This is a genomic window from Pseudomonas inefficax (assembly GCF_900277125.1).
GTDB classification, from domain to species: Bacteria; Pseudomonadota; Gammaproteobacteria; order Pseudomonadales; family Pseudomonadaceae; genus Aquipseudomonas; species Aquipseudomonas inefficax.
This window is the reverse complement of the sequence record NZ_OPYN01000164.1, coordinates 1-56,992: the sequence shown is the minus strand read 5'-3', so window position 1 is coordinate 56,992 and position 56,992 is coordinate 1. Positions and strand designations below refer to the sequence as shown.

Sequence of the window (56,992 nt, the reverse complement as noted above, 5' to 3'; positions counted from 1 at the left end):
CCCGGCGCTGCTGTTGTTCCTGGCCTTGCTGGTAGTGCCACTGGGGCTGACAGTGCTGCTGTCGTTCAACGCATTCGACTACAGCAGTGGTATCCAGGCCGGCCAGTACACCCTGGGCCATTACCTGAGCCTGGTGACCGACACCTACTACTACGAGATCTTTTTCCGCACCTTCTGGATCAGTGCCCTGGTCACCCTGCTGTGCGTGCTGATCGGCATTCCCGAGGCCTTGGTGCTCAGCCGCATGGGCGCGCCGTGGCGCTCGATCTTCCTGATTCTGGTGCTGACCCCATTGCTGATTTCGGTGGTGGTGCGAGCCTTCGGCTGGAGCCTGCTGCTGGGCGCCGACGGCCTGGTCAACCAGGGCATCACTGCCCTCGGCGGGCAGCCGGTGAAGCTGCTGTATACGCCCTTTGCAGTGATCATCGGCCTGGTCCACGTGATGCTGCCGTTCATGATCATCCCGGTGTGGACCTCGCTGCAGAAGCTCGACCCTGCCGCCGAGCAGGCTGCGCTATCGCTGGGCGCCAGCCAGTGGACGGTGTTCCGCCGCATCGTGCTGCCACAGATCATGCCCGGCGTACTGTCGGGCACGTTGATCGTCTTCGGCCTGGCCGCCAGCTCGTTCGCCATCCCCGGCCTGCTGGGCGGGCGCCGGCTGAAGATGGTCGCCACCATGATCTACGACCAGTACCTGGCCGAACTGAACTGGCCGATGGGCGCCACCATCGCCGTGGCCCTGCTGCTGATCAACCTGCTGGTGATGCTCAGCTGGAACCGGCTGGTCGAACGCCGCTACAAACGCGCACTTGGAGTCTGAACAGATGACCCGTAACGGCCCGCTGGCCCTGTCCTTTCACGCCCTGGTGATGCTGTTCATGCTCGCCCCGCTGGTGGTGGTGTGCCTGGTGGCATTCACCCCGGAAAACACCCTGAGCCTGCCCACCGCCGGCTTCTCGCTGCGCTGGTTCAGCGCTGTGTTCGAGCGTGCCGATTTCCTCGATGCGTTCTACAACAGCCTGAAACTCGCGGCCCTGGCTGCCTCGCTGGCCACCTTGATCGCCGTGCCGGCGGGCCTGGCGATCACCCGCTACAGCTTCCCCGGCCAAGGCTTCCTCAACGGCCTGCTGCTGTCACCGATCATCATCCCGCACCTGGTGCTGGGTGTGGCCTTGCTGCGGCTGTTCGCCCTGCTGGGGGTCAATGGCAGCTTCGCCTGGCTGGTGTTCGCCCATGTCGTGGTGATCACCCCCTATGTGCTGCGCCTGGTACTGGCCGCAGCCATCGGCATCGACCGCAGCGCCGAACAGGCCGCGCAAAGCCTGGGTGCTGGCCGGGTCACGCTGTTCTGCAAGGTCACCCTGCCGATGATCCTGCCCGGCGTGGCCGGCGGCTGGCTGCTGGCGTTCATCAACAGCTTCGATGAAGTGACCCTGTCGATCTTCGTCACCTCGCCTGCCACCCAGACCCTGCCAGTGCGCATGTACGTATACGCCACCGAGTCCATCGACCCGATGATGGCCGCCGTCTCGGCGCTGGTGATCGCCGTCACGGCCCTGACCATGGTCGCCCTGGACCGTGTGTATGGCCTGGACCGCGTGCTGGTGGGCAAGCAATGACAAGGAATGCCCCTATGCCCCTGTTCAAGCGCGTGGCCGAACACGACCGCGAGCCTGTGCCCTTCCTGCTCGACGGCCAACCGGCCAAAGGCATGAGCGGCGATACTTTGCTGACCGCGATCCTGACCAATGCCGGGCACCTGCGCGGTAGCGACTTCAGCGCCGAACCACGCGCCGGCTTTTGCCTGATGGGCGCCTGCCAGGACTGCTGGGTACGCCTGCAGGATGGCCGCCGGGTACGCGCCTGCTCGACCTTTCTGGAACCAGGCCATTGCGTGACCCGCGACCCGGGGCGCCAGCCATGAGTGCGATCGTGATCATCGGCGCCGGCCCGGCCGGCATCCGCGCCGCGCAAACCCTGGTCGCCCACGGCGTACGCCCGGTACTGCTGGACGAAGCCAGTCGCGGCGGCGGGCAGATCTACCGCCAGCAACCAACCAACTTTCGCCGCCAGGCCAAATCTCTGTATGGCTTCGAGGCCGGCAAGGCCCAGGCGCTGCACAGCACCCTTGAACAGTTGCGCGAGCAGATCGACTATCGCCCCGAAACCCTGGTGTGGAACGCCGAGGAGCAGGTGCTGGACACCCTGCACCAGGGTCGACTGGCCGACCGCCTGGCGTTCGACCGGGTGATCGTCGCCACCGGTGCCACCGACCGGGTATTGCCGATACCCGGCTGGACTCTGCCTGGGGTCTATACCCTGGGCGCTGCGCAAATAGCGCTGAAGTTCCAGGGCTGCGCGATCGGTGAACGGGTGGTGCTGGCCGGCAGCGGTCCGCTGCTGTACCTGGTGGCCTACCAGTACGCCAAGGCTGGTGCCACGGTCAGCGCGGTGCTCGACAGTTCACCCTTCAGCGCCCAGGTGCGTGCCCTGCCACGCCTGCTTCTGCAACCGGGCACCTTTGCCAAGGGCCTGTACTACCGCGCCTGGCTGGCCCGCAAGGGTGTGCCGGTGCACCAGGGCGTGACCCTGCTGGGTATCGACGGCGATCAACGCGCCAGCGGTGTGCGCTGGTCGCACGATGGCCAGCAACACGACCTGCCGTGCGACGCCGTGGCATTCGCCCACGCGCTGCGCAGTGAAACCCAACTGGCCGACCTGCTGGGTTGCCAGTTCGCCTGGAACGTGCTCAACCGCGCCTGGCTGCCAGTACGTGATGCCCAGGGCCGGGCCAGCAGCCCCGGCGTGTACCTGGCAGGCGACGGTGCTGGCATCCTCGGTGCCGACGGTGCCGAGATGAGCGGAGAACTGGCCGCCCTGACACTGCTGGCCGACCTCGGCAAGCCCGGCAACCCGCAGCGCCAGCAGCAACTGCAAAAGCGCCTGGCCACCCTGCTGCGCTTCCGCCAGGGGCTGGAGCAGGCCTTTCCTTTCCCCGAGCAGTGGGCCCGGCAGGCCCCGGACCAGCTCACCGTGTGCCGCTGCGAGCAGGTAAGCGCCGGGGAAATCCGCGCCACCGTGCGTGCCGGCCACTGGGAAATAAACCGGGTCAAGGCCATGTGCCGAGTCGGCATGGGCCGCTGCCAGGGCCGCGTGTGTGGTGCCGCTGCCGCCGAGTTGATCGCCTGCGAAAGCGGTCGGGCCATTGACCAGGTCGGGCGCCTGCGCGGCCAGGCACCGGTGAAGCCCCTGCCTTTCGGCCTGGAGATAAAACCATGAAGCTGATCGAAGTGGACGCCATCATCGTCGGCGGCGGCATCGTCGGCAGCAGCGCTGCCTTGGCCCTGGCCCGCGCTGGTCGGCAAGTGGCATTGCTGGAACGCGACTTCTGCGGTTCGCATTCCAGCGGGGTGAACTACGGCGGTGTGCGCCGCCAGGGCCGCTCGTTGGCCCAGTTGCCGCTGTCGATGCGCGCCCATGCCATCTGGGGCAATCTGCGCGAATGGATCGGCATCGATGGCGAATACGCCCGCAGCGGCCACCTGAAGCTGGCACGCAGCGAAACCGACTTCGATGCCTTGAAGGCCTATGCCCGGCGCACCCAGGCTTTTGACCTGCGCCTGCAATTGCTTGAACGACGCGAACTGCGCCAGCGCTTCCCCTGGGTGGGCGATATCGCCGTCGGCGCCTCGTACTGCCCCGAGGACGGCCATGCCAACCCACGGCTGGTGTCACCGGCCTTCGCCCAGGCGGCCAGGCGCAGCGGCGCCCAGGTGCATGAGCAGTGCAAGGTGCTGGAGGTGGGACACGACGGCCACCGCTTCAGCGTACACACCAGCAGCGGCCAAGGCTTCAAGGCGCCCTGGCTGTTGAATTGCGCCGGCGCCTGGTCGGCGCAACTGGCCGAGCGGTTCGGCGAGCCGGTGCCGCTGACCGCGGCCCACCCAGCCATGCTGGTCACCGAGCCGCTGCCGCTGTTCATGACCGCCAGTACCGGGGTCGAAGGCGGCGGCATCTATGCCCGCCAGGTGGCGCGTGGCAACTGCGTGCTGGGCGGCGGGCGCGGTTTTGCCCTGACCCCGACCACTGCACGCCCAGGCCAGGCCGCAGTACTCGACATCCTGCGCAACGCCACCGAACTGTACCCGGCACTGGCCGGCGCCCAGGCCATTCGTACCTGGAGCGGCACCGAGGGCTACCTGCCCGATGACGAACCGGTGCTCGGCCCCAGCCTGCACCAGCCTGGCCTGCTGCATGGCTTCGGCTTTGCCGGTGCCGGCTTCCAGATAGGCCCGGCTGCCGGTGAAGCATTGGCGCAATGCGTGGTGCACGGCGCACCGGCAATCAGCCTGGCGGCCTTTTCCATCAACCGTTTTCAGCCCAACCACCACAAGGAAAACCTGTCATGACGCACAAGCAACGTTTGCTCGCCCTGTTCTGCACCGTGCCCGGCCTGTTCGCCTGCCTGCCCGCCATGGCCCAACCCACGTTGTACCTGGGCATGAACGGCGGCACCATGGAGCGGTTGTTCAGCGACAACATCCTGCCCAGGTTCGAGCAGGCCAACGGGGTGAAGGTGGTGATCGTCCCCGGCACCTCGGCGGACATCCTGGCCAAGGTCCAGGCCACGCCGAACAAGCCGTCGATCCATGTGATGGTGCTGGATGACGGCATCATGTACCGCGCCATCGGCATGGGCCTGTGCAGCACGCTCAAGCCCAACCCGACCTTGGCCCAGTTGCCGGAAAAGGCCCTGATCAAGGACAAGGCCGCTGCAGTCAGCCTGGGCGTGACCGGGCTTGCCTACAACAGCCGCCTGTTCAAGGCCAACGGCTGGGCAGCGCCCACCTCGTGGAACGACCTGGCCGACCCGCGCTTCAAGGACAAGGTGGTGTTCCAGTCGATGGCATCGTCCACCTTCGGCCTGCATGGTTTCCTGATGTACAACCGCCTGCACGGCGGCAGCGATACCGACGTCAACCCGGGCTTCACGGCCTGGCAGAAGAACGTGGGCCCGAACGTGCTGGAGTACATTCCCAATTCGGCCAAGCTTTCGGAAATGGTGCAAACCGACGAAGCCGCGCTATTCCCGCTCACCCCCACCCAAGTGACGGCGCTGAAGCTCAAAGGCATCCCGGTGGAGTACGCTGCGCCCAAGGAAGGTGCCGTGGTGCTCAACCAGGCCGAATGCGTCACCGCCAACAACGACCAGCCGGAGCTTGCACAAAAGCTCGCCGAATTCCTGCTCAGCCCCGAGGCGCAGTCGCCGGCCCTGGAACTGGGTGACCAGATCCCGTCCAACCCCAACACGCCCACCAGCGACAAGACCCGCGGCCAGGTCGAAGCCATGCAGACCTACCTGCAGACTGCCGTGACCATCGACTGGGACCAGGTCAACACCCAGCGCCCCGAATGGAACGCGCGCTGGAATCGCCAGATCGAGAGATAAGCCAAGGGCCTGGTCGCTCCCACAGGTATCGGGACCAATACGTGATCCGTGCGCCCAGTCCTTTGGGCTGCGCGGTCACGCACAGAGCGGAGTACACAAGCGGTCCGCGTACCCTGTGGGAGCGGCTTTAGCCGCGAAGAATCCAGCGCGGTGCATGGCACCGGCTACGCCGGTGTTCGCGGCTGAAGCCGCTCCCACAGGGGCCCTGCTGATTCAATGAGTCAGGTGCAGTTCCATGAGAGCGGGTTTACCCGCGAACACGCCCCCAAACCCTGACGCCTCAATCCAGCACCGGCCGCAACAATGCCTGGGCTTCGTACAGGGTCGGCAAATACCGCAAGCGTATTTCATCCACACTCAACCGCGAAGCATGGGTGGTGATAGTCAATGTCGCTTTCAGCCTGCCAGCGCGGTCCAGCAGTGGCACACCCAACACGCGCATGCCGATTTCATACTCCTGGTCCACGATACAGAACCCCTGCGCCCTCACCCGTAGCAACTGCGCCTCCAGCTGCAACCGGTCCGTCAGCGTATAAGGCGTCAACCCCCGCAGCGGGTTACGCGCAAAGTACGCATCCCGTTCCCCCTCATCCAGCCAGGCCAACCAGATGCGCCCGCCGGCGGTGCAATACATCGGCACCCGCGAACCCGGCCGGATCGACAACGAGGCCACATGGCTGTAGCGGCTGCGTACCAGGTGAATGATCTCGTCACCATCACGGGTACCCACCGACACATGCTCCTGTGTCTGCCGCGCCACCTGCTCGACGATCGGCCGCAGCATGCGCGGCAGTTTTGCCGAGTCCACATATGCCTGGCCGAGGCGCAACGCCTTGGGCGTGAGCCAGTACTCACGGCTGTCGGTTTCGGCAAACCCTTCGTGCACCAAGGTCAACAGAAACCGCCGCGCGGCACTGGGGGTAAGGCCGGACAACCTGGCCGCCTGCGGCACGCTCAGGCGCGGCTGCTCGGCGCTGAACAGCTGCATCAGCGCCAGGCCCTTCTGCAAGCCGGCGATCAAATCACGGGGATGGATAGCGGGGGTGTTCATCTAGTCGACTCGCAAGCAGACAAAAACAGCCGATTACCGCGATAACCGGACCAAGGCTGCGATTATCGCATCAAACGCCCGATCAGCGCATTGTTGCCCACACCCCCTTGCCTCACCCTTGGCCTGCATAACAACGCCAATAAGGAGGTCAGCATGATTCGTGGTTCCACTGAACTGGTCGCCATCGTCGGTTCGCCCATTGCCCAGGTGAAGTCCCCCGAAAACTTCAACACCTGGTTCGCCAACAACAACTGCAACCTCGCCATGCTGCCCATCGACTTGCATGAGGCTGCACTGGATACCTTTGCCGGCACCCTGCGCGGCTGGCAGAACTTGCGCGGTTGCGTGGTCACCGTGCCATACAAGCAGGCCCTGGCCAGCCGCCTTGACGGCTTGAGCGAGCGTGCAGCCGCGCTGGGCTCGGTCAATGTGATTCGCCGTGAGCATGACGGGCGACTGCTGGGCGACAACGTGGACGGCGCCGGCTTCCTCGGTGCTGCGCGCAAACATGGCTTCGAGCCAGCAGGCAAGCGTGCGTTGGTGATCGGTTGTGGCGGGGTCGGCAGTGCCATCGCCTATGCACTGGGCGAAGCCGGCATCGCCAGCGTCACCCTCAGCGACCCCAGCACAGCGCGCATGGCCGCTGTGTGCGAGCTGCTCGGCAATGCCTTCCCCATGATCGAAATCGCTACCCGGGTCGACGAACTGGAGGGTTTCGATCTGCTGGTCAACGCCTCCCCTGTCGGCATGGGCGGCAGCGCGGAGCTGCCGCTGCCTGCCGCCCTGCTCGCCACCTTGCAAGCCGAAACCCTGGTCGCCGACGTGGTCACCTCGCCCGAGATCACCCCGCTGCTGAAGCGGGCACGCCAGGTCGGCTGCGCGGTCCAGACCGGCCCGGAAATGGCCTTCGCCCAACTCGGCCACCTGGGCGCCTTCATGGGCGTCACGCCGCTGGAGATCTGAAGCCATGCCGACGCATGAACATGCGCAACACAACTTTGACCTGGTCGTGCTGGGCAGCGGTGCCGGTGGCTTTACCGCTGCCGCCACGGCCGCACGCCATGGGCTGAAAGTGCTGGTGGTGGAAAAGGCCGAAAACTTTGGCGGCACCTCGGCGATTTCCGGCGGGGCGGTGTGGCTCTACGGTACCGATCAAGCCCGCGCCGCCGGTGCGGTGGACTCCCCCGAGGCCATCCGCACCTACCTCCGGCAGGTCATTGGCGACGGCTACGACGCCGCCTTGGTCGACACCTTCATCGAGCAAGGCCATCAGGCGCTGCGCTGGCTGGAGCAGAACACCGAACTGCGCTACGCCCTGCGCCCGCATTCGCCGGACTACTACCCGGACGCCCCGGGTGCCACCCAGTTTGGCCGGGCACTGGAGATGGTCGAGTACGACGGCAAGCAGCTCGGCCCGCACTTCAAGAACCTGCAGATGCCGCCGCCCGGCATGTTGCTGTTCGGCGGCATGATGGTCAACCGCGTGGATATCCAGCATTTTCTCAGTATTCGCCGCTCACCCCGGTCGCTGTGGCATTGCCTGAAGCTGATGGCACGTTACGCGCGGGACCGCCTGCGCCATCCGCGCGGCACGCGGCTTACCACCGGCAACGCCTTGATCGCCCGCCTGGCCAGCAGCGCCTTCGCCCATGGAACGCAGCTGTGGCTGCGCAGCGAAGCCCTGGAGCTGATCGTCGAACGCGGCGTGGTCACCGGCGTGGTGGTGCAACACGAAGGGCGCCGTGAACGAGTACTGGCCCGGGGCGGTGTGGTGTGCGCCATGGGCGGGTTCGCTGCCGGCGCGCTCGCCGACAGCTATCGGCCGGCCCGGCAAGCGCAGCACCTGACCATGTCACCGCCCACCAATGACGGCGCGGCCCTGCGCCTTGGCCAAGCCGTAGCCGCAGCCCAGGGCGAAGGCCTGGTGGCCAACTTCTTCTGGGCGCCTGTTTCCGAACTGCGCCATGCCAGTGGCGAGCATGAACGCTTTCCGCACCTGGTCACCGACCGCGCCAAACCGGGCGTGATCGCGGTAAGCCCGGACGGGCGACGTTTCGTCAACGAGTCCGATTCCTACCACCACTTCGTGCAGACCATGTTCGCCAAAGGCATTGCCAGTTGCTGGCTGGTCTGCGATGCCGAGGCGATGAACCGCTACGGCCTGGGCCTGGCAAGGCCAAAGCCGGTGGACAACCAGGCATTGATCGATGCCGGCTACCTGCACCGCGCCCCCACAGCGCAGGCCCTGGCCGAGGCCATTGGCGTCGACCCACAGGTGTTCATGCAGACCCTGGAGCAGTTCAACGCCGACGCCCGCAACGGCATCGACCGCGCGTTCGGCAAAGGCGGCAACAGCTACAACCGCTACATGGGCGACCCGCAACACACGCCCAACCCATGCCTGGCGCCGCTGGTCAGCGGCCCGTTCTACGCCATCCGCATCCACACCGGCGACCTCGGCTCGGCCCGCGGCCTGGTGACCAACGCCCAGGCCAACGTGCTGAACCGCGATGGCCAGCCGATTGCCGGGTTGTATGCAGTCGGCAACGACATGAACTCACTGATGAAAGGCACCTACCCCGGCCCCGGTATCACCCTGGGCCCCGCCCTTACCTTCGGCTGGCTCGCTGCCAACCACATCGTCGCGCGCCTGCAGGCGCCAACCACTCACATGGAGACTCAAGCATGTACTACGAACTGAGAACCTACACCCTCGATCCACTGAAAATGGCCGACTGGCTGAGCCTGTACCAAAGCCACGCGCTGGAGGTGCAAAGCGAGCATCTCGGTAACCTGGTCGGCTTTTTCACCAGCGAGTTCGGCGAGGTCAACCAGGTGGTGCATATCTGGGGTTATGCCAGTCTCGACGAGCGCATGGCACGCCGCGCAGCCATGGCAGCGGACCCGCGTTGGGCCGAGTTCTCACGGCGCAACCGCGAACTGGGCGCGGTGCTGCGCTTGCAGTCGCGAATGCTGCGGCCTACCGGCTTTTCGCCGCTGCAGTAAACACTCTTCCAAAGCCTGAGCGAAACCCACCATGCAATCCCTCGAATGTGACGTACTCGTCATCGGCTCCGGTGCCTCTGGCCTGGCTGCTGCCGTTACTGCCGCCCATCACGGCCTGCAGGTGATCGTCGCGGAAAAAGCCAGCCAACTGGGCGGCACCAGCGCCTGGTCGGGGGGCTGGTTATGGATACCGCGCAACCCGCTGGCCATTGCCGAAGGCATTGTCGAGACCGACGATGCCCCGGAGCGCTACTTGCGCGCGCAAACCCACGTCAACGAACTGGCCCCGCGCCAGCGCGCCTTCCTGCATCACGGCCCGGAAATGGTCGCGTTCTTCCAGCAACACACCGCCGTGCAGTTCCAGTGCGGCAGCCGCATGCCCGACATGCGCGATGGCGACGGCAGCACGCGCGGTGGCCGTTCGCTGTGCGCGCTGCCATACGACGGGCGCCTGCTCGGGCCCTGGCTGCGCAAGCTGCGCCCACCGCTGGACATCGTCAGCCTGGCCGGCATGGGCATTGCTGGCGGCGCCGACATGGCCGCTTTCTTCAACGCTACGCGCTCGCCCACGGCCGCGCTGCATGTGGGCAAGCGCCTGCTGCGCCATGGCCGCGATCTGCTGCTGCACCGGCGCGGCTTGCAACTGGTCAATGGCAACGCACTGGTGGCACGGCTGCTGCGCAGCGCCCTGGACCTTGGCGTGACGCTGCTGACCGACAAGCCGGCCAGCGGCCTGCTGGGCGAAGGCCGGGTCAGCGGCGCGCAGTTTGCCGACGGCCAACTGATTCACGCCCGCCGCGGTGTGGTTTTGGCCTGCGGTGGCTTTGCCCATGATCGCCAGCGCATCGCGCAACTGATGCCGCATGCACCGGATGGTGACCAGCACTACTCTGCCGCACCATGGGAAAACAGCGGTGACGGCCTGCGCCTGGGCGAACAGGCCGGTGGCCTGGTCCAGGCGACCCTGGCCCATGCGGGTGCCTGGGCACCTGTGTCGCGGGTACCGCGCAGCGATGGCAGTTTCGGCCATTTCCCGCACTTGATCGATCGTGCCAAGCCCGGTTTCATCGCCGTGCGCCGCGATGGCCGGCGCTTCGTCAACGAAGCCGATTGCTACCACGACTTCATGAACGCGCTGTTCGCCGCCACGCCGCAGGGTGAAGCGCCGCAAGCCTGGCTGATCTGCGACCATGCCGCGCAACGTCGCTATGGTATCGGCTGGGCCAAGCCCTTCCCTTTCCCCACCCGCCACTATCAACGCTGCGGTTATTTGCACAGCGGCCGCACGCTGGCGCAGTTGGCACAGCGCTGCGGGATCGATGCCGAGCAGTTGCAACGCACGGTCGACGGTTTCAACCGCCACGCGGCCAAAGGTGAAGATCCGCTTTTCCGGCGCGGTGTATCGGCCTACAACCGGGCGCAGGGCGAGCCGTTGCAAGCCCCCAATCCGTCGCTGCGGCCACTGCTGCACGGGCCGTTCCACGCTGTGAAACTGTTGCCGGGCAGCCTGGGCACCTTTGCCGGCCTGGGCACGGATGCCTCGGCCCGGGTACTGGACCGCGAGGAACGGCCGATCCCCGGGTTGTATGCGGTGGGCAACGACATGGACAGTGTGATGGGCGGGCATTACCCAAGTGGCGGTATTACCTTGGGGCCGGGGATGACATTCGGTTATCTGGCCGCAAGAGCGTTGAGTACCTTGACCGCCTGAGTCTGCCTTGCTTCGCCTGCAGGCCCAACGCAACCGTTCGGTAACCGAACATTAGCCCCTACCTTGAATTGACGCTGCCGCCTCCACTGCTCACCATGCACCGGCCTTGCGTGCCCCCTGCCTGGGGCTTGGTCACGTACCCGTAGCACCGCAGTCAATACAATTTCAAGAAATGAGCAGTTTATGAACCACTCCAGGATCACCCCCGCCGCCCCCCGGATGCCCCAGGGTTCGATCGGCGACAAGCTTCGCGGCGCCTTCGGCGTCGGCAAGACCCGTTGGGGCATGCTTGCCCTGGTGTTCTTCGCCACCACCCTGAACTACATCGACCGTGCCGCGCTGGGCATCATGCAGCCGGTCCTGGCCAAGGAAATGAGCTGGACGGCGATGGACTACGCCAACATCAACTTCTGGTTCCAGGTCGGCTATGCAGTCGGCTTCCTGCTGCAAGGCCGGCTGATCGACAAGGTAGGAGTAAAACGCGCGTTCTTCTTCGCCGTGCTGCTGTGGAGCCTGGCCACCGGCGCTCACGGCCTGGCCACCTCGGCCGCTGGCTTCATGGTCTGCCGCTTCATCCTCGGCCTGACCGAGGCCGCCAACTACCCGGCCTGCGTGAAGACCGTGCGCCTGTGGTTCCCGGCTGGCGAGCGGGCCATCGCCACCGGCCTGTTCAATGCTGGCACCAACGTCGGCGCCATGGTCACGCCGGCCCTGCTGCCGCTGATTCTGGCCGTGTGGGGCTGGCAGGCCGCGTTCATCGCCATGGGCAGCCTGGGCCTGGTGTGGGTGGTGCTGTGGGTGCTGAAGTACTACAACCCTGAAGATCACCCGCGCGTGCGCCAGAGCGAGGTGGAGTACATCCAGCAGGATGACGAGCCCGAGCCGACCCGCGTGCCGTTCAGCCGCATCTTGCGCCTGCGTGGCACCTGGGCCTTCGCGGTGGCCTACGCGATTACCGCACCGGTGTTCTGGTTCTACCTGTACTGGCTGCCACCGTTTCTCAATCAGCAATACAGCCTGGGTATCAACGTGACCCAGATGGGCATCCCGCTGATCATCATCTGGCTGACGGCAGACTTCGGCAGCATCGGCGGCGGCATCCTGTCTTCCTGGCTGATCGGCCGTGGCGTGCGCGCTACCACGGCGCGGCTGGTGTCTATGCTGATCTTCGCCTGCACCATGGTCAGCGTCATCTTTGCAGCCAACGCCAGTGGCTTGTGGGTCGCGGTGGCGGCCATTTCGTTGGCGGTGGGCGCGCACCAGGCATGGACGGCGAATATCTGGAGCCTGGTGATGGACTACACGCCCAAGCACCTGGTGAGCACAGTGTTCGGTTTCGGCAGCATGTGCGCTGCGATTGGCGGGATGTTCATGACGCAGATCGTCGGCAGCGTGCTGACCGCGACCAATAACAACTATGCGGTGTTGTTCACCATGATCCCGGCGATGTACTTCCTGGCGCTGGTGTGGATGTACTTCATGGCACCGCGCAAGGTCGAGAGCGCCTGAGCGCGCTGGTCACTTTCCTCTACGGGGCAGCGCCTGAGTCAAGACATACGCTGTACCTGTGGGAGCGGCTTCAGCCGCGAAGAATCCAACGCGGTGCCTGGCACCGGCTGCGCCGGTGTTCGCGGCTAAAGCCGCTCCCACAAGGGCTCCACAGGGCTCAAGACATGCGCTGTACCTGTGGGAGCAACTGTCTTGCTCAATTTCTAAAAGCTGGCGCGATCCCTGTGGGAGCGGGCGTGCCCGCGAACACGGGCGGTAGCCCGTGCCAAGCGCCGCGTTCTATCAATCAGACTCTGGCCAACACTGCCACCGCCTTCTCCAGCGCCATGCGCGCGCGCTGTTCGCCGCTCATGCCCTGTTCCAGCAACTGCCGTGTGGGGATCTCCAGGCTCAACGGCACACTTGGCGGCAAGCCGCGCAGCAAGCTGACCAGATCGGCATCGCCCTCGCCCGGGAAGCGCCGCTCGTTGCGTGCCTGGCGCAGGATCTCGTCCATGTCAGCCGGCACTGGGCCGGCAACGTCGCACAGCTGGGCATAGCGCATGCGCTGCGGCGCCAGTTGCGCCAGATCGTCCAGTGAAGAGCCAGAGCGGTTGAAGTGGAACGCATCCACCAGCACACAGCCATTGGCGCGGTCGGCGTTGGCCACCACCCGCATGGCCTGGCGCAGGTCACGCACATCCGTCCAGGGCATGAACTCCAGATGCGGATGAATGCCATACCCCGCCGCCAGGTCACACAACGCAGCAAAGCGCTCGGTCAGCCGCGCTTCATCAGGGTCGTTGCCTGCCACCAGCAACTCCGTGCCGCCCAGCTCGGCGCCCACCGCCAGGATCGGCTCGAAATCGGCTACGCAGGTTTCCGGCTTCAGCCTCAGGATCTCGAGATCCAGCACCTTGATACCTGTGTCGCGCAGGCGCGCCTGGGTCTGCCGGCGCAGGTCGGCGTCGGCCACCAGCGGAAAATGCTGCTCCTGCTCGGTGGCGGGCACCAGGCGCAGGCCTACATGGCTGTAACCGGCGCGGGCTGCTGCCTCGACCATGTCCGGCGGGGGCAGTTCGAGTACCGTCAGGGCCGCCAGGGAGAAAATTCGATCAGTCATTATCGTCACCAGACCAGTCAAGCAATGTGCTCGGGCGCACAGGCCCGGCCAGTTTCCGCTGCCAGGCGGATCGCCTCGATCAGCGCCAGGGTGCGACCACCGTCGGCGGCATCGATCAGCGGCGCCTGTTCACCCCGGGCAACCCGCACGAAGTGTTGCAGCTGCAAGGTCAATGCCTCGCCGGCGGGGATGCTTTCCTCGCTCTGCAACAGCGGCGTGTGCCAACCCGAGCCGACCTCGGCGTAGTGCCAGCGCTTGAGTTGCGGAATGCTCAGGGCCCCTTGGGTGCCAGCCAGCAGGTAGCACGGCTGGCCATCCTGGCGTGGGTAGACCGGGCTTTCGCCGGAATCCAGCTCCCAGCTCCACGGCGCGGCCACCGCGTCGGAGCCGGTCAGGCTGCCCAATGCGCCATTGGCGAACTGCAGTAGCACCGCGGCGCTGTCTTCGTTGGCAAAACCGCGCACATCGTTGCGGGTGAATGCCTGCACCTGCACCACTTCGCCGCACAGGTGGCGCAGCAGGTCGAGGTCATGGATCAGGTTGGTCAGCAAGAAGCCGGCGCCCGGCTCGCGGCGCCACGGGGTTTCGAAATAGCTGTCGGGCTTTTGCAACTGCCACAGTGCGGTGACGTTGATCAACCGGCCCAGCTTGCCGTCGGCAATCACCTGGTGAGCCTTGGCGATCAGCGGGTTATGCCGGCGGTGATGGCCGACCAGCACCGGTACATTGTGGCGGCGCGAGGCTTCCACCAGCGCGCGGACTTCATCCAGATGCACGCCCACCGGTTTTTCGACCAGCACCGGTACACCAGCTTCGACGCAATCCAGGGCGGTGGCGACATGCAGGTTGTTCGGGTTGGCGACGATCACTGCCTCAGGGCGTGCGTGCTCCAGCATCTGGCGATGATCGGCATAACAGGGCACGCCACATTCAGCGGCAAACGCCTCGGCCTGCTGGCCCGGGTCGGCCACAGCGCACAGTTGGGCCTGCGGCACATCGAGCAAATGCTGGTAATGCTGGCGACCCATGATGCCGGCGCCGATCAAGGCAATACGAAGGGGTGCGTTCAACAGCCTGTCCTCTTGTCATTGTTGTCATGAAGATTCCGGAACCGTATTCCACAATCCACATTGAACAATTTAGAACCAGGTTCAACTTTTCAGAAGAAGCCGTGGAATAGAGTGTGCGGTAATCGACCGGAAATGCACCTTCAGGCGAACAACTCACTGGCCCGGCTGGCCGCCGACAGTTCCTCCGCCGCCGCCAGCAACAGCGGCGCCAGTTCTGCCAGGCGGCTTTGCGCCAGGCGCGCACTGGGCCCGGCGATGCTCAGCACACCGATCACCTCGTCACCTTGCGGGCGGCGTACCACCGCAGCCAGGGCCGAGGTGCCGATGGCCGAGGTTTCCTCGACCCAGGCAAAACCGCGCTCGCGGGCGCGGCGCAGGTAGGCGAGCAACTCGTCGGTGGAGCGCGGCGCATTCGGGCCGAACTGGGCCGGGTCGGCAATGCCCTGGCGCAACACCATCTGCAGCGCCTGCTCATCATCCAGGCTGGCCAGCCAGGCATGCCCGGACGCGGTATAGAACAGCGGTGCGTCGCGGCCCATGTCCGGGTCGTAGCGCAACCCGGAACGGGCGCCCTGGGACTTGGCGATCCAGGTCTGGCGCGTGCCGTCGATCACGCCAAGGCGCACCAGTTCGCCGCTGTCCTGGGCCAGGCGGTCGAGAATCGGCTGAATGATGTCGGCACCACTGCTGGCGAGGTATCGGAAGCCCAGCGCTACCAGCTTGGCCGATAGCTGGTAGCGGCTATTGTCACGGTTCTGCCGCACGTAGCCCAGCCGCACCAGCTCGGTAAGCATGCGATGGGTGGCGCTCTTGGGGATATCCAGGCGCTCGGCCAGGGTTTGCAACGGCAGCCCCTGCGGCTCACCGGTAAGGCTTTCTACAAGACTGAAGGCGCGTTCGATCTGACTACCAGCCATGACTCAGGTCCCTGAAAATTTTTGCGAATTCTAGAAGATGATTCCATATCGCTGATAGCCACCGCGCCCAGGGCGGCAGGAATTGTCCGGTTATCGCCCATTTCTTGCCCGGGAAGGCCGCCATACCCTTGCGTGCCGATTCACTGCCGCCAAGAATGTGGAACCTTGTTCCAATAACAATACAGGAATCCCGCAATGCCTTCCGCTCCTTACGAAACCGAATGCGATGTACTGGTCATAGGTTCTGGTGCCGCCGGGCTGGCTGCGGCCGTGACGGCTGCGTGGCATGGGCAGAAGGTGATCGTAGTGGAGAAGGAACCAGTGTTTGGCGGCGCCACCGCCTGGTCCGGCGGCTGGGCCTGGGTGCCGCGCAACCCGCTGGCACGCCGGGCCGGCATCGAGGAAGACATCGAGCAGCCGCGTACCTACCTGCGCAATGAACTGGGAGCGTATTACAACGCCGAACGCGTCGACGCCTTCCTCGAAGCCTGCCCGCACATGGTGGCGTTTTTCGAAAAGCACACGGCGCTGCAGTTTGCCGACGGCAACGGCATCCCCGACATGCATGGCGACACACCGGGCGCGGCCCAGGGCGGACACCAGGTGATTGCCGAGCCCTATGACGCCCGCGAGGTGGGTGCACTGCTACCACGCCTGCGCAAGACCATGCGCGAAACTTCGTTCATGGGCATGCCGATAATGGCGGGTGCCGACCTTGCCGCGTTCCTCAACATGACCCGCTCGCCCAAGGCCTTGCTGCACGTGTGCAAACGCTTTGGTCGCCACCTGTACCACCTGGCCCGGTATGGCCGGGCGATGCACCTGGTCAACGGCGTAGCGCTGGTGGCCCGCCTGGCCAGGTCGGCGCAGGACCTGGGCGTGCAGCTGCAGGAGTCGGCACCGGCCAAACGCCTGTTGGTCGAGGATGGCCAGGTGCGCGGGGCACTGGTGGCTACACCACAGGGCGAGCAACTGATCCGTGCCAAGGCCGTGGTGCTCGCGGCGGGTGGTTTCCCCAACGACAACGCCCGGCGCCGGCAACTGTTCCCGCGCGATGCCAGCGGCCACGACAACCTGGCCCTGCCCCCCAAGGGTTGTTCGGGCGACGGCCTGCGCCTGGGCGAGTCGGCCGGCGGTGTGGTCGCCACCGACCTGAAGTCGCCGGTGGCCTGGGCGCCGGTTTCGCGAGTGCCGCACCGCGACGGCAGCGTTGGCCACTTCCCGCACATCATCGAACGCGGCAAGCCGGGCATCATCGGCGTGCTGGCCGACGGCAAACGTTTCGTCAACGAAGCGCATGGCTATTACGACTATGTATCAGCGATGGTCGCTGCGGTGCCGCAGGGCGAAGAGGTGTGTTCGTGGCTGGTCTGCGACCACCTTTTCCTGCGTCGCTACGGCCTGGGCCACGCCCGCCCGGCGCCGCTGCCGGTGTGGCCGCACGTGCGCAGCGGCTATCTCAAGCAAGGGGCCACCCTTGAACAGTTGGCCCAGGCCTGCGGCATCGACCCGGGAGGGTTGCGCGCCACGGTCAGCGACTTCAACGACCATGCCCGCAACGGCCAGGACCCGGCGTTCGGCCGTGGTTCCACGCCGTTCAACCGCAAGCAGGGCGACCCGCAGCACAAAGGGCCAAACCCTTGCGTGGCGCCCATCGAGCATGGGCCGTTCTATGCGGTAAAGGTACAGCCCGGTTGCTTTGGCACCTTTGCCGGGCTGCGCACCGACGGCAATGCCCGGGTGCTGGATGCAGCTGGGCAGCCGATTGCAGGCTTGTATGCAGCGGGTACCGACATGGCCAGCGTGTTTGGCGGCTGGTATCCGTCGGGTGGCATCAACCTGGGCCCGGCCCTGACCTTTGGCTATGTGGCCGGGCGGCATATTGCCGGGGCGCAGGGGTATGAATGAGGTGAGCGATCACTGATGGCCATGCCCTGTTCCTCATGGACGGCGCAATTCCTGTAGGAGCGGCCTTGTGTCGCGAAAGGGCCGCAAAGCGGCCCCGGCGTTTTTGCGGTGATGCACAGATCGTTGGGGGCGCTTTGCACCCCTTTCGCGACACAAGGCCGCTCCTACAGGAAACCGCGCCTGCCTTCGATGTGCCTAGTTCGGCATCATCCATCAGCGCCTTGGCCATCGCACTCAGGGTTGGGTGTCTTCTGTTGTCATTGGTGAATCCCCTGAAATTTCTCGACTGCTTGCTCTGGCCCTTTCGCGGGCAAGCCCGCTCCCACAGGTACTGTGCAAGTCTTGAAGTCTGTGGTGATCCTGTGGGGGCGGATTCACCCGCGAAGAGGCCAGCCCTGGCGACACATCAATAAAGCCTTAATGCAAAGTGCTGCGCCCATCGGGCATCTGCACCTGGATCAAGGTGTCTTCGAAGAAATGGGTGTTGTGGGTGGATCGGGGACTTTTGCTCAAGCCGGGCAACGCATCTGCTCCAACCAGTACGCCACGTCCACCTCGTCGATCTGCGCGACACGCAGGAAGCGCTCGGCATACTGGCGGTACACCCCACTGCTGAGAAACAGCTCCAGCAACTGCCCGTCGATGTGCCCGTCGCGGGCCATGCCCACCAGGATCTTCACCGACTCGGACAAGCTCTTCGGCGCCTTGTAGGGCCGGTCGGCCGCGGTCAGCGCCTCGAAGATGTCGGCAATCGCCATCACCCGCTCGGCAATGCCCAAGTCCTGCTCGCCCAGCCGGCGCGGGTAGCCGCTGCCGTCCATTTTCTCGTGGTGGTTGCCTGCAATGTCCGGAACACGCTTGAGCTGGCGGGGGAACGGCAAGGAACTGAGCATGATGATGGTCTGCACGATGTGCTCGTTGATCTTGAAGCGTTCCTCATCATTCAGCGTGCCGCGGCGGACCGCCAGGTTGTACAGCTCGCCATGATTGCTGGCGCAGGCCGGCAGGCGCATGTCGAAGCCCCAGCGGTTGCGCGGGTCGTCCTTGGCCACCGGCGGCTTGCGGGGGCCCCAGGGCACGCAATGCTCAGGGCGGTCGGCCAGCAGTGGCTCGTCAACCGGTAGCGCAGGCGCAGGCACGCCGGCAAAGCGTTCCGCTTCATCACGGGAGATGCCCAGGCGGTTGTCGAAATGGCGCTGCCAGCAGCGCTGGCCAATCTGCTGCAGGCGTTCGATGTCGGCGTCCTGCATGAACTCGCCGCCAATGTTGGCCTGGGCGACGAAGGCGAAGTCGTCCTGCAACTGGGCCTGGCTGCGCACCAGAGTGGCTTGCAGCGCCTGCCGGTCGCCACCGCTGGCCAGGCCTTGCCAATAGGCCAGCCCGGCATCCCGCCAGAGCACCTCGAAACGCATGCGTACCTCGTGGATACGGTTGTACAAGGTTTCCAGCTTGGTCGCCTTGTCCACCACATACTCGGGGCTGGTGACCTTGCCGCAGTCGTGCAGCCAGGCCGCCACGTGGAATTCGTAGCGTTCAGCCGTGGTCATGCTGAAGCTGGCATACGGGCCGGTTTCGGCCGCCACCGCCTGGTCCAGCAGCATCTGCGCCAGTTGTGGCACCCGCTCGCAATGGCCGCCGGTATAGGGGCTCTTGGCATCGATGGCATCGGCCAGCAGCTTGATCATGGCATCCAGCAGGCGTTGCTGGGCTTCGGCCAGCTGGCGCGTCTCGATGGCCACCGCCGCCACCCCGGACAGTTCCGCAACAAAGCTGCGGAACGGCTGGCCTGCCTGTTCGTGTATATGCCCATCGCCCAGTTGCAGGACCAGGATGCCCAACAGCGCCTGGCTACGGTCATTCAACACCAGGGCCATGCTGCCCTCATGCAGGCCGAGGGCTTGGGTCACCGCTGCGGCCAGGTGCTGCTGGGCCGTCTCGTCCACGGCCAGCTCGCCAGGGTACTGCTCGCCACGGCAGGCGGCGGCCAGGCGCAGCAAGGCGTGTTCGGCATCGAACAGGTACACCACGCCAGCATCGACCCCGGCGGCTTCCACCAGATGGGTCAACACACCGTCGAGCATGCGCTCCAGGTCGCGCTCGCTGCTGAGTGTGAGGGTAATCGCCTGGAAGCTGCGGATGGTGCCAGACATGCGGCCAAGCACGTGGCTCAGCTCACGCACCTCGGACACCCGCGAGCGCACCCCGACTTCGCGGCTGAAATCAAAGCCTGCCAGGCCTTGTACCTGCTCAGCCAGCAGCCGCAACGGGCGGCCGATACGCCGGCCGAGCACACCACCGAGCACCAGCAGCACGCTGATCAGGGCAGCGGTCCAGAGCAACTGCTCGAGCAGTACCTTGCGCGCACCGGCCAGCAATTCATGGCCTGGCACGGCAATCAGCACCTGCAGGTCCTGCCCGGCCAGGTTGGTCAGTTGCACACGCATGCCATACCAGGTCTGGCCATCCACCTGGTAAGGCTGAGGCCGGGTACCTTGCGGCGGGTCGGTATAAAGATGCTCCAGGCTGGGGATGCCCAGTTCACCGATACGCGACAAGCGGGCGGCCTGCCCTTCGTGCACGATTACCCGATGCAGTTCCGGGTAGGCCACCACGCTGCCCTGATCGTCGACCACGACGATCTCGGTGCCGGGTGTCATGCGCAGGCCCCGGGTCTCGCTGGCCAGGTCGTCGACCGAAACGTCCATACCGATCACCGCCCCACCGTCGACGCTGCGCTGGGCCATGGTCAGGCCGATCTCGCGGGTGGTGAAGAACACATAGGGGTGGGTCAGCACGGTGGTGGGCTGGGCGCTGGCTTCGACAAACCATGGGCGCGTGCGCGGGTCGTAGCGGTATTGGGGCTTGGCCTGGGCCTGCAAAAGGTTCAGCGCGCGGTCGTAGAAGCGCCATTCACCCTGCACCGCCCCACCCTCACGGGTGACGCTCTGCACCAGAAATGCCGAGCCCGGCGGCGCAGCGAAACGCTGCAGCAACTGCGGATCGCGAAGGCGCCGCACCAGCAGGAAATCACCACTGGGGTAACCCATGTAGGCAGCACTGAGCATGCGGTTGGCTTCCAGCGTCTCGACCAGTTGCGGCAAGCGTTCCAGGCGCTGCGCCGAGTTTTGCGCAGACGGGTTGTGGGCGAGCAGGCGGATGCTGCTGTGCACCGGGTCGATCAGGCGCCGAGCGCGTTCGTCGATGGTCTTGCCAATTTGCTGGGCAGAATCACCCGCTGCGGCCACCAAGGTCTGGCGAATGCCGTGATAGCCCTGCCAGGCCAGGGCGGCGCCGAGCAACAACATGCCCAGCACGATGGCGAGTGCCACCAGCCACTGCAGTGAAATGCCACGTTCGGCGTTGCCAGCAGCACGACCATTCGACACGCAGCCCATCACAGGTACTCCATGTATGGCGGTTTGACGAGGCAGCCAGGACGATCATGCAGGCCGAAGCCATTCGCAGGCAGTGAGACGGGGGCATGGTGGCACACAGCCCCGCCCCATCTGGCAGCAGTGTAGAGCGGACGCGAGCTTTCTGCCGGGTTGGCAAGAAATTTAACCGGGCATCATGAATGATCCGGGTACCGTGTCGCCTGTTTCGCGGGCACGCCCGCTCCCACAGGGACCGCACAGCACCGAAGCCAGTGCAGTACCTGTGGGAGCGGGCGAGCCCGCGAAACAGGCAACGCGGTACAAGATCGGATGAATCAGGCGCGCAACTGATACCAGGTGGTCTTGAGCTGCGAATACTTGTCGAACGAATGCAGCGACAGGTCGCGGCCAAACCCGGACTGCCTGCCGCCGCCGAACGGCACCGTGACGTCCAGCGCATCGACCGTATTCACCGACACGGTGCCGGCCTTCAACGCCCGTGCCACTCGATGCACCTGGTTGAAGTCATCGCTCCACACCGACGCCGCCAAGCCGTAGATGCTGTCGTTGGCCAGGCGCACGGCCTGCTCTTCACTATCAAAGGCACTGACCGCCAGCACCGGCCCGAATACCTCCTCCCGCGCCAGGCTCATACGGCCATCGACCCCGGCAAAAATGGTCGGCTCGATGTAATTGTCCGAACCGTCGATAGTCAGGCGCCGACCACCGCATATCAATCGCGCCCCCTCCTGCCCGGCGCGGGCGATGGCAGCTTCGATGCGGCCCGTCTGCCCGGCATCGACAATCGCACCGGCCCGGCTCGCCGGGTCCAGCGGGTTGCCTGGCAGCCACTGGCGGGCCTTGGCCTGCAGGCGCTCGATGAACTCGTCATGGATGGAGCGCTGCACGTACAGCCGCGAATTGGCCGAGCACACCTCGCCCTGGTTGAAGAAGATACCGAATGCCGCCTTTTCCGCAGCCAGGTCCAGGTCCTGGCAGTTTTCGAACACCAGGTTGGGGCTCTTGCCGCCGCACTCCAGCCACACCTGCTTGAGGTTGGACTGTGCCGAGTACTGCATGAAGTACTTGCCCACCTGGGTGGAGCCAGTGAATACCAGGCAATCCACGTCCGGGTGCAGGCCCAGCGCCTGCCCGGCCTGCTCGCCCAGGCCCGGCACCACGTTCAGCACGCCTTCCGGCACACCGGCCTGCAGCGCCAGTTGGGCCAGGCGCAGGGCCGAGAACGGTGATTGTTCGGCAGGCTTGAGCACCACGCTGTTGCCGGCAGCCAGTGCCGGGGCGAGCTTCCAGGCGGCCATGTCGAGCGGGAAGTTCCACGGCACCACGGCGGCGACCACGCCAAGGGCTTCGCGGGTGATGGTGGCCAGCGCGTGGGGCGCGGTGGGTGCCACCTGGTCGTACAGCTTGTCCAGCGCCTCGCCGTACCAGGCGAACACCTGCGCCGAGCCCGGCACATCGATGTTGTAGGCGTCCATGACCGGCTTGCCCATGTTCAGCGAGTCGAGCAGGGCCAGTTCTTCGCGATGGGCCATGATCAGCTCGGCCAGGCGCAGCAGCACTTTCTTGCGTTCAGTTGGGGCCATGCGCGCCCACGGGCCTTGTTCGAAAGCCCGGCGGGCGCTGGCAACAGCCAGGTCGACCTCGGCCTGGCCGCAGGCGCTGACCTGGGCCAGGACGTTGTTGGTGGCGGGGTTGATGGCGGCGAATGTGGCGCCGTCCTGTGCGTTGACGGGCTTGCCGTCGATCAGTGCATTGGCCGGGAGGTAGAGGTCCGAGGCACGTTTTTGCCAGAATTCGAGGGTGTACATTGGTACTCCTGATGAACATTGGAGCAGATCTTTATCTAGCGGCCTACATGATTCCTGTGGGAGCGGGTTCACCCGCGAAGAATGCAACTCGGTGCATGGCACCGGCTTCGCCGGTGTTCGCGGGTGAACCCGCTCCCACAGGGGCTGCGGAGCGCTCGCAGGTTTTTAGAGCTTGCCGACCAGGCGCGCCGTGCGGTCCACGGCAATCCGGGTCTTCTCCACCAGTTCATCCAGCTCGCTGTGGTTGGCGATCAGCGCCGGCGCCATGATCATCCGGCCCAGGGTCGAGCGAATGATCACCCCTTCCTCGAAACCGAAGGTGCGGCACTGCCATGCCAGGTCGTTCTCGTTGGCAAAGCGCTTGCGCGTCGGCTTGTGCTCGGCGAACTGCAGCGCCGCCACCAAACCGGCGCCCTGCACCTGGCCGATCAATGGGTGGTCGGCAAACACCTCGCGCAGGATGCGCTGCAGGTACGGCCCGGTGTCGTCCTTCACCTGGCGCACGATGCCTTCGTCACGCAGCGCCTTCAGGTTGGCAATGGCCACCGCCGCCGCCACCGGGTGGCCGGAATAGGTAAGGCCGTGGGCGAACACCCCGCCCCGCTCCACCAGCGCCTCGGCAATGCGCTTGCTCAGCACCAGGCCGCCCATGGGCACGTAGCCGCTGGTCAGGCCCTTGGCGATCGACAGGGTGTCGGGCTCGAAGCCGAAGTATTCGTGGGCGAACCATTCGCCAGTGCGGCCAAAGCCGCCGATCACTTCATCGGCGCACAGCAACACGTCGTACTGGCGGCAGATGCGCTGGATCTCGGGCCAGTAGCTTTCCGGCGGGAAGATCATGCCGCCGGCGCCCTGGAACGGCTCGGCGATGAAGCCGGCAACGTTCTCGGCACCCAGTTCGAGGATCTTTTCCTCCAGCTGCAGGGCGCAGCGGCGGCCGAACTCGGCCGGGGTCAGGTCGCCGCCCTCGGCGTACCAGTAGGGTTCGTCGATGTGCGCCACATCCGGGATCAACCCGCCCATTTCGTGCATGAACTTCATGCCACCCAGCGCCGTGGCAGCCAGGGTCGACCCGTGGTAACCGTTCCAGCGACCGATCATGATCTTCTTGTTCGGCTGGCCGACTACCTGCCAGTAGCGGCGCACGGTACGGATCAACACCTCGTTGGCCTCGGAGCCGGAGTTGGTGTAGATCGCGTGGCTATAGTGCCCCGGCAACAGGCTGAACAGCAGCTCGGACAGTTCGATCACCGCCGGGTGGGTGGTGTGGAAGAACATGTTGTAGTAGGCCAGCTGGTCCATCTGCGTTGCAGCGGCGGCGGTCAGGTCGCGACGGCCGTAGCCGAGCTGGGTGCACCACAGGCCGGACATGCCGTCCAGGTAGCGCTTGCCCTCGCTGTCCCACAGATGCAGGCGTTCGCCACCGACGATCACCCGCGGCCCTTCGGCGTTCAGCGCCTTCTGGTCGAGGAAGGCATGGATGTGGTGCGCGGCATCGGCTGCCTGGTAGTCGCGGGTCTGGCGTTGCGGGGCGAAAGGCGCATTCATTGTTGGTTTTCCTTTGCGGTGGGGTTGCAGGGTGGCTTGCGCTCAGCGCAGCTTGCCCATGTAGCTTTCCAGCGGGTCCTTGCCCAGCACGCCCTGGGCATTGGCCAGCGCGTCGATGAACAGGGAGAACAGCTCGGACTGGGTGCCGATGTCGAGCTTGGCGTAGACGTTCTTGCGGTGTGACTTGATGGTGTCCTCCGACACCCCCAGGCGCTCGGCCAGCGACTTGGTCGAGTGGCCACGCAGGATCAGCTGGGCGATACGGCATTCACGCTCGGTCAGCAGCGAGCTGCCGAAGTTGTTCAGCGCCGCGTGGATGCGCTGCTCGAGGATGTTCTCGAAGCGCCCGGCGCGGCTGTCCAGCCCGGCGAAGTGCTTGCCGAGCACCGCCAGCACCCAGGGCGTGATGCGCGCGAACAACGCACGGGTTTGCCCATCGAGCTTGTCGGTGAACGCCAGCGATACCGCCAGGCTCTGCCTGGGCGCGACCTGCAGGATGTAGTTGAGCTCATCCTCCAGGTGCGAGTGCCGGTAGAACGACTGGTAGTACTCGCTGACCTCGAATTGGTCGGGCGCCACTTCGAACAGGCCGTAGCAACCGGATTCGACCTGCTCCACACAGGCCCCGTAGAACGGGTCGAGCAGATAGAAGCCGGACAGGTAGCGGCTGACATTGCCCTCGGGCTGCCAGGGCGCCTTGTCGTCCTGCTCGAACAGCGCGCAGGGCATGCCGTCGTGCGGGTACAGGTATACCGTGGTCGCCTGGATCGGCCGGATCACGCCAAGTGCAGCAAACAGGGTGGCGGCAAAGCCCGGTCGGCCGATCGCCTCGGTGACCTTGGCCAGGTGCTCGAACCACTGTTGCGAAAGCAATTGATCAGTCACTGTGGGCCTGCCGTCTCAAGTAAAGGCACCGCCGCCAGTGCGGTGCGTCGTTGGCCAGATACTCCCATGGCATTGCAAACACCGAAATCACCCTTTGGGGTGAGCAGGCAAAGCCGCTTCCCGGCTCACCCCAAAGGGTGATTCCGGGTACCGGCGGGGTGTGGGAGCATCAACCCGCCCCAGCGCTGCGAGCCACTCGCTCGACCTCCTTGCACAACACCCACCGGTATCGAGCCCGCTCGCATACCGCGGCGTCCTGCATCCCTTTCCAGGAGTTAGCAATGCATACAACAACAAGTACAGCCCATAGCCCTGCACATAGCTCGTCGCAACCCACCGCCAGCAACGGCCGTTTCCGCAAGTCCATGGGGCTGCCCGCCCTGGTGCTGTTCGGCCTGGCCTACATGGTCCCCCTCGCAGTATTCACCACCTACGGGCTGGTCACCCAGATGACCAAGGGGCACCTGCCCACCGCCTACCTGCTGACCCTCGCTGCCATGCTGCTGACCGCCTACAGTTACGGCCGCATGGTCCAGGCCCACCCTTACTCCGGCTCGGTCTACACCTACACCCGCAAGGCCTTCGGCAGCCACATCGGCTTCATCGCCGGTTGGACCCTGCTGCTCGACTACATCTTCCTGCCGCTGCTCAGCTACCTGCTGATCGGCATCTACATGTCGGAGTACTTCCCGGCCATCCACGCCTGGGTTTGGGTGGCGGGCTCCATTGCCCTGGTCACCTTCCTCAACCTGATCGGCATCGAGTCGATCACCCGGGTCAACTGGATCCTGGTGGTGATGCAACTGGTGTTCATCATCGTGTTCGTCGCCCTGTCCATCCACAACCTCAGCGGGCAGGCGCAGCCGGTGTCGCTGCTGGCGCCCTTCCACCACGAAGGCTTCAGCGTGCCGTTGATCATGACCGGCGCCGCCGTGCTGTGCCTGTCGTTCCTGGGCTTCGACGCGGTCTCGACCATGGCCGAGGAAACCAGCAACCCCACCTACCGCATTCCCGTGGCGATTCTCGCCGTGTCGCTGATCGGCGGCATGTTGTTCCTGGTGGTGTCGTATTGCGCGCAGATGGTGTTCCCTGACTGGGGCAGCTTCGCCGACCCGGACTCGGCATCGGTGGACGTGATGCGCCGGGTCGGCGGCGAACTGCTGGTGACCGCCTTCACCGCCACCTACGTGGCCGGCTGCTTCGCCTCGGCCATGGTGTCCCAGGCCAGTGTGTCGCGGGTGCTGTTCGCCATGGGCCGCGACGGTGCATTGCCCCGTGCGTTCGGCCAGCTGGTGACGAAAAAGCGCGTACCGGCCACGGCCATCCTGCTGGTCAGCCTGCTGTCGCTGATTGCCTTGGTGATCACCCTCGACACGGTGGCCAACATGATCAGCTTTGGCGCGCTGTTCGCCTTCTCGGCGGTGAACCTGGCCGTGGTCAAGCACTACCTTGTCGACCACAAGCTGCGCGGTGGTCGCAACTACCTGCTGTATGGCGCCATTCCCGGCCTGGGCTTTCTCAGCACGCTGTGGCTGTGGAGCAGCCTGACCAGCCTGTCGTTCACCATCGGTTTGTGCTGGATGGGCATGGGCCTTGTGGTGCTGCTGGGGCTTACCCGGGCGTTCCGGGTGAAGCTGCCGGAGTTGCAGATGGCCGAGTGACAGACGCGCTGTCGAGCATTTGCGCGGTCCCTGTGGGAGCGGGTTTACCCGCGAACACCGGCGAGGCCGGTGCCATACACCGAGTCGCCTGCTTCGCGGGTAAACCCGCTCCCACAGGGCGGGCCGCGCATGAGCGAAGATTTGGGGAAGGTCGTTGTGATAACGATCTGTTATCACCTGATCCGCATTAATCATTATTCAGCACGCATTTCGCCCCCTACAGTCCCAACCCATCGACTGTCATTGCCAACGGGAAACGAAATGTCCATCGAACACCGCCTGAACCATATCGCCGGCCAGCTCAGCAGCAACGGTGACGTGCTGCTGAACAGCGTCGACGCCCACACCTGCGAGCCGCTGCCATACGCCTTCCACCAGGCGACCGGCGACGAAGTCGATGCTGCCGTGCTGGCCGCCGAGGCCGCCTACCCAGCCTACCGCAACACCAGCCCGGCACAACGCGCCGCCTTCCTCGACGCCATCGCCAACGAACTGGACGCACTGGGTGATGACTTCGTCCAGCACGTGATGCGCGAAACCGCGCTGCCCGAGGCACGCATCCGCGGCGAGCGCGCCCGCACCAGCAACCAGCTACGGCTGTTCGCCGATGTGGTGCGCCGTGGCGACTTCCTCGGTGCGCGCATCGACCGCGCACTGCCCGAGCGCACCCCACTGCCACGCCCGGACCTGCGCCAGTACCGTATCGGCGTCGGCCCGGTGGCCGTATTCGGTGCCAGCAACTTTCCGCTGGCCTTTTCCACCGCCGGCGGTGACACCGCCTCGGCGTTGGCGGCCGGCTGCCCGGTGGTGTTCAAGGCCCACAGCGGGCACATGCTGACCGCCGCCCACGTGGCCGCGGCGATCGACCGCGCGGTAGCCGGCAGTGGCATGCCAGCAGGCGTGTTCAACATGATCTATGGCGCCGGCGTGGGCGAGGCTCTGGTCAAGCACCCGGCCATCCAGGCGGTAGGCTTCACCGGTTCGCTGCGTGGTGGTCGCGCCCTGTGCGACATGGCTGCTGCGCGCCCGCAGCCGATTCCGGTATTCGCCGAAATGAGCAGCATCAACCCAGTAATCGTCCTGCCCCAGGCCCTGCAAACCCGTGGCGAACAGGTAGCCGGAGAACTGGCCGCCTCGGTGGTGCTGGGTTGCGGGCAGTTCTGCACCAACCCAGGGCTGGTGGTGGGCATCAAGTCGCCGCAGTTCGAGCGCTTCGTGCATACGCTGGCGGCGCGCATGGCCGACCAGGCGCCACAGACCATGCTCAACGCAGGCACCCTGCGCAGTTACCAGAACGGTGTACAGCACCTGCTGGCGCACCCTGGCATCCAGCACCTGGCCGGGGAGCCACAAGCCGGCAAGCAGGCCCAGCCGCAGCTGTTCAAGGCGGATGTGAGCCTGCTGCTGAACAGCGACCCGCTGCTGCAGGAAGAAGTGTTCGGCCCAACCACCGTGGTGGTGGAAGTGGCCGATGCCCAGCAACTGGCCGAAGCACTGCGCCACCTGCAAGGGCAGCTGACAGCCACACTGATTGCCGAGCCGGACGACCTGCCTGCGTTTGCCACGCTGGTGCCGCTGCTGGAACGCAAGGCCGGACGCCTGCTGCTGAACGGCTACCCGACCGGCGTCGAGGTATCGGACGCGATGGTGCATGGCGGGCCATACCCGGCCACCTCCGATGCCCGTGGCACTTCGGTCGGTACCTTGGCCATCGACCGCTTCCTGCGCCCGGTGTGCTTCCAGAACTACCCGGATGCGCTGCTGCCGGATGCGCTGAAAAGTGCCAACCCGCTCGGGATTGCGCGGTTGGTGGATGGGGTGAGCAGCCGCGGGGCGGCGTGATCTGACATTGAGGTAGCCTGTACTGGCCTCTTCGCGGGTAAACCCGCTCCCACAGGTACTGCACAGTGCTTGAATTCTGTGTAGTCCCTGTGGGAGCGGGTTTACCCGCGAAGAGGCCAGCACAGGATTACCAGCCCTGTATACAATCCGCAAAAACCTTGCTTACAATGCCATGCGCCTATGACATCGGTAATCGCCGATGCATATTGCGACAGGCTCAAGCCATGTCATCTACAAATGCTGCAAAAACGTTACTGATCAAAAACGCCGAACTTCTGGTCACCATGGACGGCGAGCGCCGCGAGATCAAGAACGGCGGAATGTTCATCGAAGGCAACCTGATCCGCCAGGTCGGCCCCAGCGATACCCTGCCACAGCACGCAGACGTGGTGCTGGACATGGCCGGCAAGGTGGTCATCCCTGGCCTGGTCAACACCCACCACCACATGTACCAGAGCCTCACCCGCGTGGTGCCGGCGGCCCAGGACGGCGAGCTGTTCAACTGGTTGACCAACCTGTACCCGATCTGGGCGCGCCTGACCCCCGAGATGATCGCGGTGTCGACCCAGACCGCCATGGCCGAACTGATCCTGTCCGGCTGCACCACCTCCAGCGACCACCTGTACATCTACCCCAACGGCTGCAAGCTCGACGACAGCATCCACGCCGCCGACGAGATCGGCATGCGCTTCCACGCCGCGCGCGGCAGCATGAGCGTGGGCCGCAGCCAGGGCGGCCTGCCGCCTGATTCGGTGGTGGAAAAGGAAGCCGACATCCTCAAGGAATCCCAGCGCCTTATCGAGAACTATCACGACGCCAGCCACGGCTCGATGCGCCGCATCGTGGTGGCGCCCTGCTCGCCGTTCTCGGTCAGCCGCGACCTGATGCGCGAAGCTGCCGTGCTGGCGCGCCAGTACGGGGTGTCGTTGCACACCCACCTGGCCGAGAACGTCAACGACATCGCCTACAGCCGCGAGAAGTTCGGCATGACCCCGGCCGAATATGCCGAGGACCTCGGCTGGGTCGGCCACGACGTATGGCACGCCCACTGTGTGCAACTCGACCAGCATGGCATCGAGCTGTTCGCCCGCACCGGCACGGGTGTCGCCCACTGCCCATGCTCGAACATGCGCCTGGCCTCGGGCATCGCCCCGGTGCGCAAGATGCGCGACCACGGGGTGCCGGTGGGCCTGGGGGTTGACGGTTCGGCATCCAACGACGGCGCCAGCATGATCGGTGAAGTGCGCCAGGCCTTGCTGCTGCAACGGGTGGGCTTCGGCCCCGACGCGATGACTGCACGCGAGGCGCTGGAAATTGCAACGCTCGGCGGTGCCAAGGTGCTCAACCGCAATGACATCGGCGCCCTGGCCCCAGGCATGGTGGCCGACTTCGTCGCCTTCGACCTCGGCCATGTGGCCTATGCCGGTGGCCACCATGACCCGCTGGCGGCGCTGGTGTTCTGCACCCCGACCCAGGTGCATACCAGTGTCATCAATGGCCGTGTGGTGGTGAAGGACGGCCAGCTGGCCACGGTTGACCTGCCACGAGTGCTGGAGCGCCACAACCAACTGGCACGCCAGCTGGTCAGCGGCGAATAAGCGGCCATCAGGGGCCGCTTTTGCGGCCCATCGCTGGCAAAGCTTCGGTGTTTTGCGAACTCAGAGGACCATGACCATTTCATGCCAGGCCATGCCGCCATGGTCCGACGGCGAGGGTTTGACGTACTGATACCCCAGCTTCTGGTACAACGCCACATGCTGCTCCTTGCACATCAGGTGAATGGTCAGCTTGCCCGCAGCTTTCATGCGCACGATGAATTCATCCATCAACCGCTTGGCGTAGCCTTTGCCCTGGTGCGCCGGGTCTATCACCACCGACATGATCACCACGTTTGGCGCCGCCGGGTCATGCCCGACCAGCTCCTTGAATGCCTCGTCGGACATCACCACTTCGTGGGCACAGCCGCTGTTGATGAAACCGACGATCTCGCCCGCGTTTTCCAATACCAGAAAGCCCTGCGGGTATTGCGCGATGCGGGTGCGGATCTTCTCCAGCGTGGCCGCCTCATCGCCTTCATAGGCACCGATTTCTATGGCGTAGCAGCGTTCGGCGTCGGCGGCCGTGGGGGTGCGGAACTGAGGGGCGCTCATGGTGGGTATCCTTGGCAATGGCTGAAAACAGCCGCCATGGTAAATGAGCACCGCTGCCACAGGTACAGCTCGTGCCCGAAACCTGCGCGGTGCCGCAATTGACCACCTTTTTTGAAGCGTAAATGTTGTACAACTTGTTGCCGCTGCGAACTTTTTCCCGTTTACCGGTCTATGTGGGAGGCACAGAAAGGTAGCGGAACGCGAGACAAGGTTTGCCGACCACCTGCTGGCCAGATGGCTCAATTGTTATCAGAGGTTGGCTTCGCTCATGAAAATGCATGTCGCAAGGTTGATGCTGCTCGGCCTGTTCTCGTTCGCGGCGATGGGCACGGCATCGGCAACACAAATGAAGGCGCCCGTAGTGGCTGCCCCGGCGGTTCAATCACCGTTGCAGCCTGCCGGCAACCCCTGGTCCAGGGTAGCCAGTTTGGCCGATGCACAGCCAGCCACGCTGCTGGCTCACGATGACGACCGCTGGCACGACCACCGCAGCGACTGGCGCCGCGAACAGTGGCGCCGCGAGCAGGCCCGCCGTGATTGGGAGCGCCGGCGAGACTGGGAACGCCGACGCGACTGGGAACGGCGCCGCGACTGGGAGCACCGCCATGAGCGGGCCATGCACCACCGCTACAATGATGACCACCGTTACTACCGCCGTTGATCGTTGATCCGCAGTTGGCGCGCTCGATGTGGGAGCGGCCTTGTGTCGCGAAAGGGCTGCGCAGCAGCCCCAGCGTTGGTTGCCGTAATGCTGAAACCTGGGGCCGCTCTGCGGCCCTATCGCGACACAAGGCCGCTCCCACAGGGGCGCGTGACAGGCATCAGTTCTCCGTAAGGCCTGGGGTATCCCCCGCCGCCTCGGCCTCCATCTTCAACCGGTCGGCCTTGCAAATGTACTTGGGCTTGCGCGGCGCCAGCTTGGCGCTGGCCTTCTTGGCATGCGCCTGCAATAGCTGCTTGATCTTCTTGCGACGGTTCATTCTCACTCGACCTGTCAGTCTGGTTTAGCTGGGCACATCATACCTTGCCTGGGCCAGCGTCTCGTTGACGTTATTTTCACACCCGGCAGATTAGCGTCACGCCCTTTCCGGTCACGGGCAAATCCGTTGGCCGCCAAGTACGACGAGGCATACGTGTCACACACTCCATCCCCCTCCTCGCCCAAGCGCGTGGACTGGGCCGGCCTGGGCTGGCTTTTGCTGTTCTTCTGGTACTTCTCGGGCGTGACCCAGGCGCTGCTGCTGTTCAGTGGCACCACCGGGTTCGCCGGTTTTCGCGATGCATTCTTCCTCAGCAGCCTGTGGCTGGCACCGGTACTGCTGCTGCCGCGCTTCACCCGCGCCACGGCAGCGGTCATCGGCCTGGTGCTGTGGGCCGCTTCACTGGTGGGGCTGAGCTACTTCGGTATCTACCGCCAGGAGTTCTCGCAAAGCGTCATCTTCGTGATGTTCGAGTCCAACACCGCCGAGGCCGGTGAGTACTTCAGCCAGTACTTCAGCGCCTGGCTTGGCCTGGCACTGCTGTTGTACACACTGGTGGCGGTGCTGTTGTGGAAGCGCGTACGCCCGGTCAGCCTGCCGCTGCGCAGCCGCCTGCCGGTGGTCGCCCTGTTGCTGCTGGCCAACCTGGTGTACCCGTTCTACAAGCAGATGGTCACCCAGGAACGCAGCTTCGCCGATGCGGCGGAAAAAGTGCAACAGCGCATGGAACCCGCCGTGCCCTGGCAATTACTGGTCGGCTACCGCCAGTACCGCCAGCAGCTGGACAACATGCAGGAACTGCTGGCCCAGAACGCCGCGCTGCCGCCCCTGCAGAACCTGCGTGACAACAGCGGTGCAGCGCCACGCACGCTGGTGCTGGTGCTGGGCGAATCCACCACCCGCGAGCACATGCACCTGTACGGCTACAACCGCGACACCACACCCAACCTCGACGCGCTGGCCGCCAGCGACAAGAGCCTGACGGTGTTCAGCAACGTGGTGTCGCCACGCCCGTACACCATCGAAGTGATGCAGCAGATCCTCACCTTCGGCAACGAGCAGAACCCGGACCGCTTCCTCACCGACCCGTCGCTGATCAACTTGATGAAACAGGCCGGCTACAAGACCTTCTGGATCACCAACCAGCAGACCATGACCAAGCGCAACACCATGCTGACCACCTTTTCGCAGCAGACGGACGCGCCGGTGTACCTGAACAACCAGCGCAACCAGAATGCCAGCCAGTACGACGATGTGGTGCTGACACCGTTCGAGAAGGCCCTGCAGGACCCGGCGCCGAACAAGTTCATCATCGTGCACCTGTTGGGTACGCACATGGACTATCGCTACCGCTACCCGAACGACTACGCGCACTTCAACGACCGCCAGGGGGCGCCCGGCAAGTTGACGGACGATCAGGTACAAACCTACAACTTCTACGACAACGCGGTGCGCTACAACGACTACGTGGTGTCGAGCCTGATCAAGCGTTATTCGGCCAGTACCGCCAATGGTTTCCTGCTGTACCTGTCCGACCATGGTGAAGATGTATACAGCTCTGGCAACCACGACCGCCTGGGGCGCAACGAAGGCGCGCCGACCCGGCCGATGTACACCATCCCCTTCCTGCTGTGGACTTCGCCCAGCTGGCAGGCCGAGCACCCGCGCGACTTGCAGGCGATGGCCGACCGCCCCTACAGCAGCTCGCACCTGATCCATACCCTGTCCGACCTGGCCGGGCTGAGCTATGACCGTTACGAACCGGCCAAGAGCCTGGTGAGCCCGCAGTTCGTGGTGGCACCGCGCTGGATTGGCGACCCGTACCGCAAGGATGGCCTGCGCGAGTTCGACGACTTGCCGCTGGACAAGGCCGGGCGGGAGCAGGAGACGGTCAGTAGTGGCAAGACACAGAACGCTGGGCGCCTGAACTGATTATTTTGTCGTTGAAATTGCCGGGGGCGCTATGCGCCCCTTTCGCGACACAAGGCCGCTCCCACAAGTGCCCGTCAGGCAGGTCGGGCACAGCTGCCCTGCCTTGCACTCTCCCGCACCGCCTCGGCCAGTTTGCGCAGGTTGGCCTGATGGGCATTGACCAGACTGGCGATGCTGTTGTCCGCTGGCGCCTGCAGCGAGATACGGCAGGTCAGTTCGGCCTCACCCGAGCGCGTCAGGCGCCATACCGCTTCCAGCGAGGCGTAGCGCCCCGGCACGCTATCGAAGCGCTGCACATCCACCCGCAACAACGCCTTGCCGCCCCCCACCGGCCCGCCCAACTGGTCCTGCAAGGCGCTGCGGAACTCATCCACCAGGTTGGCCCCCCACCACTCCGTCTCGAGGATGGCCAGGCCACTCTGCCCTTGCCGCACCACCAGCTGCGGGCGGTCCACCTGCGGCGGCACGGTCACCCTCTCCACCTGGATGCGCTGGCCGCCGTCGCGCATCGGCTCGCTCGGTACCAGCGTGTGATAGTTGTTCGGGGTACTGCTGCAGCCCAACAGCACGGCCAGCAGGCCGGCGCCACACACATTGCGCAGTCGATGCATCGGCTGTCTCCTCAGGGTTCAAGGTCGGCGGCAGTGGCCGCTTTCGGCCGGCCACGTATCAGCGACTCAGGGTGCCGGCCCAGGTAATCGGCAAGGTCACGCAGCGAACGCGACATGCGCTCCAGCTCGTCCAGGGTTTCGCCCATCCGCTCGCGCTGCGGCGAGTCCTCGGAAATAGCCGAATTGGCCGTGCGCAGGGTCTTGTGCACTTCGTCCAGCGCTACCTTCACGTCCGGCAGCGTCTGGCCATTGAACTGCTTGAGGCTGGCGCGCAACTCTCGCAGGCTGCCATCCAGGTTGTTGGCGATGCTCTCCAGCGGCAGCTTGCTGATGCGCTCGACCACCCGCTGCAGCTGCTCCTGCAACTGCTCCAGGCTGCCGGGCAATGTGGGGATGGTGATGGGGTCGGCAGTCTTGTCGAAGGCCACTTTGGGGGCATCCGGGTAGAAGTCCAGGGAAATGAACATCTGCCCGGTGATCAGGTTGCCGCTGCGCGCCTGGGCCCGCAGCCCGTGCTCGACGAAGGTGCCGATCAGCCGCCGCGCGCCGTCCATGTCGCCTTCGGCATGCTTGAACACGGACAGCATCTTGCGGTGCACCGGCCCCAGCCGCTGCGGGTAGATCACCGCATCGACCACCACCGGGAAAGTCTGCCGGGTAGCATCGTAGTCGAGCTTGACCGAAGTGACCTTGCCGAACTCGACACCCTTGAACTCCACCGGGGCTCCCACCGACAGGCCGCGCATGGCCTGGTCGAAGCGCAACTGCAGGTACTGCGCCTGGCCACTGGGCGGTGCCAGGGCGGTGTCGCGGTCGGCAAACAGCTGGAAGCGCGCCTGGTCGACGGCAGGCTCGGCTTGCGGGGCAAAGTCGGGCGAGCCAAAGGCCAGCCCGCCCACCAGGATGGACGACAGTGATTCGGTATCGATCTTCAGGCCGTTGGCACCGATCTGCATGTCGACACCACTGGCGTTCCAGAAGCGGGTATCAGCGGTGACGAAGCTGTCGTAGGGAGCCTGCACGAACACGCCAATCTCCACGCCCTTGCCATCGCCCTGCAGGGCAAAGGACACCACCTCGCCCACCGGGATCTTGCGGTAATAGATCGACGAGCCAATATCCAGCGACCCCAGGTCGCTGGCGGTCAGGACAAAGCGCTTGCCCATTTCGTCGTAGGTGATCGGCGGTGGCAGCTCCAGGCCGACAAAGGACTTCTCGGGCACTTTCGATTCGCCGGAATCCGCCCCGATGAAACTGCCCGACAGCAGCGTATCCACACCGGATACGCCGCCCACGCCAATGCGTGGCCGCACCACCCAGAAGCGCGCGCCCTGGGTGGCGAACGCGCGGGCGTCATTGGACAGCTGGACCTTGGCGACCACGCTCTTCTTGTCGTCGGCCAGGTCCACCGTGGTAACTTCGCCTATTACCACGCTGCGGTACTTGACCTGAGTCTTGTGCGCCACCAGCCCTTCCCCCGTGTGGAAGGAAATGGCGATGACCGGCCCCTGCTGCATCCAGTTGCGCACCACCAGCGAAGCGCCGATCAGAATCGCCAGTATCGGCACGATCCATACCAGCGACACACTCCAGCGCCGCGTGTGCACTTCAACCTGCCCCGCCCCCTCGCGCTTGTCAGTCTGTTGCACCATCAATGCGGCCTCCCTCGTTGGCACGGCTATCCCAGATCAGGCGTGGATCGAAGCTCATCGCAGAAAACATGGTCAGTACCACCACCATGCCGAAAAACAGGATGCCCACCCGCGGCTCGATGGTGCCCAGCCCGCGCAGTTGCACCAGCGCCGCCACCAGCGCCACCACCATCACATCGAGCATCGACCAGTAGCCGATCAGCTCGACGAAACGGTACAGCTGCGAGCGCTGCCGACAGGCCCAGGTAGAACCGCGCTGGGCGGTGAACAGCAACAGCCCGAGCGAGAAGAACTTGATGGCTGGCACGCCCACGCTGGCAATGAAGATGATCAGCGCGATGTCCCAGGCACCGGCCTCCCAGAACTCCAGCACGCCACCGCCAATGGTGCTTGCACTACCGCTGCCGAGCATTTCGGTGTGCATCACCGGCAGCAGGTTGGCGGGGATGTAGAAAACCAGCGCCGCCAGCAGAAACGCCCAGCCGCGGCTGATGGCATTGGCCTTGCGTCGGTGGATGGCGGCACCACAGCGGTCGCAGGTGTGCTTGCCGCTGCCCAGCTCGCAGGCCTGACCGCAGCCATGGCACAGGCACAGGCCCAGGTCGTCAGCGTTGGCCGGGGTATTCATACCTGCTCCCAAAGGTCGCGAATGTCCTTGCCGGCGACATGGATGATCAGCATGCTCAGCGCGGCCAGGGCCAACAGGCCGATGCCGGGTATGACGTCGAGCAGCCCCGCCAGCTTGATCACCGCCACCATCGCCCCCAGCAGGCACACTTCCAGCATGCTCCACGGCCTCAGGCCTTCCAGGCTGCGCATGCACAGGGCAAAGCCGGGGGCGCGCTGGCCAGCCAGGGCGAAGCCTAGCAGCCAGCACAGCAGGCCGATCTGCAGCACCGGCGCAAAGATGATGGACAACGCCATGACCAGGGCGATGAAGGTGATACTGCCGTGGCTGAGGATCTGCACCGAGTCCCATAATGTCGCGGAATGGGTGAGCCCCTGCATGCCGATGGTCATCACCGGGTAGAAATTGGCCAACACCAGCAGGATGCCCCCCGTCACACTCAGGGCCAGCCGTTGCTCCACGGTCAGCGAAGTGTGGCGGTACAGCACGCCACCACAGCGCTGGCAAACGGCGCGCTGGTGCTTGAGCAGCGGCGCACGGTGGTACACCGTGTCACAGTACTCACAGATGATCAGGTGCTGGGTCTGGCTCATGGGGTTTCCACAGGTGGCCCGGATTCACGCCGTGATACGCGGGCGATCCACGTTTGATATCCGGTTTAGACCATCCCGGCAAAACTGCCATCATTGACAGCAAAGGCGAACTATCCTGTGAAACGGGATCCCCACCCGCTGGAGGTTTGCCATGCGTACGTTCACGTGGAGTTGCCTGCTGGTGCTGCTGTGCGCGGCATCGGCAGCCCAGGCGCAGTCGGTGGTGCCGCTCAAGGGCCAGAGCAGCCAGCAGACGCAACTGGATATCAATGACTGCAATACCGTCGCGACCAATGCCGCGAACAGTGCGGCGACCTCCAGCGACCCCCATGTCGGTGGCCGGGTACGCGGTGCTGCCGCCGGCGCGGTTGCCGGTGCGGCAGGCGCACAGGTGCGCGGCAACCAGCACGACGAGCTGTATGACCGGGTCGGTGATGACGCCAAGCAGCAATATCGGCAGAACCGCGCCGGTGAAGTGGCAGCCGCCGGTGCTGCGGTCGGTGGCATGCGCCAGCGTCAGGACCGCCGCCAGGACCGGCGCGGCCAGGACGAAGCGAAAGCCCAGGCGCATGCCAGCGCTTACGCCGGGTGCCTGCAAGGGCGCGGCTATCAGGTCAACCCCTGATCAGCGAGCACGCCATGCTTCTGCATGGCGTGCTCGTTTCAGAACTTCGCCAATTGTTCCCGGCAGAACTCCACGAACAGCTGTGCCGGCTTGGTCAGCTGCACCCGCTTCAACCATGCTGCCGCCAGCCCTGACAGCGCCACTGGCTCGGCGATATCCAGCATGGCCAGGCGTTGCCCGTCGTAGGTGTACTCCGAATGCGGCCGCGTCACCAGCAGCGAAAAGCCGAAGCCCTGCCCGACCATGCCGCGCACCATCTCGATCGACGGCGAGCTGAAGACAATGTTGGGCGTCAGGCCCATTTCGTTGAACAGGCTGACGAAGTAGGTACGGCTAGGGGCAACGTCCAGCAGAATCATCGGCTCGGGGCACAGGTCCCGCAGCGACACCTGGGCCTGGCCGGCGAAGCGGTGGTTCTCGGGCAGCAACACATAGGGTTTCTGCGGCGGCATCAGCGGCTCGGCCTCGATGGTGCCGTCCAGGTCATGGTCGTAGAGGAACGCCAGGTCGAAGGTACCTGCCGTCAGGCCCTGGATCAGGTCCTGCTGCTCGCCGTCGCGCAGGCGGATATCCACCCCCGGGTAACGCTGGCGAAAGCCGGCGATCAGGCGCGGCAGGTACAGCGGTGCCACGGTTTCGAAGCAGCCGATGTCGATCTGCCCGGCCACGGTATCGTTGTCGGCCAGGGCATTCTGCTCGAATTCGTGGGCCATCTGCAGCAGCGACTTGGTCTTGGCATAGAAGCGCTTGCCGCTGGGCGTCAGTGACACACCCTGGGCATGGTGACGGATGAACAGCTGCACGCCAAAGCTTTCCTCCAGGCTCTTGATGGCCGTGGAAATGGACGGCTGGGCGATGTACAGCTGGCGTGAAGCCTCAGCCACGCTGCCGGCCTCGACGGTGGTGACGAAGTACTTGAGTTGTCGCAATGTATAGGCCGCCACGGGCACCTCTCTGACGCCGGTCTGGGCGCGCTGGAATCGTGCCTGTCACTTTACCCTTGGCAGCGGGTGGGAGGGGGCTCGGCGATGAAGGATTTACCTATGGCTTGAGCAGTTTTTTACGAGGGGGCGCCATGCGCCCCCCTTGCTCACTCGAAATCGATATTAGTGATTACGCAATTATCACCTATCAGTTTGTATCCTTGTGCACAGGGCATGCCGACTACTGGCCCTACTCCGCGCTTGCGTCTGGACAACGTTACCTGCGGTTCTGCGTTTTCCAGCTGTTCGTTCTCGAGAGTGTCGTCTGGCTTGTTCATGGGTTCTTCTTGCATGGGGTTCACTCCTTGGGTTGGGTGGTATTGCCCGATCCACGCTATCGCCCCCAGGTGCCACCAACCCATATGGAACGTTGACCGTGAAAGGAAATGCTGACGGACCGTGTCGAAATATTCGCAGGTGAAAACCCAAAGGGACTTGGCCAAAAGCCCCCGATTGTCTTTACTGATACTCAACGCTTCCAGGCATAGGGCGTGGGTTCATGAAGATCGTACTCACCAGCATCCTCGTCGACGACCAGGCCAAAGCCCTGGCTTTTTACCACTACGTACTCGGTTTCGAGCCCAAGCACGATATCCCCATGGGCCGACACCGCTGGCTGACCCTTACCTCACCCAACGACCCCCATGGCGTCGAGTTGCTGCTCGAACCCGACGCGCACCCGGCCGCCAAGGCATACAAGGCCGCACTCAAGCAGGACGGCATTCCCGTCACTTCGTTTGGCGTGCGTGACATCCAGGCTGAATACACCCGGCTGTGCACGGCGGGCGTGCAGTTCACCCAGCCGCCTACCCTCCTGGGCCCCGTCACCGTAGCGGTATTCGATGACACCTGCGGCAACCTGATCCAGATCGCCCAAAAGCACTAGCGTTGTTCACGGCCCGTGGCTGCCAATAGCCATTGAACCAGGCTGGCGCTGTCTGCCTGGGTCATGGCTGTTCCCCTTCCAAGTCAGCTCTTGGGGCAGTATCCGGGGGCAATCTGAAGCCAATCTGAACTGCTACATTTGCGATAGCCCTCATGCGCACCAACAAGGAAAACAGATGCGCCACGAATTCAGCGAAGTGCTCAACGACCTGGTCGACTACTTTCTGCTCGGCGATATTCAGCTGCTCGAGCGCTTCAAGCACCAACATGAACTGCCCGACGACCTGGCCCATGCCTTCACCCACGGCGACAGCGGTGACCAGGCCGTGCGCGAAGGGGTCGTGCTGCCACTGGCCGGGGTCGATAACCTGCCCTACCGCATCCTGTTCACCCTGGACAACCATACGCCGGCCCTGCGCGAACCCGGCAGCCGCCTCAAGCACCGCCGTAATGGCTATGTGCTGCAAGTCGAGCACGGTGTGCTGATGCTGTACACCTGGCGCATCCTGCAGCACTTCACGCCCAAGACCCTGGGTGACCTGATGGCACGCTACCAGGTACCGGGGCGGCCGATTATCGAGCTGGACAATGGCTGGTATGACGTTGAAGTACTGGCGGGTGCGCTGGTGCGTGACGGGCTGTACGAGCCGGCGTTCGAGTTCGTGTTGAAGAAGCGCTGGAGCCGGGGCGAGGCTGCTGGGGTGGATACCGGGTATGCGTTTGGCCTGCGTGGGTACTTTGACTGATTGGGCGCCTGTGCCGGCCCTTTCGCGGGTAAACCCGCTCCCACAGGTACCCCGCTGCCCTCAGGTGCAGTGATATCCCTGTGGGAGCGGGTTTACCCGCGAAGAGGCCAGTCCTGCCAATATCAATCTCACGTGTGGTTAATATCCCGGTCCTTGGTTTCCGGCAGGAAGAATATCCCCAGCACCGCCGTCATCACCGCAATCACGATCGGGTACCACAAGCCGTAATAGATATCCCCGGTCGCCGCCACCATGGCAAACGCCACGGTCGGCAGGAAGCCGCCGAACCAGCCGTTGCCGATGTGGTAAGGCAGCGACATCGAGGTGTAGCGGATACGCGCCGGGAACAGCTCCACCAGCCAGGCCGCGATCGGTCCGTAGACCATGGTCACGTAGATCACCAGAATGGTCAGCAGCAACAGCACCATCGGGTAGTGGATCTTCGCCGGGTCGGCCTTTTCCGGGTAGCCGGCTTCCTTCAACGCCCCAGTCAAGGTTGCGGTAAAGGCGTCGCTGCGTGCCTTGAAGTCCGCTGCCGCCAGGCCGCTGCCATCAAAGCTTGGCAGCACCCGTTCACCGATGCGGATTTGCGCCACGCTGCCGGGTTCGGCCGCTTCGTTGGTATAGGGGATGGCCCGCTTGGCCAGCAAGCTCTTGGCGATATCGCACGAGCTGATGAATTTGGCCTTGCCCACCGGGTCGAACTGGAACGCGCACTGGGCAGGGTCTGCCATCACCACCACCGGGTTCTGCTCCTGGGCGACGAACACATCCGGGTTGCCGTACTGGGTCAGTGCCTTGAAGATCGGGAAGTAGGTCAGCGCGGCGATGATGCAACCGGCCATGATGATTTTCTTGCGGCCGATGCGGTCGGACAGGCTGCCGAAGAAGATGAAGAACGGTGTGCCGATCAATAGCGAACCGGCAATCAGCAGGTTGGCGGTCTGCGGCTCTATCTTGAGCATCTGCAATAGGAAGAACAGCGCATAGAACTGCCCGGTGTACCACACCACGGCCTGGCCGGCGGTGCCGCCGAGCAGTGCCATGATCACCACCTTGAGGTTGTCCCAGCGGGCGAACGATTCCGTCAGTGGCGCCTTGGACGACTTGCCCTCGGCCTTCATTTTCATGAACACCGGCGACTCGTTGAGTTGCATGCGGATGTACACCGAGATTGCCAGCAGCAGTATCGACAGCAGGAACGGCACCCGCCAGCCCCAGGCCTCGAACACCTCGTTACCCATGACCGTGCGGCAGGTCATGATCACCAGCAGCGAGAGGAACAGCCCCAGTGTGGCGGTGGTCTGGATCCAGGCGGTGAAGAAGCCGCGCCGGCCCTTGGGTGCATGTTCGGCCACATAGGTGGCCGCGCCGCCGTACTCACCACCCAATGCCAGGCCCTGCAGCAGGCGCAGGCTGATGAGGATGACCGGCGCGGCCACACCGATCGTGGCATAGCTGGGTAGCAGGCCCACCACGGCGGTGGACAGGCCCATGATGACGATGGTGATGAGGAAGGTGTACTTGCGCCCGATCATGTCGCCCAGGCGGCCGAACACGATGGCGCCGAATGGCCGCACGGCAAAGCCGGCGGCAAAGGCCAGCAAGGCGAAGATGAACGAGGTGGTTTCATTGACCCCGGCAAAGAAGTGCTTGGCGATGATCGCCGCCAGGGAGCCGTACAGGTAGAAGTCGTACCATTCGAACACCGTGCCCAGGGACGAGGCGAAGATGACCTTGCGCTCCTCCCGGGTGATACCGCGTTGGGGCGCGCTGCCCGTGGATGTGCTGTCGAGAACCGCCATGGGGTGCCTCCGTCTTGTCGTCATGCAGGCCGGGAGCACCTCATATCTTTTTCACCATCGCACCCAGGCCCTGGGGGGCTTGCTTTGGATATGCGAAGCACGACGAGGCGGGCCGCCTCGGATCGCAGCAAGGTAACTGAAGCATAATAGGCTTTGCCGGGATATCCACTTGAACCTTGCGATCTATAGGAGCGGCCTTGTGTCGCGAATGGGGTGCGAAGCAGCCCCAGGGTTTCAGCTTGCCTGCAGAGATCGTCGGGGCTGCTTTGCAGCCCTTTCGCGACACAAGGCCGCTCCCACAGGGACCGCGTCAGCCTGGGGAGGAAGTCAGCGCAAGAACTGCGTGACTTCCGCCAGTACTCGCTCGGCCTGCTCTCGATGCGGCACATGGCCACAACCTTGCAGCAGCCGCATCAGCCCCGGCCCGCCAGCCAGCGCCACCAACCGCTCGGGGTGTGCCGGCGAGCCGAACTCATCGTTGTCGCCATGCAGGCTCAACAGCGGGCAGCGTATCTGCGGCAGCAGCCGATCCAGGCTCCAATCGGCAAAGTGCTCGGACAGCCAGTTGTCCACCCAGGCACACAATACCCACTCGGCCTTGCCGCCGTGGTAGCGCTCCAGCCGTTGCAACTGCCCCGGTTCGGCAAACTGCCGGTCGGCCACGCGAATGCCTTCAAGGGTGCGGGCCTCGACAAACGCCTGCGCCGATTCGGTAATCAGCCCCACACACTGGCTGGCGAAGGCTGCCGCACAGGCCACGGCCATGCCGCCGCCAACGCTGTGGCCGAAGACAATAAAATCGCCAATGCTAAAATGCTCGCGCAGCGCCGTGAACCCCTGCTGCGCCTCGTCTTCGACAAAGCCCCGGCGCAACCTGCCGGGATGGGCGTCGGAGCGGCCAAAGCCAAGGCGATCGTAGGCGATTACCCGATGCCCGGTGGCTTGCGCAAGCTGCGCCGGGAACTCGCGCCACAAGGCAACGCAACCCAGCGAATCGTGCAGCAGGATGATAGGCGCGCCCTGTGCCTGCAGCGGCGCCCATTCCTGGGCGAACAGCTTGCCTTGTGCGGTGTCGATCCAGTGCTCGCGAGTGTGCAGGTTACTCATGGAGCGTCCGGTGCCGGTACCGGCCCTTTCAACTCGACCTGGTTGCCATCGGGATCGTAGCAGTACAGCGACAACCCTTCGCCTTCGGCGCCATAGCGTTTCTCGGCAGGTTCGACTTCAACCCCCGCAGCTTGCAGGTAGGCCGTAAGTGCAGCCTCATCGAACGGCTCGATGCGCAGGCAGAAATGGTGCAGGTTGCGCCCTTCGGCCCCCGGCGCCGCGCCGCCAGGCTGGCCCAGGGGACCGTCCAGGGTCACCAGATCGATCATTGCCGTGCCCGTGGCCAGGTGGACCATGCCCAGGTCTTCGCGCACACGGCTGATCGTGCAGCCGAGCAGTTGGGTGTAGAAGGCGACGCTGCGCTCCAGGTCGCTGACGCGCAGAACGAGGTGGTCGATGTGCTTGATGGTGAACGGTCGCATGCCAAGGCTCCTTGTGGCCGCTGGATTCCTGTAGAGGCTCGCCCAGCCCTTTGGGCTGCGCTGTCACGCAGGGAACTTGATTCGCAAGCGATCCAGTTACCCTGTGGGAGCGGCTTCAGCCGCGAAGAACCCCACGCGGTGCAAGGCACCGGCTGCGCCGGTGTTCGCAGCTAAGCTCCCACAGCCACCATAGCCCAGGTCCGCACGGCATGACCATGCTCACCTACTCGTTTACCAAGCGTTGCAGCACGCCCCCTTCATGGCGGGCCAGGATACGCAGCAACTGATCGACCAGCGCGCGGTCCGGTGCATCCAGGTGGAAGTGGTGCCCGCCCGGATGCCAGGAGATCTTCGCCTGGCTGGGCAAGGCCGCCTGGCGCCGGGTAAAGGCGTCACCGGTGAATGCCCCCTGGCGACCGAACAGCAGGTACAACGGGCAACGAATCTGGCTGAGCAGGTCGCAGGCTTCGCGCTCGGTCAGCGGCATGGGTTCGGGCAGCACCAGACGTGGGTCGTGACGCCAGCAATAGCCCTCGCCAAGTTGCAGCAGGTCGCGCAGCGCCAGCAGCCGTGCCGCCTCTTCCGACAGCTCGGTGTCCAAGCGCTCGCGGCGTTGCGCCAGCGCCGTGTCCAGGTCCTCGAAACGGCCGACGTCCGGCTCGGCAAAACCCTGCAGCTGGCTGCGCTGCACCATGCGCTTGAGCCGGTAGGCCCGGGCCAGGTGCTGCACGCGGTCATCCTCGGCCACCGTGAACGGTGCGCCCATGCCGTCGAGAAAGGTCATGCTGGCAATACCGCTGGTCATGGCCGCCAGCAGCGACGCCACCCCGGTGCCCATGCCATGGGCCAGCACATGGAATTGCGCCAGGCCCAGGCTGTCGGTCACCGCCAGCATGTCCTGGGCATGCTCCCACAGGTAGTAGCCACTGTCGTGGCGGCGATGGTCCGAGCGGCCGTGGCCGACCAGGTCGGGGGCGACCACGAAGCAGCCGTCGAGCATCGGTGCCAGGCGCTCGAACGAGGCGGCGTTGTCCAACCAGCCATGCAAGGCCAGCACGGGGATGCCGTCTTCCCTCCCCCAGGTCCGTACCGCAATTTCAATACCGTCGAGGTCCAGCAGGTGATCCTTGGGTGTCGATGAAGAACGCATGGGTACGCTTCCTGACTGAAGCCTGGCATGACCATACCAGGCCGAATACGCCGCCGGCCCCTTCGCCTCCTGTCGCCAGCGGCAACCCTTGCGCCGGGCCATTCAGGGCTCCGACACGTTACCTTGGCGCAACCTCAGGCACACCACTGGCCCGTCACCGACCGTGACTTAACCGTCACCGACCCTCACTGCCCGCGCAAGTCCTCGAAGAACGCCTGCCTGCCATCCACCTGGCTGGACGCGCGCGGCGCCGCTGCCACTTCACCGTTGGCGGCTTCCACGTGCCAGTAGCAGTGCTGCACCGCGCGGGTTACCGCTACATAGGCCAGGCGCTGAACCTCTTCTTTCTGCGCGGTATCGAACGGTTGGGCATCACCGGCCTTGCCCAGCCCGGCCTGGCGATACACCTGGTTCTTGTAGGGCGAACTGGTCAGGTACTGGCAGTCGCCCAGCATGAATACTGCATCGGCCTGCAGGCCCTTGGCACTGTGGTAGGTCAACTGGCGCAGCCGACGCTGCTCGGCCGGCAACGCCGCCTCGGCGTGCAGTACGCCTTGCAGGTGCTCGTTCATCAGCGCCCTGTCGCTGCCCTTGCGGTACAGCATCATCACCGTCTCGCCACGCTGGTAGTGCTCGATCAGCGTTTCCCCCAGCGCGGCCTCGTCACGGTCGAACACCTTGACCGGCGTGCCCGGCAACTCGGCAGCCGGGCCGCTGGCCCGGGCTTTCTTGCCGGCAATCGCCGGGGTGCCCTTGACCAGATGCTCGGCCGCATCGATCACCTGTTGCTGGCAACGGTAATTGTCGACCAGCATCACCCGGGTGTTGGCCGGTGACGGGAAGGCCTTGGTGAACTCCATGAAGTACTTGGGCGAACTGCCACGCCAGCCGTAGATCGACTGCCAGTCGTCGCCCACGCACAGCAGCGACGAATGCTGGGCATGGCGCCCGGTGTGCATCGCCGGGCCACGACGACGGATCTCGGCGAGGCTGGCACGCAGCCAGCTGACGATCTGCGGCGACACGTCCTGGAACTCGTCGATCATCAGGTGCGCCAGCGGCCGTAGCAACGGGTCGGGCAGCAGTTGCAGGTTTTCCGGGTTGTTCTCGCCGAACAAGGCGAACATGCGGTTGTAGCTCATCACCGGCGGCGACTGGTCCAGCAGGTGCGCCTCCAGGGCCTTCCAGTACAGGGCCAAGGCCTCGAAGAACAGCGCATCGCTGTCGCCGGAGGGGAAGCTCATCGCCGCCACGGCAGTGTTCACCTCCAGGCCGAGGTTCTCGATGAAATTCGCCGCACCGACAAAGGCATCGAGCAGTGGCGCCGGGGCCAGTTCGCCCTTGACCTTGTATTCGAAGCCGGGGCCGGCCACGGCATCACCGGCCAGCGAGGCTGCCAGGCGCCGGGCCATGGCATAGTTGTCGAGCCAGATCAGCGGCTGGTCGCAGAAGGCCTGCAACAGGGTGCGCTTGACCGCCCACTCGGCACGCACTGCCAGCTTGGCGCCGGGGCGCTGGTACTGCGCGCTCTCCGCCGGGTCGAAGCCCAGCACGAGCAAAGGCCCCTGACCGGCCAGGCGGCCATGCACATGGAAGCGGCTGCCACGGATCTCGATGGTCTCGCGGCAGGGCTCGATGCCCTTGATCGGCCAGGCACCGGCGGCGAACCACAGGTCCTCGATCACGTCGCACAGTTCTTCGTCGCGCTGGGCCGCCAGCTGGGTCACCTGGGCGCGCTTCTGCACATCGGGGTTGTTCGGGTCCAACGGCTTGAGCTGCAGGGCTTCGCTGCGCAACAGGCCGATCAGCTCGGCAAAACGCGGGCTCTCGCCCAGCAGGGTGCTGTAACACTGGTTCAGCTGCTGGCGCTGGGCATCGTTCAGGCGCAGGTCGAACGGGTTGCTCTCGGCCTCGGCCTCACGCCCGGCCGGCATCTCGTTGCCCAGCGTTTCGAACGCGCGCACCTGGCCAAAGCCCGGCAGGCTGCGCACCAGCGGCAGGATGCGCGAATGGAACGTGCGCACCAGCTCGCGGGCCTGCAGCGGCTGCAGGTTGATCTGCCACAGGGCGAACACCTGCAGCAGGCGTTTGATGAAGTCCTTGCGCGACTCGCGGGTGAAGGTGACCACGGTCATCGCATCCAGCTCATAGCCCAGGTATTGGCGCAACAGCAGGATGCGCAGCACCAGCGAGGTGGACTTGCCCGCCCCTGCCCCAGCCACCACGCAGGTGGATGGTGTATCGCTGAAAATCAGTTTCCATTGCGCGGCGCTGGGCTGCGCCTCGGCGGGCAAGCGCTGGGCGACATCGGCCTTGAAGCGCTTTTTCAGCTCGGCAGTCAGGGGCAGCCGCCAGTCATCGAACAGGTTGTCATCCCGGCCCGGCACCGCGGCGGTGTCGGGCCGGGTATCGCGGATCACCAGCACCTGGCGCCCGGCCTCGTAACCTTCCACCCGCCCGCGTTCGAACCCTTCACGCACGCCATCGGCATGGCCACTGCGCTGGCCGCTGGCGTGGCCGAGGAACCAGGAGTCGCGATGCTGGGCCTGCAGGCGGGTCAGGCCACGCCCCAGCAGACGGGCCGCCAGGCGGCGAAACCAGGGCAGTTGGGCAGGAGGGGTAAGGTCGGCGGGGGCCTTGGGTTGCTCTTGGGCCACGGTCACTCCGGTGATGAACAAAATCAGCGGGCATGTTCGCCGCATCGACAAAAAATCGCCAGCGAATGCTTGCAGATCAGTGGATTAGGCGATGAAACGGATAAAACACCCCACCTGTACAAATCTATTTTACTGATTATTTTAAGCCGATATTTACGCTTATTTTCGATGCTTTGTTGGCGCATCATGGCGTCATTCCACTGATTCAAGGAGCACGACCATGCTGCAACTGCGACCGTTCGAAAGCCTCGGCCACGCCAACCACGGCTGGCTCGACGCCCACCACCATTTCTCGTTTGCCGAGTACTACGACCCGGCACGCATGCACTGGGGCAACCTGCGGGTGTGGAACGACGACCTGATCGCTGCCGGCAGCGGCTTTCCACCGCACCCGCACCGCGATATGGAAATCATCACCTATGTGCGTGAGGGCGCGATTACCCATCAGGACAGCCTGGGCAACAAGGGCCGTACCGAAGCCGGTGACGTGCAGGTGATGAGCGCCGGTACCGGCATTGTGCACAGCGAGTACAACCTGGAAGACGTCGACACACGTATTTTCCAGATCTGGATCGTGCCGGAACGTACCGGCGAAGCACCGCAATGGGGTAGCCGGCCGTTTCCCAAAGGTGAGCGTGGGGAAGGCTTTGTGACCCTGGCCAGTGGCCGTGCGGGCGATGAGGACAGCCTGCAGATCCGCACCGATGCGCGATTGGTGGCAGCCACCCTGCGTGCAGGTGAAACCGCCGAATACCGTTTCGATGCTGCACGCCGGGGCTACCTGGTGCCGGCCAAGGGGCTGGTGGAAGTCAACGGGCTGCGTGCCAAGGCGCGTGATGGCGTGGCGATCGAGCAGGAGGAGGTGCTGCGGGTGACCGCCATCGAGGACAGCGAGATCGTGCTGGTGGATGTGGCCTGAGGCCTGTCCTTGCAAGTTCGCATGCAGGTGTTTCCCTGTGGATTGCCCAGCCCTTTGGGCTGCGCTGTCGCACAGATAACTGAATTCGCAAGCGATCCTCGTACCCTGTGGGAGCGGCTTTAGCCGCGAAGAACCCAACGCGGTGCATGGCACCGGCTGCGCCGGTGTTCGCGGCTAAAGCCGCTCCCACAGGGTCCCTGCTAATTCAATGAGTTATGTGCAGTTCCATGAGAATGGGCCTGCAAGCGCTAGCTTGGTACAGCCACTTCGGCGAGCACTTCGGCCGAGGTGGTGACCTGGCGGAAGTGATGCTTCCACAGTTCGATGCCCAGCTTGCCCGACCTGTCGAGCGAAGAACCTACCGTCATGTCGGTGACCAGGGTGGGCATCAACCCTGCATCGAACAAGGCGAAACCGGCAGCCAGCACACAGGTTTCGGTCTGCAACCCACATACCAGCACGCGCTCCACACCCAATTTCTTGATGTAGTCGACAGCCTCGGTGCTTTGCCCGTAGCCATGCTTGACGAACACCTGGTCGGCCTCGATGAGGCTTTCGTCCTCGGCCGCCGGGTGCCAGCCAAGCTGCCGCTCGAACGGCGTGGCCTGCTCATCGTGCAATTCGACCGACGCGATGGTGGGGATGTTCGCCGACAACCGGCGCAAGCCATCGACCAGCCACTCGGGCGGGCTGAAGGTGGACTGGACATCGACGATGAGCAAAACCTGGCGCATGGGCGGATTCCGGGCATGGGCAAAGGCGCGGAGTATAACGCGATCGCCTGTGCGAAAGGCCTCAATGCCACGCTGCCAGGCTGTCCCCTTGGCGGAAGAAAGCCCTCAGGTGCTCGACGAAGCACGACACCTTGGCCGACAGGTTCAGGCGTTCCAGGTACACCGCATAGATATCCGCCGGCGGCGTCTGGTAGTCGCCCAACACCTCCACCAGGCGCCCGCTGCGCAAATGGTCGGCCAGGTTCCACTCGGCGCGCAGCAAAATCCCCTGCCCGTCCAGCGCCCAGTTCAGGGCCACCTCGCCATCGTTGGTACTGAGGCTGCCATGCACCTTTACCGACTCACTCTGCTTGCCACGGCTGAGCCGCCAGATGCCGAACGCTGCGTCGTTCTGGCGCAGCACGATGCAGTTGTGGCTGGCCAGGTCTTTCGGTGCTTCGGGGGTGCCGTGCGCCTCCAGGTAGCTGGGCGCGGCACATAAACGCCGGCGGTTGGCCGCAATCTTGCGGGCAATCAGCCGCGAATCCGGCAACTCGCCAAAGCGAATAGCCACGTCGATGGCATCGTTCGGCAGGGCAATCGGCCGGTCGGTCAGGTGCAACTGCACTTCCACCTCGGGGTAGCGCCGGGCAAACGAGGACACCGCCGGCCCCACATGGGTACGGCCAAAACCCAGCGGTGCATTGACCCGCAACAACCCCTTCGGCTCGGCACGGCTGCTGGACACCTGGCGCTCCATTTCTTCGATTTCGCCCAATATCCGCCGGGCATTCACCAAATAGGTCTCGCCCTCGGCCGTCAGGCTGATGCTGCGTGTGGTGCGGTTGAGCAGGCGTACGCCCAGGCGCTGTTCCAGCTGCGCCAGGCGCTTGGAGACCGCTGGCGGGGTCAGGTTCAGTTCGCGCGCGGTGCCCGCCAGGCTGCCCACCCTGATCAACTGGGTGAAGAAAGCCAGTTCCGATACCGGATTCATAATTAACCTGAGGGAAACAATGAGTTGAATTTCATTGTATTACAGCATTTTTGAAAAACCATTACCTTTTGCCCTGCGTGATTAACCACAACAAAGCTGGGCTCTTCGGCCGCCAAGGCCAGGTGTGACCTGCACCCTCACGAGCAGCCCGGCCGCCAGATAAATCCGACTCACAACAATAATTCGGAGACGGCAATGGCCAAGCGATTGTTCGGCAAGCTCTACGTACAGGTATTGATCGGCGTAACCCTCGGGGTGCTGATCGGGGTGTTCTGGCCACAGGTTGGCGCTGACCTGAAGCCCGTCGGTGATGCCTTCATCAAACTCATCAAGATGGTCTTCGCCCCGATCATCTTCGCCACGGTGGTGCTTGGCATCGCCAAGATGGAAAACATGAAGGAACTCGGCCGCGTCGGCGTGCGCGCGCTTATCTACTTCGAAGTGCTGTCCACCTTTGCCCTGGTGCTGGGGCTGGTGGTGGTCAACATCGTGCAGCCCGGCCAGGGCATGAACGTCGACCCCGCCACCCTCGATGCCAAGAGCATTTCCACCTACACCGCCGCGGCAGCCGGCAACAACGGCGGCTTCATCGACTTCCTGCTGCATGTGATACCCGGCAGCGTGACCGATGCCTTCGCCAAGAACGAGATCCTGCCAATCCTGCTGTTCAGCACCCTGTTCGGTATCGCCCTCTCGCACCTGGGCCCGCGCGGCAAGCCGATGGTGGATGTGCTGGAAGCGTTCTCCCACGGCATGTTCTTCATCGTCGGCATGATCATGCGCGTGGCACCGCTGGCCGCTTGCGGGGCCATGGCTTTCACCGTGGGCAAGTACGGGCTGGGCTCGATCGTTTCGCTGGGCAAGCTCATGGCGACCATGTACCTGACCTGCTTCCTGTTCGTGGTGGTGGTGCTGGGCGCCATTGCCCGGCTGTGCGGCTTCAACCTGTGGAAGTTCCTCAAGTACCTGAAGGAAGAGCTGTTCACGGTACTGGGTACCAGCTCATCCGAGTCGGTAGTGCCGCAACTGATGAACAAGCTGGAAAAGGTTGGCGTTTCCAAGCCTGTGGTCGGCCTGGTGATTCCCTCGGGCCTTACCTTCAACCCGGACGGCCAGTGCATCTACTACACCATGGCCGCCATCTTCATCGCCCAGGCCACCAACACACCGTTGACCCTGATGGACCAACTGATCGTGCTGGGTGTGCTGCTGCTCACCTCCAAAGGCTCTGCAGGCGTAACCGGCTCGGGCTTCATCACCCTGGCCGCGACCCTGGCGACCATGGACAACATCCCGGTGGCCGGCATGGTCCTGCTGCTGGGGGTGGACCGCTTCATGTCCGAAGCCCGGGCCATCACCAACACCATCGGCAACGCGGTCGGCACCGTGGCCATCGCCAACTGGGTGGGTGCGCTGGACAAGCAGCGCATGGCCCAGGCCCTGGACGGCCAACTGCCGGTCGAACCCGCCCCCGAACCCGAGGCCGCTGCGCCGCACCCTGCCCTTGCACGCATGGAGGCCGGCACACCCGCACCCTGACCTTTCGAAAAACAGCAAAAAGAACCCGCCTTGTGATGCAGTGAGGAAATAATCATGGACAAAGAAACAGCCGTGTCATCGCTTACCGACGTGATGGCCAAGTTCACCGCCTATATCGGCAAGCGCCTGCCCCGCGACGTCAAGGAAAAGACCGCCAAGTTGCGCGCCGCCGAAACCAACCCGCTGGCCATCGCCGTGTACGACTCGATGGCCGACAACCAGGAATACGCCGACAAGCTCAACCGGCCAAGCTGCCAGGACACCGGCGTCATCCAGTATTTCGTCTCGGCCGGCGCGCGCTTCCCGCTGCTGGGCGAGATGGAAGGGATCCTCGAGAACGCCACCAGGGAGGCCACCATCCAGGGGCCGCTGCGCCACAATGCGGTGGAAACCTTCATCGAGAAGAACACCGGCACCAACACCGGCTCGAAGATCCCGTGGCTGGATTGGGAAATCATCCCCGATGCCGACTACGCCATCGTCGACGTGTACATGGCCGGCGGCGGCTGCACCCTGCCGGGCTCGGCCAAGGTACTGATGCCGGGGCAAGGCTATGAAGGGGTGACCGAGTTCGTCTTCGATGTCATCACCTCGCGCGGTGTCAACGCCTGCCCGCCACTGCTGGTGGGTGTAGGGGTATCGACCTCGGTAGAGACAGCGGCACGCCTGTCGAAGAAGGCCATCCTGCGCGACGTGGACTCCAGCCACCCCAACGAAAGCGCGGCGATGATGGAAAAGTTGCTGGAGGATGGCCTCAACGAAATCGGCATCGGCCCGCAAGGTCTGACCGGCAACAGCAGCGTGATGGGCGTGAACATCGAGTCTTCGGCCCGCCATCCATCCACCATCGGTGTAGCGGTATCCACCGGCTGCTGGGCGCACCGTCGCGGCAAGATCCGCATCAACGCCGACCTGTCCTACGACATCCTCTCGCACGAAGGGGTAGTACTGTGAAAAAGATCCTGAGCACACCCATCAGCGACGAAGACCTGGCCAACCTCAACGTGGGCGATGTGGTCTACCTCACCGGCCAGCTGGTGACCTGCCGTGACGTTGCCCACCGTCGCCTCATCGAACTGGGCCGCGAGCTGCCGGTCGACTTGCGTGGCGGCGCGATTTTCCACGCAGGCCCCATCGTCAGGAAGAAGGACGATGGCAGCTTCGAGATGGTCTCCATCGGCCCGACCACCAGCATGCGCATGGAAAAGTTCGAGAAGCAGTTCATCGAACAGACCGGCGTGAAGCTGATTGTCGGCAAGGGCGGCATGGGCCCGGAGACCACGACCGGTTGCCTGGAGAACAAGGCAGTGCATGCCGTGTTCCCGGGCGGTTGCGCGGTGCTGGCGGCGACCCAGGTGGAAGAGATCGAGCGTGCGGAATGGCAGGACCTGGGCATGCCGGAGACGCTGTGGGTGAACCGCGTGCGCGAGTTCGGCCCGTTGATTATCTCCATTGATACCAAGGGCAACAACCTGTTCGAGCAGAACAAGGCCCGGTTCAACGAGCGCAAGGGGGCGGTGATCGAGAAGATCAACAGCCAGGTGCGGTTCATCAAGTAACTGCTTGCGACATGGGGCCGCTTTGCGGCCCAATCGCCGGCAAGCCCGCTCCCACAGGGGTGTTACCAAGCCAGAGGCCAGTGATATTCCCGTGGGAGCGGGCTTGCCCGCGAATGGGCCGCAGAGCGGCCCTTGCCACATCCTCTAAGTCCCTCAACCTGCCAGGTTGAAGTCCGCTGCAGTCACCGTGGTTGCATCCGCCACTCCGACCAGGCGGATGGAGTCGGTAGCACCGATGCTGACCAGCGTATCCGCGCCGTCATCGACGATGGTTACGTTGGCGGCAAAGGTGGCCGCGGTGATGTTGAAGGCAGTGATATCCAGCAGGTCCTGCCCACCCGTCGCGTTGCTGTCGAAGTTGATGATCAGGTCATTGCCGAAGCCTGCGGCGAACTGGAACACATCATTGCCATCCGTAGCCATCATGGTGTCATTGCCGGCACCGCCGTTGACCGTATCATCGCCTGCTGCGCCATTGAGGAAGTCACTGCCGCTGCCACCCGACAGGATGTCGTTGCCGGCATCGCCAAACAGCGTGTCGTTGCCTGCCCCACCGTTCAGGATATCGACGCCGAGACCACCATCCAGGCTGTCGTTGCCGTCGCCACCGTCCAAGGTATCGTTGCCAATGCCACCCAGCAGTTGGTCGTTACCTGCCCCACCGTTGAGCAGGTCATTGCCCGCACCACCGTTAAGCAGGTCGTTACCCACACCGCCATTGAGCACGTCGTTGCCAGCACCTCCGCTGATTATGTTGTCCTGCGTATTACCGCCACCGAAGAAGTTGCCCACCCCGGTATAAATCAGGTTCTCGATGTTGTCGGCCATGCCGTAGCTGGCTAGCGTGGTACGCACTGTATCCGTACCGCCCCCCGCAGCCTCGATCAGCACATCCCCGGCGTTATCCACCATATAGGTGTCGTTGCCGAGACCACCCACCAGACGGTCGGCACCTATACCGCCATTGAGCAAGTCGTCGCCTGCGCCTCCGCTGATGATGTTGTCCAGCGTGTTACCACCACCGAAGAAATTGCCCACCCCGGTATAGATCAGGTTCTCGATGTTGTTGGCCATACCGTAGCTGGCTAGCGTCGTACGCACGGTATCAGTACCGGCCCCCGTGGTCTCGATCACCACATCAGCGGCGTTATCCACTACATAGATGTCGTTCCCCAGACCACCCACCAGACGGTCGGCACCCGCACCGCCATTGAGCAGATCGTTGCCAGCGCCACCGGTGATGACGTTGTCCAGCGTGTTACCACCACCGAAGAAATTGCCCACCCCGGTATAGATCAGATTCTCGATGTTGTTGGCCATACCGTAGCTAGCGAGCGAGGTACGCACGGTATCAGTACCGGCCCCCGCAGCCTCGATCACCACATCCCCGGCGTTATCCACCATATAGGTGTCGTTACCGAGACCACCCACCAGACGGTCGGCACCTATACCGCCATTGAGCAAGTCGTTGCCTGCGCCTCCGCTGATGATGTTATCCAGCGTGTTACCACCACCGAAGAAATTGCCCACCCCGGTATAGATCAGGTTTTCGATGTTGTTGGCCATACCGTAGCTGGCGAGCGAGGTACGCACGGTATCAGTACCGGCCCCCATGGCCTCGATCACCACATCCGCGACGTTATCCACCACATAGATGTCGTTCCCCAGACCGCCCACCAGACGGTCGGCACCCGCACCGCCATTGAGCAGGTCATTGCCAGCGCCACCGGTGATGATGTTATCCAGTGCGTTACCTCCACCGATGAAGTTGCCCACCCCGGTATAGGTCAGGTTTTCGACATTGGCACCCAGTGTGTAGCTGGCCAGGCTGGTCTGCACCAGATCGACACCGCCGTTAAGCGCCTCGATCACCGTATCGCCGACGTTGTCGACCACGAAGGTGTCGTTGCCACCACCACCGTTCATGGCATCCGCGCCAAGCCCACCGTTGAGAATGTCGTTGCCAAGCCCGCCAAACAGCTGATCGGCACCGTCCAGGCCAGAGATCACGTCATTGCCCGCACTACCGATCAGGATATCGGCGCCATTGGTGCCGACCAGTGTCAACGCAGGCACTGCAGCAGTCGCAGCCGAGGTGAGTGACTCCTGCGCGCCGAAGGCGTCGGTATAGCGCACGATCACCTGCAGTTGCTGGCCTCCCTGGTCGAGCCCCGGGGTAAAGGTGGCCGCAGTGGCACCAATGATGTTGGTGAAGATGCCACCAGTACCTTGCTGCCACTGGAAGCTGAACGCACCCAGCCCGTCCAGGTCGGCAATAGTGCCGGTAAGCGCCGTCAACGTCTGCCCCAAGGCTGGCGTGGTGTCGCTGATCAGCACGGCACCGGTAGGCGCATCGTTGACGTTGGCCACCGGGTCGAGGATGTCGGAAGCGATGCTTTCATGCACGCCGATGTCATCCACGTAGCTGACCACCACCCGCATGTTCTGCCCCACCTGGTCCTGGGTAAGGACAAAGGTGCTGCTGATGGCGCCGGCAATATTGACCCAGCCGAGCCCCCGGTTGGACTGCCACTGGAAGGTGAACTGCGGGTTGCTCAGGCCGTCGGCATCGACGATGGTCGCCGTGTTGGCGGTGAGGGTCTGGTTCTGCACCAGCAGCCCGGTCACGGTCGGCCCGGCAGTCGGTGCGCTGTTCGGCGACGAATCGACAATTTCCAGCGTGCCCTTGGTGTCCTGATACACCGCCCGTACACGGATGTTCAGCCCCGCCACATCGTCCGTGACCCGGTAGGTGGCGCCGGTGGCCCGGGAAACTTCGCCAGCAGCGACGAAGGTAATGTCTTCATAGACCCCCGAACCTGGCAGGGTCTCGACTTGCCAGTAGTACGCTACAGGGCCGTTGATGGCGCCGCTCGCGTTGGTGGCGCTGACGTTGTCGGCATCGTGCACCGCCACGTTGCTGACCCGCAGCAACTGGCCGCTGACCGATGCGTCGTTACGCAGGCCGGTGACAGCGTCGAGGATCGCCAGGTGGCCCGTCGGGCCGGCGTTGACGGCAGTGCCCACACCGGAAGCCTGAGCGCTGTCGGAGAACTGCAGGCGCTCGATACCGGTCAGGCGGTCGACACCATCACGCCCGTCCACCAGGTCGGTGACAATCACCGAATTGCCATCGACCACCACGCTATAGTCGGTGGCCACCCCCGAGAACACCGCCGTGTCGTAGCTGTCGGTGCCGTTGAGGATTTCACGGACGATCACCAGCTGGCCCGGGTTGTAGGTGCCATTGAGCATCAGCGGCACCATCGGCTCCATGCTGTCGTAGCTGGCGATTTCCGGGCCGGTGCCGTCGCTGTTGGCGCGCACGCTGATGCGCACGTTCAGCCACTTGTCACCATCGAGGATATCGTCGCCGCCACGGCCTTCGATCAGGTCACTGCCGCTGCCACCGAGGATGATGTTGCCACCGTCGTAGAACGTCGCACCGGCGGCCAGCAGGCTGGACAGGCCATTGATCAG

General features: G+C 64.3%; 47 protein-coding genes and 1 pseudogene (1 of these 48 cut by a window edge). 24 read left to right on the top strand and 24 right to left on the bottom strand.

From position 1 onward, the window contains the following. The 6 genes in view from JV551A3_RS18690 to JV551A3_RS18665 are tightly spaced (at most 14 nt apart) and all read left to right on the top strand, a layout consistent with a single transcriptional unit that may run on beyond the window. A protein-coding gene (locus JV551A3_RS18690; protein WP_013972117.1) for an ABC transporter permease crosses the window boundary here: on the top strand, window positions 1-820 show its 3' portion. The gene continues 50 nt to the left of window position 1, outside the view; 820 of the gene's 870 nt are visible here — the last part of the coding sequence; its start codon lies off the left edge, out of view; its stop codon occupies window positions 818-820. Between the two features lie 4 nt (window positions 821-824). Then, window positions 825-1,619: an ABC transporter permease gene (locus JV551A3_RS18685; protein WP_025339622.1), complete on the top strand. Its 795-nt coding sequence runs from the start codon at window positions 825-827 to the stop codon at window positions 1,617-1,619. A 14-nt stretch (window positions 1,620-1,633) separates the two neighbouring features. Then, window positions 1,634-1,924 carry a (2Fe-2S)-binding protein gene (locus JV551A3_RS18680; protein WP_112252182.1) on the top strand — a complete coding sequence of 97 codons (291 nt, stop codon included), beginning with the start codon at window positions 1,634-1,636 and terminating at the stop codon, window positions 1,922-1,924. After that, window positions 1,921-3,279: an FAD/NAD(P)-dependent oxidoreductase gene (locus tag JV551A3_RS18675; protein ID WP_133971651.1), complete on the top strand. Its 1,359-nt coding sequence runs from the start codon at window positions 1,921-1,923 to the stop codon at window positions 3,277-3,279. The genes JV551A3_RS18680 and JV551A3_RS18675 overlap by 4 nt, the downstream gene beginning before the upstream one ends. Then, window positions 3,276-4,409, top strand: a complete 1,134-nt coding sequence (locus tag JV551A3_RS18670) for an NAD(P)/FAD-dependent oxidoreductase (RefSeq protein ID WP_133971648.1) — start codon at window positions 3,276-3,278, stop codon at window positions 4,407-4,409. The genes JV551A3_RS18675 and JV551A3_RS18670 overlap by 4 nt, the downstream gene beginning before the upstream one ends. Further along, on the top strand, window positions 4,406-5,449 hold the full coding sequence (locus JV551A3_RS18665; protein ID WP_112252185.1) for an ABC transporter substrate-binding protein: 1,044 nt from the start codon (window positions 4,406-4,408) through the stop codon (window positions 5,447-5,449). Before JV551A3_RS18670 ends, JV551A3_RS18665 begins: the two co-directional genes overlap by 4 nt. A 280-nt stretch (window positions 5,450-5,729) precedes the next feature. Here the strand turns inward: JV551A3_RS18665 and JV551A3_RS18660 are convergent, their stop codons facing one another. After that, entirely contained in the window at window positions 5,730-6,500 is a 771-nt protein-coding gene (locus JV551A3_RS18660; RefSeq protein WP_133971644.1) for an IclR family transcriptional regulator domain-containing protein, read from the bottom strand. Window positions 6,501-6,653: 153 nt separating this feature from the next. Here JV551A3_RS18660 and JV551A3_RS18655 point away from each other — a divergent pair, with 153 nt between their 5' ends. The 5 genes from JV551A3_RS18655 to JV551A3_RS18635 all read left to right on the top strand — a co-directional run bounded on the left by JV551A3_RS18655 (window position 6,654) and on the right by JV551A3_RS18635 (window position 12,726). Next, window positions 6,654-7,463 (top strand): shikimate dehydrogenase family protein, encoded by an 810-nt coding sequence (locus JV551A3_RS18655; RefSeq protein ID WP_133971642.1) that lies wholly within the window; start codon window positions 6,654-6,656, stop codon window positions 7,461-7,463. A gap of 4 nt (window positions 7,464-7,467) precedes the next feature. Beyond that, entirely contained in the window at window positions 7,468-9,201 is a 1,734-nt protein-coding gene (locus tag JV551A3_RS18650) for an FAD-dependent oxidoreductase (protein ID WP_133971639.1), read from the top strand. Beyond that, window positions 9,186-9,506 (top strand): NIPSNAP family protein, encoded by a 321-nt coding sequence (locus JV551A3_RS18645; protein WP_013972108.1) that lies wholly within the window; start codon window positions 9,186-9,188, stop codon window positions 9,504-9,506. The genes JV551A3_RS18650 and JV551A3_RS18645 overlap by 16 nt, the downstream gene beginning before the upstream one ends. A 31-nt stretch (window positions 9,507-9,537) precedes the next feature. Then, window positions 9,538-11,217 carry an FAD-dependent oxidoreductase gene (locus tag JV551A3_RS18640; RefSeq protein ID WP_133971637.1) on the top strand — a complete coding sequence of 560 codons (1,680 nt, stop codon included), beginning with the start codon at window positions 9,538-9,540 and terminating at the stop codon, window positions 11,215-11,217. A gap of 183 nt (window positions 11,218-11,400) precedes the next feature. Continuing rightward, a complete protein-coding gene (locus JV551A3_RS18635; protein ID WP_133971635.1) occupies window positions 11,401-12,726 on the top strand; it encodes an MFS transporter in 1,326 nt (441 codons plus the stop codon). A gap of 286 nt (window positions 12,727-13,012) precedes the next feature. On the opposite strand, the gene JV551A3_RS18630 is transcribed toward JV551A3_RS18635, so the two are convergent. The 3 genes from JV551A3_RS18630 to JV551A3_RS18620 form a co-directional block, all read right to left on the bottom strand. Further along, a complete protein-coding gene (locus JV551A3_RS18630) occupies window positions 13,013-13,828 on the bottom strand; it encodes a sugar phosphate isomerase/epimerase family protein (RefSeq protein ID WP_133971633.1) in 816 nt (271 codons plus the stop codon). Between the two features lie 17 nt (window positions 13,829-13,845). Beyond that, on the bottom strand, window positions 13,846-14,898 hold the full coding sequence (locus tag JV551A3_RS18625; RefSeq protein WP_133971631.1) for a Gfo/Idh/MocA family protein: 1,053 nt from the start codon (window positions 14,896-14,898) through the stop codon (window positions 13,846-13,848). A gap of 140 nt (window positions 14,899-15,038) precedes the next feature. Next, entirely contained in the window at window positions 15,039-15,815 is a 777-nt protein-coding gene (locus JV551A3_RS18620) for an IclR family transcriptional regulator (protein WP_133971629.1), read from the bottom strand. A 195-nt stretch (window positions 15,816-16,010) separates the two neighbouring features. Here JV551A3_RS18620 and JV551A3_RS18615 point away from each other — a divergent pair, with 195 nt between their 5' ends. Continuing rightward, a complete protein-coding gene (locus JV551A3_RS18615) occupies window positions 16,011-17,723 on the top strand; it encodes an FAD-dependent oxidoreductase (RefSeq protein WP_133971627.1) in 1,713 nt (570 codons plus the stop codon). A gap of 509 nt (window positions 17,724-18,232) precedes the next feature. On the opposite strand, the gene JV551A3_RS18610 is transcribed toward JV551A3_RS18615, so the two are convergent. From JV551A3_RS18610 to JV551A3_RS18585, 4 genes are all read right to left on the bottom strand, one after another. Next, window positions 18,233-21,118: an HD domain-containing phosphohydrolase gene (locus JV551A3_RS18610; RefSeq protein WP_133971625.1), complete on the bottom strand. Its 2,886-nt coding sequence runs from the start codon at window positions 21,116-21,118 to the stop codon at window positions 18,233-18,235. 314 nt (window positions 21,119-21,432) lie between these two features. Next, window positions 21,433-22,926 (bottom strand): aldehyde dehydrogenase, encoded by a 1,494-nt coding sequence (locus JV551A3_RS18600; RefSeq protein WP_133971623.1) that lies wholly within the window; start codon window positions 22,924-22,926, stop codon window positions 21,433-21,435. Between the two features lie 165 nt (window positions 22,927-23,091). After that, window positions 23,092-24,474: an aspartate aminotransferase family protein gene (locus JV551A3_RS18590; protein WP_051097530.1), complete on the bottom strand. Its 1,383-nt coding sequence runs from the start codon at window positions 24,472-24,474 to the stop codon at window positions 23,092-23,094. A 42-nt stretch (window positions 24,475-24,516) separates the two neighbouring features. Next, on the bottom strand, window positions 24,517-25,359 hold the full coding sequence (locus JV551A3_RS18585; RefSeq protein WP_133971619.1) for a helix-turn-helix domain-containing protein: 843 nt from the start codon (window positions 25,357-25,359) through the stop codon (window positions 24,517-24,519). A 281-nt stretch (window positions 25,360-25,640) separates the two neighbouring features. Between JV551A3_RS18585 and JV551A3_RS18580 the strand changes: the two genes are divergently transcribed. The 3 genes from JV551A3_RS18580 (at window position 25,641) to JV551A3_RS18565 (ending at window position 30,460) form a co-directional block, all read left to right on the top strand. Next, window positions 25,641-27,020: an APC family permease gene (locus JV551A3_RS18580; protein WP_133971616.1), complete on the top strand. Its 1,380-nt coding sequence runs from the start codon at window positions 25,641-25,643 to the stop codon at window positions 27,018-27,020. Between the two features lie 261 nt (window positions 27,021-27,281). Beyond that, a complete protein-coding gene (locus JV551A3_RS18575) occupies window positions 27,282-28,862 on the top strand; it encodes an aldehyde dehydrogenase (NADP(+)) (RefSeq protein WP_133979039.1) in 1,581 nt (526 codons plus the stop codon). A gap of 224 nt (window positions 28,863-29,086) precedes the next feature. Next, window positions 29,087-30,460, top strand: a complete 1,374-nt coding sequence (locus JV551A3_RS18565) for an 8-oxoguanine deaminase (protein WP_133971612.1) — start codon at window positions 29,087-29,089, stop codon at window positions 30,458-30,460. A 60-nt stretch (window positions 30,461-30,520) separates the two neighbouring features. On the opposite strand, the gene JV551A3_RS18560 is transcribed toward JV551A3_RS18565, so the two are convergent. Continuing rightward, the gene (locus JV551A3_RS18560; protein WP_133971610.1) at window positions 30,521-31,012 is read right to left on the bottom strand and encodes a GNAT family N-acetyltransferase; all 492 of its coding nucleotides are present in this window, start codon (window positions 31,010-31,012) and stop codon (window positions 30,521-30,523) included. A gap of 292 nt (window positions 31,013-31,304) precedes the next feature. On the opposite strand from JV551A3_RS18560, the gene JV551A3_RS18555 reads away from it, so the two are divergent. Continuing rightward, on the top strand, window positions 31,305-31,673 hold the full coding sequence (locus tag JV551A3_RS18555; RefSeq protein WP_133971687.1) for a hypothetical protein: 369 nt from the start codon (window positions 31,305-31,307) through the stop codon (window positions 31,671-31,673). Window positions 31,674-31,833: 160 nt separating this feature from the next. On the opposite strand, the gene JV551A3_RS18550 is transcribed toward JV551A3_RS18555, so the two are convergent. Next, on the bottom strand, window positions 31,834-31,992 hold the full coding sequence (locus tag JV551A3_RS18550) for a DUF2986 domain-containing protein (RefSeq protein WP_133971608.1): 159 nt from the start codon (window positions 31,990-31,992) through the stop codon (window positions 31,834-31,836). 153 nt (window positions 31,993-32,145) lie between these two features. Here JV551A3_RS18550 and JV551A3_RS18545 point away from each other — a divergent pair, with 153 nt between their 5' ends. Further along, window positions 32,146-33,924 carry a phosphoethanolamine transferase CptA gene (locus tag JV551A3_RS18545; RefSeq protein ID WP_133979037.1) on the top strand — a complete coding sequence of 593 codons (1,779 nt, stop codon included), beginning with the start codon at window positions 32,146-32,148 and terminating at the stop codon, window positions 33,922-33,924. A 74-nt stretch (window positions 33,925-33,998) separates the two neighbouring features. Here JV551A3_RS18545 and JV551A3_RS18540 read toward each other — a convergent pair whose 3' ends face one another. The 4 genes from JV551A3_RS18540 to JV551A3_RS18525 are packed head-to-tail and all read right to left on the bottom strand — an operon-like array spanning window position 33,999 to window position 37,408. After that, the gene (locus JV551A3_RS18540; RefSeq protein WP_133971603.1) at window positions 33,999-34,535 is read right to left on the bottom strand and encodes a PqiC family protein; all 537 of its coding nucleotides are present in this window, start codon (window positions 34,533-34,535) and stop codon (window positions 33,999-34,001) included. A gap of 11 nt (window positions 34,536-34,546) precedes the next feature. Continuing rightward, entirely contained in the window at window positions 34,547-36,187 is a 1,641-nt protein-coding gene (locus tag JV551A3_RS18535) for a PqiB family protein (protein WP_133971601.1), read from the bottom strand. Beyond that, entirely contained in the window at window positions 36,171-36,815 is a 645-nt protein-coding gene (locus JV551A3_RS18530) for a paraquat-inducible protein A (RefSeq protein WP_075044833.1), read from the bottom strand. The genes JV551A3_RS18535 and JV551A3_RS18530 overlap by 17 nt, the downstream gene beginning before the upstream one ends. Next, window positions 36,812-37,408 (bottom strand): paraquat-inducible protein A, encoded by a 597-nt coding sequence (locus JV551A3_RS18525; protein WP_112252211.1) that lies wholly within the window; start codon window positions 37,406-37,408, stop codon window positions 36,812-36,814. The genes JV551A3_RS18530 and JV551A3_RS18525 overlap by 4 nt, the downstream gene beginning before the upstream one ends. A 151-nt stretch (window positions 37,409-37,559) precedes the next feature. Between JV551A3_RS18525 and JV551A3_RS18520 the strand changes: the two genes are divergently transcribed. Next, entirely contained in the window at window positions 37,560-38,033 is a 474-nt protein-coding gene (locus JV551A3_RS18520; protein ID WP_133971599.1) for a YMGG-like glycine zipper-containing protein, read from the top strand. A gap of 38 nt (window positions 38,034-38,071) precedes the next feature. Here JV551A3_RS18520 and JV551A3_RS18515 read toward each other — a convergent pair whose 3' ends face one another. Together JV551A3_RS18515 and JV551A3_RS18510 are read right to left on the bottom strand one after the other, a co-directional pair. Beyond that, window positions 38,072-38,977, bottom strand: coding sequence for a LysR family transcriptional regulator (locus JV551A3_RS18515; protein ID WP_025338637.1), 906 nt, complete (start codon window positions 38,975-38,977; stop codon window positions 38,072-38,074). Between the two features lie 146 nt (window positions 38,978-39,123). Then, window positions 39,124-39,309, bottom strand: a complete 186-nt coding sequence (locus JV551A3_RS18510; protein WP_133971597.1) for a hypothetical protein — start codon at window positions 39,307-39,309, stop codon at window positions 39,124-39,126. A 206-nt stretch (window positions 39,310-39,515) separates the two neighbouring features. Here JV551A3_RS18510 and JV551A3_RS18505 point away from each other — a divergent pair, with 206 nt between their 5' ends. Together JV551A3_RS18505 and JV551A3_RS18500 are read left to right on the top strand one after the other, a co-directional pair. Further along, window positions 39,516-39,902 carry a VOC family protein gene (locus JV551A3_RS18505; protein WP_133979035.1) on the top strand — a complete coding sequence of 129 codons (387 nt, stop codon included), beginning with the start codon at window positions 39,516-39,518 and terminating at the stop codon, window positions 39,900-39,902. A gap of 175 nt (window positions 39,903-40,077) precedes the next feature. Next, a complete protein-coding gene (locus JV551A3_RS18500; protein ID WP_133971572.1) occupies window positions 40,078-40,647 on the top strand; it encodes a hypothetical protein in 570 nt (189 codons plus the stop codon). Window positions 40,648-40,775: 128 nt separating this feature from the next. Here the strand turns inward: JV551A3_RS18500 and JV551A3_RS18495 are convergent, their stop codons facing one another. From JV551A3_RS18495 to JV551A3_RS18470, 5 genes are all read right to left on the bottom strand, one after another. Then, entirely contained in the window at window positions 40,776-42,452 is a 1,677-nt protein-coding gene (locus JV551A3_RS18495; RefSeq protein WP_133971570.1) for an MFS transporter, read from the bottom strand. A 327-nt stretch (window positions 42,453-42,779) separates the two neighbouring features. Next, window positions 42,780-43,559, bottom strand: coding sequence for an alpha/beta fold hydrolase (locus JV551A3_RS18490; protein WP_133971568.1), 780 nt, complete (start codon window positions 43,557-43,559; stop codon window positions 42,780-42,782). Further along, entirely contained in the window at window positions 43,556-43,981 is a 426-nt protein-coding gene (locus JV551A3_RS18485; RefSeq protein ID WP_133971566.1) for a VOC family protein, read from the bottom strand. The genes JV551A3_RS18490 and JV551A3_RS18485 overlap by 4 nt, the downstream gene beginning before the upstream one ends. 223 nt (window positions 43,982-44,204) lie before the next feature. Beyond that, window positions 44,205-45,131 carry an alpha/beta fold hydrolase gene (locus JV551A3_RS18475; protein WP_112252224.1) on the bottom strand — a complete coding sequence of 309 codons (927 nt, stop codon included), beginning with the start codon at window positions 45,129-45,131 and terminating at the stop codon, window positions 44,205-44,207. Between the two features lie 185 nt (window positions 45,132-45,316). Continuing rightward, complete coding sequence (locus JV551A3_RS18470) at window positions 45,317-47,833, bottom strand: UvrD-helicase domain-containing protein (protein WP_133971562.1); 2,517 nt, start codon at window positions 47,831-47,833, stop codon at window positions 45,317-45,319. A 175-nt stretch (window positions 47,834-48,008) separates the two neighbouring features. On the opposite strand from JV551A3_RS18470, the gene JV551A3_RS18465 reads away from it, so the two are divergent. Continuing rightward, window positions 48,009-48,707, top strand: a complete 699-nt coding sequence (locus JV551A3_RS18465) for a pirin family protein (RefSeq protein ID WP_133971560.1) — start codon at window positions 48,009-48,011, stop codon at window positions 48,705-48,707. 248 nt (window positions 48,708-48,955) lie between these two features. Here the strand turns inward: JV551A3_RS18465 and JV551A3_RS18460 are convergent, their stop codons facing one another. Further along, a complete protein-coding gene (locus tag JV551A3_RS18460) occupies window positions 48,956-49,441 on the bottom strand; it encodes a cysteine hydrolase family protein (protein ID WP_133971558.1) in 486 nt (161 codons plus the stop codon). Between the two features lie 61 nt (window positions 49,442-49,502). Further along, window positions 49,503-50,414 (bottom strand): LysR substrate-binding domain-containing protein, encoded by a 912-nt coding sequence (locus JV551A3_RS18455; protein WP_133971556.1) that lies wholly within the window; start codon window positions 50,412-50,414, stop codon window positions 49,503-49,505. A gap of 195 nt (window positions 50,415-50,609) precedes the next feature. On the opposite strand from JV551A3_RS18455, the gene JV551A3_RS18450 reads away from it, so the two are divergent. Genes JV551A3_RS18450 through ttdB form a run of 3 tightly spaced genes read left to right on the top strand, consistent with a single transcriptional unit; the run spans window position 50,610 to window position 53,512 of the window. After that, window positions 50,610-51,953, top strand: coding sequence for a dicarboxylate/amino acid:cation symporter (locus JV551A3_RS18450; RefSeq protein WP_133971554.1), 1,344 nt, complete (start codon window positions 50,610-50,612; stop codon window positions 51,951-51,953). A 54-nt stretch (window positions 51,954-52,007) separates the two neighbouring features. Next, window positions 52,008-52,907, top strand: a complete 900-nt coding sequence (ttdA, locus tag JV551A3_RS18445) for a L(+)-tartrate dehydratase subunit alpha (protein WP_133971552.1) — start codon at window positions 52,008-52,010, stop codon at window positions 52,905-52,907. Beyond that, window positions 52,904-53,512 carry a L(+)-tartrate dehydratase subunit beta gene (ttdB, locus tag JV551A3_RS18440; RefSeq protein WP_003259286.1) on the top strand — a complete coding sequence of 203 codons (609 nt, stop codon included), beginning with the start codon at window positions 52,904-52,906 and terminating at the stop codon, window positions 53,510-53,512. Before ttdA ends, ttdB begins: the two co-directional genes overlap by 4 nt. 153 nt (window positions 53,513-53,665) lie before the next feature. On the opposite strand, the pseudogene JV551A3_RS18435 reads toward ttdB, so the two are convergent. After that, a pseudogene (locus tag JV551A3_RS18435) lies at window positions 53,666-56,992 on the bottom strand (peroxidase family protein); the annotation flags it as partial.

What these genes read in the sequence shown, in the direction of transcription:
- JV551A3_RS18620 (WP_133971629.1), bottom strand. Translation starts at nt 15,815, where the DNA reads ATGGCTGGTAGTCAGATCGAACGCGCCTTCAGTCTTGTAGAAAGCCTT.
- JV551A3_RS18600 (WP_133971623.1), bottom strand. Translation starts at nt 22,926, where the DNA reads ATGTACACCCTCGAATTCTGGCAAAAACGTGCCTCGGACCTCTACCTC.
- JV551A3_RS18630 (WP_133971633.1), bottom strand. Translation starts at nt 13,828, where the DNA reads ATGACTGATCGAATTTTCTCCCTGGCGGCCCTGACGGTACTCGAACTG.
- JV551A3_RS18490 (WP_133971568.1), bottom strand. Translation starts at nt 43,559, where the DNA reads ATGAGTAACCTGCACACTCGCGAGCACTGGATCGACACCGCACAAGGC.
- JV551A3_RS18580 (WP_133971616.1), top strand. Translation starts at nt 25,641, where the DNA reads ATGCATACAACAACAAGTACAGCCCATAGCCCTGCACATAGCTCGTCG.
- JV551A3_RS18590 (WP_051097530.1), bottom strand. Translation starts at nt 24,474, where the DNA reads ATGAATGCGCCTTTCGCCCCGCAACGCCAGACCCGCGACTACCAGGCA.
- JV551A3_RS18455 (WP_133971556.1), bottom strand. Translation starts at nt 50,414, where the DNA reads ATGAATCCGGTATCGGAACTGGCTTTCTTCACCCAGTTGATCAGGGTG.
- JV551A3_RS18560 (WP_133971610.1), bottom strand. Translation starts at nt 31,012, where the DNA reads ATGAGCGCCCCTCAGTTCCGCACCCCCACGGCCGCCGACGCCGAACGC.
- JV551A3_RS18610 (WP_133971625.1), bottom strand. Translation starts at nt 21,118, where the DNA reads ATGGGCTGCGTGTCGAATGGTCGTGCTGCTGGCAACGCCGAACGTGGC.
- JV551A3_RS18615 (WP_133971627.1), top strand. Translation starts at nt 16,011, where the DNA reads ATGCCTTCCGCTCCTTACGAAACCGAATGCGATGTACTGGTCATAGGT.
- JV551A3_RS18635 (WP_133971635.1), top strand. Translation starts at nt 11,401, where the DNA reads ATGAACCACTCCAGGATCACCCCCGCCGCCCCCCGGATGCCCCAGGGT.
- JV551A3_RS18655 (WP_133971642.1), top strand. Translation starts at nt 6,654, where the DNA reads ATGATTCGTGGTTCCACTGAACTGGTCGCCATCGTCGGTTCGCCCATT.
- JV551A3_RS18525 (WP_112252211.1), bottom strand. Translation starts at nt 37,408, where the DNA reads ATGAGCCAGACCCAGCACCTGATCATCTGTGAGTACTGTGACACGGTG.
- JV551A3_RS18530 (WP_075044833.1), bottom strand. Translation starts at nt 36,815, where the DNA reads ATGAATACCCCGGCCAACGCTGACGACCTGGGCCTGTGCCTGTGCCAT.
- JV551A3_RS18520 (WP_133971599.1), top strand. Translation starts at nt 37,560, where the DNA reads ATGCGTACGTTCACGTGGAGTTGCCTGCTGGTGCTGCTGTGCGCGGCA.
- JV551A3_RS18685 (WP_025339622.1), top strand. Translation starts at nt 825, where the DNA reads ATGACCCGTAACGGCCCGCTGGCCCTGTCCTTTCACGCCCTGGTGATG.
- JV551A3_RS18505 (WP_133979035.1), top strand. Translation starts at nt 39,516, where the DNA reads ATGAAGATCGTACTCACCAGCATCCTCGTCGACGACCAGGCCAAAGCC.
- JV551A3_RS18500 (WP_133971572.1), top strand. Translation starts at nt 40,078, where the DNA reads ATGCGCCACGAATTCAGCGAAGTGCTCAACGACCTGGTCGACTACTTT.
- JV551A3_RS18510 (WP_133971597.1), bottom strand. Translation starts at nt 39,309, where the DNA reads ATGCAAGAAGAACCCATGAACAAGCCAGACGACACTCTCGAGAACGAA.
- JV551A3_RS18450 (WP_133971554.1), top strand. Translation starts at nt 50,610, where the DNA reads ATGGCCAAGCGATTGTTCGGCAAGCTCTACGTACAGGTATTGATCGGC.
- JV551A3_RS18470 (WP_133971562.1), bottom strand. Translation starts at nt 47,833, where the DNA reads ATGCGGCGAACATGCCCGCTGATTTTGTTCATCACCGGAGTGACCGTG.
- JV551A3_RS18575 (WP_133979039.1), top strand. Translation starts at nt 27,282, where the DNA reads ATGTCCATCGAACACCGCCTGAACCATATCGCCGGCCAGCTCAGCAGC.
- JV551A3_RS18535 (WP_133971601.1), bottom strand. Translation starts at nt 36,187, where the DNA reads ATGGTGCAACAGACTGACAAGCGCGAGGGGGCGGGGCAGGTTGAAGTG.
- JV551A3_RS18460 (WP_133971558.1), bottom strand. Translation starts at nt 49,441, where the DNA reads ATGCGCCAGGTTTTGCTCATCGTCGATGTCCAGTCCACCTTCAGCCCG.
- JV551A3_RS18475 (WP_112252224.1), bottom strand. Translation starts at nt 45,131, where the DNA reads ATGCGTTCTTCATCGACACCCAAGGATCACCTGCTGGACCTCGACGGT.
- JV551A3_RS18565 (WP_133971612.1), top strand. Translation starts at nt 29,087, where the DNA reads ATGTCATCTACAAATGCTGCAAAAACGTTACTGATCAAAAACGCCGAA.
- JV551A3_RS18550 (WP_133971608.1), bottom strand. Translation starts at nt 31,992, where the DNA reads ATGAACCGTCGCAAGAAGATCAAGCAGCTATTGCAGGCGCATGCCAAG.
- JV551A3_RS18650 (WP_133971639.1), top strand. Translation starts at nt 7,468, where the DNA reads ATGCCGACGCATGAACATGCGCAACACAACTTTGACCTGGTCGTGCTG.
- JV551A3_RS18670 (WP_133971648.1), top strand. Translation starts at nt 3,276, where the DNA reads ATGAAGCTGATCGAAGTGGACGCCATCATCGTCGGCGGCGGCATCGTC.
- JV551A3_RS18495 (WP_133971570.1), bottom strand. Translation starts at nt 42,452, where the DNA reads ATGGCGGTTCTCGACAGCACATCCACGGGCAGCGCGCCCCAACGCGGT.
- JV551A3_RS18640 (WP_133971637.1), top strand. Translation starts at nt 9,538, where the DNA reads ATGCAATCCCTCGAATGTGACGTACTCGTCATCGGCTCCGGTGCCTCT.
- JV551A3_RS18665 (WP_112252185.1), top strand. Translation starts at nt 4,406, where the DNA reads ATGACGCACAAGCAACGTTTGCTCGCCCTGTTCTGCACCGTGCCCGGC.
- JV551A3_RS18645 (WP_013972108.1), top strand. Translation starts at nt 9,186, where the DNA reads ATGTACTACGAACTGAGAACCTACACCCTCGATCCACTGAAAATGGCC.
- JV551A3_RS18465 (WP_133971560.1), top strand. Translation starts at nt 48,009, where the DNA reads ATGCTGCAACTGCGACCGTTCGAAAGCCTCGGCCACGCCAACCACGGC.
- ttdA (WP_133971552.1), top strand. Translation starts at nt 52,008, where the DNA reads ATGGACAAAGAAACAGCCGTGTCATCGCTTACCGACGTGATGGCCAAG.
- JV551A3_RS18675 (WP_133971651.1), top strand. Translation starts at nt 1,921, where the DNA reads ATGAGTGCGATCGTGATCATCGGCGCCGGCCCGGCCGGCATCCGCGCC.
- JV551A3_RS18680 (WP_112252182.1), top strand. Translation starts at nt 1,634, where the DNA reads ATGCCCCTGTTCAAGCGCGTGGCCGAACACGACCGCGAGCCTGTGCCC.
- JV551A3_RS18555 (WP_133971687.1), top strand. Translation starts at nt 31,305, where the DNA reads ATGCTGCTCGGCCTGTTCTCGTTCGCGGCGATGGGCACGGCATCGGCA.
- JV551A3_RS18660 (WP_133971644.1), bottom strand. Translation starts at nt 6,500, where the DNA reads ATGAACACCCCCGCTATCCATCCCCGTGATTTGATCGCCGGCTTGCAG.
- JV551A3_RS18540 (WP_133971603.1), bottom strand. Translation starts at nt 34,535, where the DNA reads ATGCATCGACTGCGCAATGTGTGTGGCGCCGGCCTGCTGGCCGTGCTG.
- JV551A3_RS18485 (WP_133971566.1), bottom strand. Translation starts at nt 43,981, where the DNA reads ATGCGACCGTTCACCATCAAGCACATCGACCACCTCGTTCTGCGCGTC.